51 protein-coding genes and 2 tRNA genes (2 of these 53 running past the window's edge) are annotated in these 56605 nt (G+C 67.6%); 21 read left to right on the top strand and 32 right to left on the bottom strand.

Annotated features, from left to right (window positions below; translation table 11 throughout):
- Positions 1-68: the 5' portion of an acetolactate synthase large subunit gene (locus J2T23_RS04905; protein ID WP_141160109.1), read on the bottom strand. Its footprint begins 1840 nt before the window's first position; the window shows 68 of its 1908 coding nt (coding positions 1-68); the start codon lies at positions 66-68; its stop codon lies beyond the left edge, outside the window.
- A 406-nt stretch (positions 69-474) separates the two neighbouring features.
- A complete protein-coding gene (gene ilvD, locus J2T23_RS04900) occupies positions 475-2193 on the bottom strand; it encodes a dihydroxy-acid dehydratase (protein WP_307357664.1) in 1719 nt (572 codons plus the stop codon).
- A 259-nt stretch (positions 2194-2452) separates the two neighbouring features.
- Here ilvD and J2T23_RS04895 point away from each other — a divergent pair, with 259 nt between their 5' ends.
- The 3 genes from J2T23_RS04895 to J2T23_RS04885 all read left to right on the top strand — a co-directional run bounded on the left by J2T23_RS04895 (position 2453) and on the right by J2T23_RS04885 (position 4814).
- Positions 2453-3472 carry a sunset domain-containing protein gene (locus J2T23_RS04895; RefSeq protein WP_141181797.1) on the top strand — a complete coding sequence of 340 codons (1020 nt, stop codon included), beginning with the start codon at positions 2453-2455 and terminating at the stop codon, positions 3470-3472.
- Between the two features lie 118 nt (positions 3473-3590).
- A complete protein-coding gene (locus J2T23_RS04890; RefSeq protein WP_246839663.1) occupies positions 3591-4625 on the top strand; it encodes a PQQ-dependent sugar dehydrogenase in 1035 nt (344 codons plus the stop codon).
- Positions 4626-4738: 113 nt separating this feature from the next.
- Positions 4739-4814: transfer RNA gene (locus tag J2T23_RS04885), tRNA-Lys, on the top strand.
- Between the two features lie 159 nt (positions 4815-4973).
- On the opposite strand, the gene J2T23_RS04880 is transcribed toward J2T23_RS04885, so the two are convergent.
- Positions 4974-5432, bottom strand: coding sequence for a MarR family winged helix-turn-helix transcriptional regulator (locus tag J2T23_RS04880; protein ID WP_141161545.1), 459 nt, complete (start codon positions 5430-5432; stop codon positions 4974-4976).
- Positions 5433-5528: 96 nt separating this feature from the next.
- On the opposite strand from J2T23_RS04880, the gene bcp reads away from it, so the two are divergent.
- The 8 genes from bcp (at position 5529) to J2T23_RS04840 (ending at position 15586) form a co-directional block, all read left to right on the top strand.
- On the top strand, positions 5529-6002 hold the full coding sequence (gene bcp / locus J2T23_RS04875; RefSeq protein WP_141181798.1) for a thioredoxin-dependent thiol peroxidase: 474 nt from the start codon (positions 5529-5531) through the stop codon (positions 6000-6002).
- Positions 6003-6097: 95 nt separating this feature from the next.
- Positions 6098-6179: transfer RNA gene (locus J2T23_RS04870), tRNA-Leu, on the top strand.
- Positions 6180-6413: 234 nt separating this feature from the next.
- Positions 6414-7118 (top strand): fasciclin domain-containing protein, encoded by a 705-nt coding sequence (locus J2T23_RS04865; protein WP_141160104.1) that lies wholly within the window; start codon positions 6414-6416, stop codon positions 7116-7118.
- Between the two features lie 162 nt (positions 7119-7280).
- Positions 7281-8948 (top strand): ABC transporter substrate-binding protein, encoded by a 1668-nt coding sequence (locus J2T23_RS04860; protein ID WP_307357661.1) that lies wholly within the window; start codon positions 7281-7283, stop codon positions 8946-8948.
- A 79-nt stretch (positions 8949-9027) separates the two neighbouring features.
- Positions 9028-10530, top strand: coding sequence for a malate:quinone oxidoreductase (locus tag J2T23_RS04855; RefSeq protein WP_141181799.1), 1503 nt, complete (start codon positions 9028-9030; stop codon positions 10528-10530).
- 68 nt (positions 10531-10598) lie between these two features.
- Entirely contained in the window at positions 10599-13832 is a 3234-nt protein-coding gene (locus J2T23_RS04850) for an efflux RND transporter permease subunit (protein WP_307357658.1), read from the top strand.
- 183 nt (positions 13833-14015) lie between these two features.
- Complete coding sequence (locus J2T23_RS04845) at positions 14016-15125, top strand: LLM class flavin-dependent oxidoreductase (RefSeq protein WP_141160101.1); 1110 nt, start codon at positions 14016-14018, stop codon at positions 15123-15125.
- Entirely contained in the window at positions 15125-15586 is a 462-nt protein-coding gene (locus J2T23_RS04840) for a MarR family winged helix-turn-helix transcriptional regulator (protein WP_141181801.1), read from the top strand. Before J2T23_RS04845 ends, J2T23_RS04840 begins: the two co-directional genes overlap by 1 nt.
- Here the strand turns inward: J2T23_RS04840 and J2T23_RS04835 are convergent.
- Both J2T23_RS04835 and J2T23_RS04830 read right to left on the bottom strand, forming a co-directional pair.
- On the bottom strand, positions 15583-16389 hold the full coding sequence (locus J2T23_RS04835; RefSeq protein WP_307357656.1) for a transglutaminase-like domain-containing protein: 807 nt from the start codon (positions 16387-16389) through the stop codon (positions 15583-15585). The genes J2T23_RS04840 and J2T23_RS04835 overlap by 4 nt on opposite strands.
- A 73-nt stretch (positions 16390-16462) precedes the next feature.
- Positions 16463-17266 carry a hypothetical protein gene (locus J2T23_RS04830; protein ID WP_307357653.1) on the bottom strand — a complete coding sequence of 268 codons (804 nt, stop codon included), beginning with the start codon at positions 17264-17266 and terminating at the stop codon, positions 16463-16465.
- A 171-nt stretch (positions 17267-17437) separates the two neighbouring features.
- Here J2T23_RS04830 and J2T23_RS04825 point away from each other — a divergent pair, with 171 nt between their 5' ends.
- Together J2T23_RS04825 and J2T23_RS04820 are read left to right on the top strand one after the other, a co-directional pair.
- Positions 17438-18100 carry a DUF1684 domain-containing protein gene (locus tag J2T23_RS04825; RefSeq protein WP_141160098.1) on the top strand — a complete coding sequence of 221 codons (663 nt, stop codon included), beginning with the start codon at positions 17438-17440 and terminating at the stop codon, positions 18098-18100.
- Positions 18101-18125: 25 nt separating this feature from the next.
- Entirely contained in the window at positions 18126-18614 is a 489-nt protein-coding gene (locus tag J2T23_RS04820) for a GtrA family protein (protein ID WP_307357651.1), read from the top strand.
- Positions 18615-18649: 35 nt separating this feature from the next.
- Here the strand turns inward: J2T23_RS04820 and J2T23_RS04815 are convergent, their stop codons facing one another.
- From J2T23_RS04815 to J2T23_RS04795, 5 genes are read right to left on the bottom strand one after another with little or no spacing between them, the layout of a single operon-like run.
- On the bottom strand, positions 18650-19816 hold the full coding sequence (locus J2T23_RS04815; protein ID WP_141183383.1) for a cysteine desulfurase family protein: 1167 nt from the start codon (positions 19814-19816) through the stop codon (positions 18650-18652).
- A gap of 7 nt (positions 19817-19823) precedes the next feature.
- Positions 19824-20741 carry a carboxylating nicotinate-nucleotide diphosphorylase gene (nadC, locus tag J2T23_RS04810; RefSeq protein WP_307357649.1) on the bottom strand — a complete coding sequence of 306 codons (918 nt, stop codon included), beginning with the start codon at positions 20739-20741 and terminating at the stop codon, positions 19824-19826.
- Complete coding sequence (nadB, locus tag J2T23_RS04805; protein ID WP_141181802.1) at positions 20734-22404, bottom strand: L-aspartate oxidase; 1671 nt, start codon at positions 22402-22404, stop codon at positions 20734-20736. The genes nadC and nadB overlap by 8 nt, the downstream gene beginning before the upstream one ends.
- On the bottom strand, positions 22404-23708 hold the full coding sequence (gene nadA, locus J2T23_RS04800) for a quinolinate synthase NadA (protein ID WP_141160094.1): 1305 nt from the start codon (positions 23706-23708) through the stop codon (positions 22404-22406). Before nadA ends, nadB begins: the two co-directional genes overlap by 1 nt.
- The gene (locus J2T23_RS04795) at positions 23705-24415 is read right to left on the bottom strand and encodes an NUDIX hydrolase (RefSeq protein WP_370871392.1); all 711 of its coding nucleotides are present in this window, start codon (positions 24413-24415) and stop codon (positions 23705-23707) included. Before J2T23_RS04795 ends, nadA begins: the two co-directional genes overlap by 4 nt.
- 301 nt (positions 24416-24716) lie before the next feature.
- Here J2T23_RS04795 and J2T23_RS04790 point away from each other — a divergent pair, with 301 nt between their 5' ends.
- The gene (locus J2T23_RS04790) at positions 24717-26114 is read left to right on the top strand and encodes an amino acid permease (protein WP_141181804.1); all 1398 of its coding nucleotides are present in this window, start codon (positions 24717-24719) and stop codon (positions 26112-26114) included.
- A gap of 81 nt (positions 26115-26195) precedes the next feature.
- Positions 26196-27023, top strand: a complete 828-nt coding sequence (locus J2T23_RS04785) for an alpha/beta fold hydrolase (protein WP_307357645.1) — start codon at positions 26196-26198, stop codon at positions 27021-27023.
- Between the two features lie 144 nt (positions 27024-27167).
- Here J2T23_RS04785 and J2T23_RS04780 read toward each other — a convergent pair whose 3' ends face one another.
- Positions 27168-28502, bottom strand: coding sequence for an MFS transporter (locus J2T23_RS04780; RefSeq protein WP_141160090.1), 1335 nt, complete (start codon positions 28500-28502; stop codon positions 27168-27170).
- A 220-nt stretch (positions 28503-28722) separates the two neighbouring features.
- Between J2T23_RS04780 and J2T23_RS04775 the strand changes: the two genes are divergently transcribed.
- On the top strand, positions 28723-29457 hold the full coding sequence (locus J2T23_RS04775; RefSeq protein ID WP_141181805.1) for an IclR family transcriptional regulator: 735 nt from the start codon (positions 28723-28725) through the stop codon (positions 29455-29457).
- 37 nt (positions 29458-29494) lie between these two features.
- Here the strand turns inward: J2T23_RS04775 and J2T23_RS04770 are convergent, their stop codons facing one another.
- The 4 genes from J2T23_RS04770 to J2T23_RS04755 all read right to left on the bottom strand — a co-directional run bounded on the left by J2T23_RS04770 (position 29495) and on the right by J2T23_RS04755 (position 36162).
- Positions 29495-30820, bottom strand: coding sequence for an MFS transporter (locus J2T23_RS04770; protein ID WP_370871391.1), 1326 nt, complete (start codon positions 30818-30820; stop codon positions 29495-29497).
- Positions 30821-30914: 94 nt separating this feature from the next.
- Positions 30915-34001: an AAA family ATPase gene (locus tag J2T23_RS04765; protein WP_307357642.1), complete on the bottom strand. Its 3087-nt coding sequence runs from the start codon at positions 33999-34001 to the stop codon at positions 30915-30917.
- Positions 33998-35176 carry an exonuclease SbcCD subunit D gene (locus tag J2T23_RS04760; protein WP_307357640.1) on the bottom strand — a complete coding sequence of 393 codons (1179 nt, stop codon included), beginning with the start codon at positions 35174-35176 and terminating at the stop codon, positions 33998-34000. The genes J2T23_RS04765 and J2T23_RS04760 overlap by 4 nt, the downstream gene beginning before the upstream one ends.
- 56 nt (positions 35177-35232) lie before the next feature.
- The gene (locus J2T23_RS04755) at positions 35233-36162 is read right to left on the bottom strand and encodes an MIP/aquaporin family protein (protein ID WP_307357639.1); all 930 of its coding nucleotides are present in this window, start codon (positions 36160-36162) and stop codon (positions 35233-35235) included.
- 200 nt (positions 36163-36362) lie between these two features.
- Between J2T23_RS04755 and J2T23_RS04750 the strand changes: the two genes are divergently transcribed.
- Complete coding sequence (locus J2T23_RS04750; RefSeq protein WP_307357637.1) at positions 36363-37448, top strand: ADP-ribosylglycohydrolase family protein; 1086 nt, start codon at positions 36363-36365, stop codon at positions 37446-37448.
- On the opposite strand, the gene J2T23_RS04745 is transcribed toward J2T23_RS04750, so the two are convergent.
- On the bottom strand, positions 37429-37908 hold the full coding sequence (locus tag J2T23_RS04745) for a DUF4395 domain-containing protein (RefSeq protein WP_141160084.1): 480 nt from the start codon (positions 37906-37908) through the stop codon (positions 37429-37431). The genes J2T23_RS04750 and J2T23_RS04745 overlap by 20 nt on opposite strands.
- Positions 37909-37987: 79 nt before the next feature.
- Positions 37988-39046 (bottom strand): 3'-5' exonuclease, encoded by a 1059-nt coding sequence (locus J2T23_RS04740; protein WP_307357635.1) that lies wholly within the window; start codon positions 39044-39046, stop codon positions 37988-37990.
- Between the two features lie 82 nt (positions 39047-39128).
- Here J2T23_RS04740 and J2T23_RS04735 point away from each other — a divergent pair, with 82 nt between their 5' ends.
- Positions 39129-39923: a DedA family protein gene (locus J2T23_RS04735; RefSeq protein WP_307357633.1), complete on the top strand. Its 795-nt coding sequence runs from the start codon at positions 39129-39131 to the stop codon at positions 39921-39923.
- A gap of 86 nt (positions 39924-40009) precedes the next feature.
- On the opposite strand, the gene rdgB is transcribed toward J2T23_RS04735, so the two are convergent.
- From rdgB to clpS, 6 genes are all read right to left on the bottom strand, one after another.
- The gene (rdgB, locus tag J2T23_RS04730) at positions 40010-40657 is read right to left on the bottom strand and encodes an RdgB/HAM1 family non-canonical purine NTP pyrophosphatase (RefSeq protein WP_307357631.1); all 648 of its coding nucleotides are present in this window, start codon (positions 40655-40657) and stop codon (positions 40010-40012) included.
- On the bottom strand, positions 40654-41412 hold the full coding sequence (rph, locus tag J2T23_RS04725) for a ribonuclease PH (RefSeq protein WP_141181812.1): 759 nt from the start codon (positions 41410-41412) through the stop codon (positions 40654-40656). The genes rdgB and rph overlap by 4 nt, the downstream gene beginning before the upstream one ends.
- A 69-nt stretch (positions 41413-41481) precedes the next feature.
- A complete protein-coding gene (locus tag J2T23_RS04720) occupies positions 41482-42279 on the bottom strand; it encodes an MBL fold metallo-hydrolase (RefSeq protein WP_141160080.1) in 798 nt (265 codons plus the stop codon).
- Positions 42276-43304 carry a glutamate racemase gene (gene murI, locus J2T23_RS04715; RefSeq protein WP_141160079.1) on the bottom strand — a complete coding sequence of 343 codons (1029 nt, stop codon included), beginning with the start codon at positions 43302-43304 and terminating at the stop codon, positions 42276-42278. Before murI ends, J2T23_RS04720 begins: the two co-directional genes overlap by 4 nt.
- Before the next feature lie 104 nt (positions 43305-43408).
- The gene (locus J2T23_RS04710; protein WP_141160078.1) at positions 43409-43975 is read right to left on the bottom strand and encodes a DUF2017 domain-containing protein; all 567 of its coding nucleotides are present in this window, start codon (positions 43973-43975) and stop codon (positions 43409-43411) included.
- A complete protein-coding gene (clpS, locus tag J2T23_RS04705; protein ID WP_141160077.1) occupies positions 43968-44351 on the bottom strand; it encodes an ATP-dependent Clp protease adapter ClpS in 384 nt (127 codons plus the stop codon). Before clpS ends, J2T23_RS04710 begins: the two co-directional genes overlap by 8 nt.
- 215 nt (positions 44352-44566) lie before the next feature.
- On the opposite strand from clpS, the gene J2T23_RS04700 reads away from it, so the two are divergent.
- Together J2T23_RS04700 and J2T23_RS04695 are read left to right on the top strand one after the other, a co-directional pair.
- Positions 44567-45895 (top strand): nicotinate phosphoribosyltransferase, encoded by a 1329-nt coding sequence (locus tag J2T23_RS04700; RefSeq protein WP_307357627.1) that lies wholly within the window; start codon positions 44567-44569, stop codon positions 45893-45895.
- The gene (locus J2T23_RS04695; RefSeq protein ID WP_141160075.1) at positions 45895-46527 is read left to right on the top strand and encodes an isochorismatase family protein; all 633 of its coding nucleotides are present in this window, start codon (positions 45895-45897) and stop codon (positions 46525-46527) included. Before J2T23_RS04700 ends, J2T23_RS04695 begins: the two co-directional genes overlap by 1 nt.
- A gap of 18 nt (positions 46528-46545) precedes the next feature.
- Here J2T23_RS04695 and J2T23_RS04690 read toward each other — a convergent pair whose 3' ends face one another.
- The 5 genes from J2T23_RS04690 to J2T23_RS04670 form a co-directional block, all read right to left on the bottom strand.
- Positions 46546-48321, bottom strand: coding sequence for a DEAD/DEAH box helicase (locus tag J2T23_RS04690; RefSeq protein ID WP_307357625.1), 1776 nt, complete (start codon positions 48319-48321; stop codon positions 46546-46548).
- Positions 48321-48659 carry a DUF3039 domain-containing protein gene (locus J2T23_RS04685; protein WP_110541018.1) on the bottom strand — a complete coding sequence of 113 codons (339 nt, stop codon included), beginning with the start codon at positions 48657-48659 and terminating at the stop codon, positions 48321-48323. Before J2T23_RS04685 ends, J2T23_RS04690 begins: the two co-directional genes overlap by 1 nt.
- A 108-nt stretch (positions 48660-48767) precedes the next feature.
- On the bottom strand, positions 48768-49547 hold the full coding sequence (nagB, locus tag J2T23_RS04680) for a glucosamine-6-phosphate deaminase (RefSeq protein ID WP_141160073.1): 780 nt from the start codon (positions 49545-49547) through the stop codon (positions 48768-48770).
- A gap of 21 nt (positions 49548-49568) precedes the next feature.
- On the bottom strand, positions 49569-51140 hold the full coding sequence (locus J2T23_RS04675) for a transporter (RefSeq protein ID WP_307357622.1): 1572 nt from the start codon (positions 51138-51140) through the stop codon (positions 49569-49571).
- Positions 51122-51916: an ABC transporter ATP-binding protein gene (locus J2T23_RS04670; protein WP_307357619.1), complete on the bottom strand. Its 795-nt coding sequence runs from the start codon at positions 51914-51916 to the stop codon at positions 51122-51124. The genes J2T23_RS04675 and J2T23_RS04670 overlap by 19 nt, the downstream gene beginning before the upstream one ends.
- A gap of 51 nt (positions 51917-51967) precedes the next feature.
- On the opposite strand from J2T23_RS04670, the gene J2T23_RS04665 reads away from it, so the two are divergent.
- Positions 51968-53842 (top strand): Na+/H+ antiporter, encoded by a 1875-nt coding sequence (locus tag J2T23_RS04665; RefSeq protein WP_307357617.1) that lies wholly within the window; start codon positions 51968-51970, stop codon positions 53840-53842.
- Positions 53843-53852: 10 nt separating this feature from the next.
- Here the strand turns inward: J2T23_RS04665 and J2T23_RS04660 are convergent, their stop codons facing one another.
- The 4 genes in view from J2T23_RS04660 to J2T23_RS04645 are tightly spaced (at most 51 nt apart) and all read right to left on the bottom strand, a layout consistent with a single transcriptional unit that may run on beyond the window.
- Positions 53853-54131 (bottom strand): DUF3253 domain-containing protein, encoded by a 279-nt coding sequence (locus tag J2T23_RS04660; RefSeq protein WP_307357615.1) that lies wholly within the window; start codon positions 54129-54131, stop codon positions 53853-53855.
- A 29-nt stretch (positions 54132-54160) separates the two neighbouring features.
- Positions 54161-55258 (bottom strand): NADH:flavin oxidoreductase/NADH oxidase, encoded by a 1098-nt coding sequence (locus J2T23_RS04655; protein ID WP_141181820.1) that lies wholly within the window; start codon positions 55256-55258, stop codon positions 54161-54163.
- Positions 55258-56262 (bottom strand): tetratricopeptide repeat protein, encoded by a 1005-nt coding sequence (locus J2T23_RS04650; protein ID WP_307357613.1) that lies wholly within the window; start codon positions 56260-56262, stop codon positions 55258-55260. Before J2T23_RS04650 ends, J2T23_RS04655 begins: the two co-directional genes overlap by 1 nt.
- Before the next feature lie 51 nt (positions 56263-56313).
- Positions 56314-56605, bottom strand: partial view of a DUF8094 domain-containing protein gene (locus J2T23_RS04645; RefSeq protein WP_141183386.1) — the end only. 1376 nt of this gene lie beyond the right edge of the window; 292 of the gene's 1668 nt are visible here — the last part of the coding sequence; its start codon lies beyond the right edge, outside the window; the stop codon is at positions 56314-56316.

The raw sequence follows: 56605 nt of genomic DNA, 5'->3' as shown, positions 1-56605 counted from the left end.
GGAGCCTTGGAGGCTCCAGCGGACTTGGTGGCCATCAGCGAGGGGCTGATGGGCGATCCTTTGCTCATCGGACTCTTCCTTGTGGATCTTCTCTGGTTTTGGAACTGGTTTGGAACGGTGGGAATAAAAAAACCCCTCGGCCTGGCGGCTTGGTGAGGGGTTTGCGCGTGACTGTTTCGTTACCAGGGGCTAATGTGCCACGCGCTTGGTAAGGACGACGACGATGCCGACGGTAACGAAAGTCATGCGTTCAGTTTTCCCTCTTGGCGAGACGGGTGTCAACGAGCGGCCACCCCATCTCACCATGTGGACGTCATTGTCCACTCTTTGATCCTATCGCAGCAGCATAGGATCAAAGCCCAACCGCACAGGCGGCAGGCGGAGGCTCCTTCCCCAAGCGTACGGCGCGGACGCCGAACGCTTGGGTCCCCTCGGAGTTTCCTTATTAAGCCAAGCCACTAAGCGTAGGGCTTGCTAGCCGGTGTAGGCGCCCTGGCTGGCGCTGTGGACCAGCTTGGCGTACTTGGCGAGCACACCCTTGGTGTACCTGGCCGGCAGCGGCTCCCAGCCCACCTTGCGGGCCTCGAGCTCGGCCGCATCCACCAGCAGGTCAAAGGTGCGCGCGGCGATGTCCACCCGGATCCTGTCGCCGTCCTGCACGAAGGCGATGGGGCCGCCGTCGACCGCTTCCGGTGCCACGTGGCCGATGCACAGGCCGGTGGTGCCGCCGGAGAAGCGGCCGTCGGTGAGGAGCAGGACGTCCTTGCCGAGTCCCGCGCCCTTGATGGCACCGGTGATGGCGAGCATTTCGCGCATGCCGGGCCCGCCCTTGGGACCTTCGTAGCGGATGACGACGACGTCGCCGGCCTTGATCCCGCCGTTGTCGAGGGCATCCAGGGCGCCCTGCTCCCGTTCGAAAACACGGGCGGTCCCCTCGAAGACGTCGGCGTCGAAGCCTGCACTCTTGACCACGGCGCCTTCCGGGGCCAGGGAGCCGTGCAGGATGGTGATGCCGCCGGTTTTATGGATCGGGTTGTCCAGGGCGCGCAGGATCTTGCCGTCAACGTCCGGCGGGTTGATCGCGTCGAGGTTTTCGGCGACGGTCTTGCCCGTGACGGTGAGGCAGTCGCCGTGCAGCAGGCCGGCGTCGAGCAGGGCCTTCATGATGACGGGCACGCCGCCGATCCTGTCGACGTCGGTCATGACGTAGCGGCCGAAGGGCTTGAGGTCGCCCAGGTGCGGGATCCTGTCGCCGATGCGGTTGAAGTCGTCGAGGCTCAGTTCGACCTCGGCTTCCCGCGCGATGGCCAGCAGGTGGAGGACGGCGTTCGTGGAGCCGCCGAACGCCATGGTGACGGCGATGGCATTTTCGAAGGCCTTCTTGGTCATGATGTCCCGGGCCGTGATGCCCAGGCGCAGCAGGTTGACCACGGCCTCACCGGACTTGCGGGCAAATTCATCACGACGGCGGTCTGCCGAGGGCGGGGCGGCCGAACCGGGCAGGGACATGCCCAGGGCCTCGCCGATGCAGGCCATGGTGTTGGCCGTGTACATCCCGCCGCAGGCGCCTTCGCCGGGGCAGATGGCCTTTTCAATGCGGGTGAGGTCCTCCATGCTCATCTTGCCGGCCGCGCAGGCGCCCACCGCTTCGAAAGCGTCAATGAGGGTGACTTCCTTTTCCGAGCCGTCCTCCAGCTTGACCCAGCCGGGCATGATGGACCCGGCGTAGAGGAACACGCTTGCAAGGTCAAGCCGCGCCGCTGCCATGAGCATGCCGGGCAAGGACTTGTCGCAGCCGGCCAGCAGGACGGAGCCGTCGATCCGCTCGGCCTGCATGACGGTCTCGACGGAGTCGGCGATGACTTCGCGGGATACCAGGGAGAAGTGCATGCCCTCGTGGCCCATGGAGATCCCGTCAGACACCGATATGGTGCCGAATTGCATCGGGAAGCCGCCGCCCGCGTGGACACCCTCCTTGGCGCCCTGGGCCAACCGGTTCAGCGAGAGGTTGCAGGGGGTGATCTCGTTCCAGGAACTGGCCACGCCCACCTGCGGTTTCACGAAGTCGTCATCACCCATCCCAACGGCCCGGAACATGCCGCGGGCGGGGGCCGCATGGATGCCATCGGTGACGACGCGGCTGCGGGGCTTGATGTCCGGTTTGTTCCCGGCTGTGGTCTGGGCGTCAGTCATAGGGGAAAGTCTAGGACCCGATCGGTGGCTGGAACGACCCTCCGGCGCCCCAAGGTTCGGAAACTCCTGAAATTCCCGCCAAATAACTGGACAGGCATCCCCATCAGTGGGTTTACGGCTGCCTCATGGCGCGCGGATGCCTCCCCGTCCTGTTTCCAGCGGGTCCTCCCCCATGCGCCGCGGCATCTCTGGACAGCAGTGGCCACCCCACGTAGCGTCGGGGAAAGGACACCCATCCACCTGTATCGAAGGGCCTGCCATGGATATTGTTTTCTGGATCATCCTCATCGTCGTCATCGTCGCCGTCGTGTGGTGGCTGCTCAGACGCAACAAGTCCTCCACCGCTCCAGGAGGCCCGGCAGCCGGCGCAAAGACTGACGCTCCCCGTGCCGACGGAGCCCTGGAAGGGGGGAGCGCTGCAGCCTCCGCCGCTGCTGCGGGGACCACCGGCATCCCCACAGCGGCCGGGTTCGGCAAAGCCGCAGAGCCGGCCGCACCCGTTACTGCGGAAGAACCCGCGGAATCCTCCGCCTCGGCCGCGGCCGAGGCACCGGTTTCCGCCCCAACCCAGGATGTGACATCCAGCTCTGTCGCCCCGGAGGACTCCGGCATTTCCCGGACGGGCACTTCGGCCGGCACCGGAGCGCACGTTGACCGCCGGGATGGGGACCAACCCGCAGACCAGGCTGAATGGGAAACCCAGTGGTCCGAAGCCGGCAACGCGGGCTCCCGGTCCGGATCGTCAATTTCCGGTGCACCGGCCGCTGCGCAGCACGAACCGTCGGAGCCGGGCGCCGGAACTGAAGCGGTGTCCGGACAGGCCGCGGCAGGTGCCCGGCCGGTCCACCATAACGAGTACACGGCAGCACACGCCCCCACGCTTCCCGGCGCAGAAACGGCGGCCGTGGAGGGCGTGGAAGATGCCGGGACGGCCGAAACCCTGGACCGGACCCAGTCCTCCGCGCTGGTGGAAAACGGGGCGGACCACCACCAGCAGCCTTCCGGGCCGGGACAGGACTTCGCCCAGGCACAGGGCACAGTGGCCGTCGAACCTGGCGGACACCTGGCTGCCGATGAGCCTTACGGAGAAGGATCAGCCGCACCGGGCCCCGACGGAAGTGGACCGGCGGACTACACGGTCAAGGGCGACGCTACCGCGATGGTGTACTACGAAGAAGGACATCCGGACTATGAGCAGACCCGGGCGGAAGTCTGGTTTGAATCTGCCGCGCATGCGGAGGCCGCGGGCTTCCGCGCTCCACGGCGCAAACGGCTCTGAGAGGGTGAAGGCCTGCCGCATAGCGGCGGGCCTTTCCTGTCTGTCCGCGTGCCTTGTGCTGGCCGGCTGCACGGGCGCACCGCAGCCGCCCGCTCCGGGCACGGAGTCGGCGGCCGGCATGACAACCCCGGGAGCCGCCGTCGCCAGCCCGGCTCCCCCGGCCACGCAATCAGCCGCAACAAGTCCCGTCCCTGCCGCGCCCGTGGTTCAGGAACGGTTGGAACTGCAGTTGGACACGCCCTGGGCAGCGGTGTTCCTCCCGGACGGCACCGCCGTCATTTCCGAGCGCGGGACCGCCCTCCTGAAGACTGTCCGTGATGGCCGGGCCGCAACCCTCGGGAAAGTGCCTGGCGTGGCACCCGCAGGAGAGGGAGGCCTGCTGGGGCTTGCACTGTCCCCGCAGTTCGACGCCGACCACTACCTCTACGCCTACCTGACCACGCAGGATGACAACCGGGTGGTCCGGTTCACCGTCGATGCCGGCGCGGGCGGTTCCCTGTCAATGGGGCTCCCCCAAACCGTGTTTTCCGGAATTCCAAAAGCCGGCACCCACAACGGAGGAAGGATCCGGTTCGGCCCGGACGGTTTCCTCTACGTGGGCACCGGAGACGCGCAGCGACGCGAGCAGGCCCAGGACCCCACGGCCCTTGGCGGCAAGATCCTCCGACTCCGCGCTGACGGCAGCCCTGCGCCCGGCAACCCGTTCGGAAACGCGGTATACAGCCTGGGCCACCGAAATGTGCAGGGCCTGGCGTGGGACGATACAGGCAGGCTGTGGGCCAGCGAGTTCGGCCCGGATGTGGATGATGAGCTCAACCTGATCCTTCCGGGGGCCAACTACGGCTGGCCGGAAGTCACCGGGGCACCGCACCGCGCCGGGTTCCAGGACGCGAAAGTCGTCTGGCCCTCCACGCGCGATTCCTCGCCCAGCGGGCTGGAGATAACCGGCGGAATTGCCTACCTGGGTGCGCTCCGGGGCGAACGGCTTTGGGCTGTGCCGCTCCAGGCGGAGGAAGCCGGCACTCCTGTGGCCTATTTCACAGGAGAGTACGGCAGGATCAGGGACGTCATCCGGGCACCCGGCGGGAGCCTGTGGCTGCTCACGAACGGCGAAAACCCTGATTTCGCGCTGGTTTTGCGGCCCCTGCACTGAATCAGGAACCTTCGGAACGGCCGATTTCACTTGCACCGAAAGTTCGTGTAGAGTTTCATGTCGTTGCGGAGATCAACGGGAAAGAAAAAGCCCGGGGATGGAAGCAAAAAGATGCACCTCTAGCTCAATTGGCAGAGCAATTGACTCTTAATCAATGGGTTCCGGGTTCAAGTCCCGGGGGGTGCACCACTGGGAAAACAGCCTCCGGCTTTGTGGAAACACAGGCCGGGGGCTGTTTTGTTTTCTGCCCCATTATCGGAATTATCGGGCGCGGGGCACAAAAAAGCGCGGCGCAGGCTTTCGGGAAGCCAGGCCGCGCTTTTCTTATGCGGGCTGCCGCATGAACGATTACTTGGCGGCGTTGTCCATCAGGGCGCCGGCATTGCTGGGAGTCGTGGAGAACTGGCTGGCCAGTTCCCGGACTACTGCCTTCAGCTCCTGACGCAGCAGATCAGGGTCAATAGAGGAGGATGCGAGGACGGAGCGCTCCATCTCCACGGCCTGGGCAACGGCTTCCTTGCCCTGCTCGGTCAGGGAAACCACGTGGCTCCTGCGGTCCGAGGTGCTGCGGACCCGGGCGATGTGGCCGTGGGACTCAAGCCGGCTGAGGGTCTTCCCCATGGTCTGGGCCTGCACGCGCACGTACTGGGCAAGCTGGGCCTGGGTCATGGGCCCTTGCGCGGCAAGGACCTCGATGGCGATAACACCGGCATGGGTGAGGCCGATGGCGCCAAGTTTTTCGTTCCAGGAGTGCTCAACGAGTCGCGCAGCAGTGGACAGAAGGCGCCCTGTGGGCCAGTGATCCATATCAGGCATAGCAGCAAGTATAGCCAAATGCCGATTAGCACTCGCCCCACCTGCTTACTAGGCTGTTGTGTCCCGCCCGCAACAAGGAGAAAAACAATGGCTGAAAGACTCGTTACCGGCGACAAGGCCCCCGCTTTCACCCTGCAGGATTCCACCGGCAAGGGCGTCAGCCTGGCTCCCCGCCCCGGCCGCTCCACCATCGTCTACTTCTACCCCGCGGCCTCCACCCCGGGCTGCACCAAGGAAGCCTGCGATTTCCGGGACAGCCTGTCATCCCTGCAGGCCGCCGGCTACGACGTCCTTGGCATCTCCCCCGACCCGGTCGAAAAACTGGCAAAGTTCGCCGCACATGAGTCGCTGACCTTCCCACTGCTCTCCGACGCTGACCACGCCGTGGCGGAGGCCTACGGCGCCTGGGGCGAAAAGAAAAACTACGGCAAGACCTACGAAGGCCTGATCCGCTCCACCATCGTGGTGGACCCGGACGGCAACGTGGCGCTGGCCCAATACAACGTCCGGGCCACCGGCCACGTGGCCAAACTCAGGCGGGACCTCAGCCTGGACTCCTGACCCGGCCACGGCCCGCCGGAGACCCCGCCCGACGCAACGCTACAATGGACTCTGGCATCCGCCGTCGAACGCTTCGCGTTCAGCCGGCAAGCCTTGCGCGAGTGGTGAAATTGGCAGACACGCAGGATTTAGGTTCCTGTGCCTTCGGGCGTGGGGGTTCAAGTCCCCCCTTGCGCACACTGGGAATCCCCCGGCTCCGGCCGGGGGATTCCTGCGTTAAAGGACGAACGTTTGCTGCCGCCCCATTCGTGCCCCGAATAGAAAAATCCATGGATCACCCATCCGCCGCGGCCCACCCGGCGAATAGCCATTGAGACACCAGCCAAGGGCAGGTGCTTACCCCCATAGTCAGACTGCAAGCCGCGGACACGCTCCAAGGGCAGCAGGCTCAACGATCCAAGGAGTACTGAAATGCAGACCTTCAAGCGCACCACTTTCACCGTCGCAGGCGTTGCAGCGGCCGCTCTGCTCAGCCTCACCGCCTGCGGCGGCTCCGGCAGCACTTCCGGGTCGTCGGCGTCCTCGGCGCCGATGTCATCCGCCCCCAGCTCCAGCATGGCGTCCCCGTCCAGCTCCAGCATGGCTTCGCCGTCCGCAGGTTCCTCGATGGGCGCCATGAACCCGGCAGCAAACCTGGTTGGCCCCGGCTGCGCCGCCTACGCCAAGCAGGTACCCACCGGCGCAGGCTCGGTAGAGGGCATGGCGCTGGATCCGGTGGCCGTGGCAGCCTCCAACAACCCCATCCTCACCACGCTCACCGCGGCGGTGTCCGGCAAGTTGAACCCCAAGGTGAACCTGGTTGACACGCTCAACGGTGGCGAATTCACCGTCTTCGCGCCCGTGGACGACGCCTTCAAGAAGATCGACCCCGCCACCATTGAAACCCTGAAGACAGACGACGCCCTGCTGAGCAAGATCCTCACCTACCACGTGGTTCCCGGCCAGATCACCCCTGACAAGATCGCCGGTACGCACGCCACGGTAGAGGGCGGCTCCGTCACGGTCACCGGCAGCGGCGACAACCTCAAGGTGGACAACGCCAACGTGGTCTGCGGTGGCGTCAAGACCAAGAATGCCACCGTCTACCTGGTCGACTCGGTCCTCATGCCCAAGTAGGCCCCACCAGACCCCCACACAGGGCCGGGCCCGCCACTTCAACCGGCGGGCCCGGCCCTGGCGCGTCACAGGCTGGCCTGGGGCCGGCCACGGGCGCCGTCCCCTAGACTGGATTCCGGCCCGCATGCGGCGGAGCCGGCAGCATCCAGAGGTGATAAACGAGTGCCCAGCAGTACATCGCGGCGGACGGTCATCAAGGCCGGCGCCGTCCTCATGGCGCTGGGCGTTACGTCGTGCACAGGGCTGCCGTCCCCCTCCCCCACCTCCGGCACTCCCAGTTCCCCGCCGGCTGAGCCGCAGGCCACCTTCAATTTCGGCACCGCGGCGCAGCCCCTGGGGCTGGACCCGGCCCTGTCCAACGATGTGGAGTCCCAGCGGATCACCCGGCAGATCCTCGAAGGCCTGGTGGGGGTTGACCAGACTACCGGCAAGCCCACTCCGCTGCTGGCGACGGAATGGAACGAATCCAACGAGGGCCGCACCTACACCTTCAAGCTCCGCACCGGGGTCACCTTCCAGGACGGCACCCCTTTCAACGCCGACGCCGTCTGCACCAACTTCAACCGTTGGTTCGCTTTCCCTGCCGAGCTGCGGAAACAGGCACCGGGCAACTCCTTCAAGGGCGTATTCAAGGCACACTCCGACGAGCCCGGGCTGTCGATCTTCAAGAGCTGCACCGCGTTGGCCCCGGACACGGTCCAGATCGACCTCACGCAGCGATTCACCGCCTTCCTGCCGGCACTGACCCTTCCGGCCTTTGCCATGGCCTCCCCGGCAGCCCTCGCCTCCGGCAAAGCGGACGTCCTGGACCAGAACCGGGGCGGCCAGGCCATGTCAGCCTTCGCCACGAACCCCGTCGGCACCGGCCCCTTCTCCCTTGCCGCCTGGGGCACCGACAACGTCACCCTGGCCAGCAACCCGGCCTACTGGGGTGACCGCGGCCAGATCGCCACCATCAACTTCCTGGCCTACAACCACCCCCAGACCCGCCTGCAGGCACTGCTGGACGGCAAGATTGATGGCTACGACGCCGTGACCGTGGGTAACTTCGACCAGCTGGTCAAGCGCGGCAAGCAGATCGTGCAGCGCGACCCGTTCTCGGTGATGTACGTGGGCTTGAACCAGGACGTCCCGATCCTCCAGAACCAGAAGATCCGGCAGGCGGTGGAGCTTGCGATCGACAAGGAGACGTTGATCCGGAAGTTCTTTATCGACAACACCGCCAAGGCCACACAGTTTGTTCCGCCCAAGATCAGCGGGTTCAACAACGACGCACCGGAACTCGGGCACGATCCTGCCAAGGCAAAGGACTACATGAAGGAGGGCGGCTACGCCGGGGAGGAACTGAAGTTCTATTACCCCCTCAACGTCACCCGCCCGTACCTGCCCACGCCCGAAAAGGTGTACGCCGAACTCAGCCGTCAGCTCACCGCCGTCGGCTTCAACATCAGGCCCGTGCCCGTTGATTGGTCCGACGGCTACCTCCAGAAGGTCCAGTCTGCCGGCGACCATGCCCTCCACATCCTTGGCTGGAACGGGTCCTATTCGGACGCGGACAACTTCGTCGGGCCACTCTTCGGGGAGAAGAACGGCGAGTTCGGGTACCAGGATCCCCAGGTCTTCTCGAAGATCAACCGGGCACGCGGGCTTCCTGACGGGAAGGAGCGGGATGACCTTTATCACACCATCAACACCCAGATCGCCGCGACGGTACCGGCCGTTCCCATCGCCTTCCCCATCTCCGCACTTGCACTCTCGGACCGCGTGCTCAGCTACCCGGCGTCGCCTGTCTTAAATGAAGTTTTCACTAAGGTGCAGCTAAAGCCTTGACGGCCCGGGCCAATTTCAGTAAGAGGGCCGGGCGGGGATATTCTGTGACAGCCAGAGCCGCTGCAATCGGAGACTGATCGTGACCTTCATTTCCAAGACCCCACACGCCGACGTTGTCCTGATAGGCGGCGGCATCATGAGCGCCACGCTGGGGGCATTCCTCAAGCAGTTGGAGCCGACCTGGACCATCTCCCTGTTCGAGCGGCTGGACCAGCCCGGCCTGGAAAGCTCGGACCCCTGGAACAACGCAGGAACGGGCCACGCCGCCCTCTGCGAACTGAACTACTCGCCCGCGGCCAAAGACGGCTCGGTCAGCCCCGCCAAGGCGCTGCTCATCAACGAACAGTTCCAGCTTTCCCGCCAGTTCTGGTCCCACCTGGTGGACAACAGCCTGATTGGTTCGCCCAAGGGCTTTATCAACACCGTCCCGCACATGAGCTTCGTGATCGGCGAAGACCACACCCGCTTCCTGAAGACCCGGTACGAGGCACTGAAGCCCCACCCGTTGTTCCGGAGCATGGAGTACTCAGAGGACCACGCCCAGATCGCCAAATGGGCACCGCTGATCGTCAAGGGCCGCGACCCCCAGCAGCGCATTGCGGCCACCCGCGCGGCCGAGGGCACCGACGTCGACTTCGGCGCGCTGACCCGTGAACTGACCACGTACCTTGGGAACAACGGCGTCGAAATCAACTACGGCCACGACGTTACCGGGATCTCCCGCGCGTCCGACGGCGGCTGGGACCTGGCGCTGAAGTACCCCAAGTCGGGCGAGCACGGCAAGATCCACGCCAAATTCGTCTTTGTCGGCGCCGGCGGCGGCGCCCTGCACCTGCTTCAGGCCTCCGGCATCCCCGAAAGCAAGGGCTACGGCGGGTTCCCCGTCTCCGGCCAGTTCTTCCGCTGCACGGACGAGACCATCGCCGCCCAGCACAGCGCCAAGGTCTACGGCCAGGCCTCCGTGGGTGCACCGCCCATGTCCGTTCCGCACCTGGACACCCGCTACGTCAACGGGAAGCGCTCGCTCCTGTTCGGACCGTATGCAGGCTTCTCCACCAACTTCCTGAAGAACGGCTCGTACCTGGACCTGCCCCTGTCCATCCGCCCCGGCAACATCATTCCGATGCTCGCCGTTGCCAAGGACAACATGGACCTCACCGCCTACCTGGTCAAGGAAGTGGTCAAGCGCCACGACCAGAAGGTGGAGGCACTGCGCGAGTACTACCCGGAGGCAAAGGGCAGCGACTGGGAACTCATCACCGCCGGCCAGCGTGTACAGATCATCAAGAAAGACCCGCAAAAGGGCGGCATCCTCCAGTTCGGCACTGAAGTGATTGCCGGCCGCGACGGCTCCATCGGTGCGCTCCTGGGCGCTTCGCCGGGGGCGTCCACCGCTGTCCCCATCATGATCGAGCTGCTCCAGAAGACGTTCCCCAAGAACTTCAAGGGCTGGCAGTCCAAGCTCAAGGACATGATGCCCGGCTATGGGGTGAAGCTGGATGAGAATCCGGACCTCGCCGCGGAACTGGAACGGGCCACGGCCAAGTCCCTCCAGCTGGAGAGCGTTTCCGCCAGCCGCTGACCCTGCCGGGGCCAGCGGCTGGCACCCCCAGGGCATGTACCAGTCACTTAGACCCCAGGAGACCACCCATGTTCCGGTTGGCGCACCTTTCCCTGGCGAACCGGGCCCTGATCGCGCTGATCACCGTCTTCGCCTCGGTGTTCGGCGTGATCACCATGTCGTCGCTGAAGCAGGAGCTCATCCCTTCGATCGAGTTCCCGCAGATCACCGTGCTCAGTTCCATGCCGGGGGCATCCCCCGAAGTGGTGGACAAACAGGTCAGCGGCCCCCTGGAAAAGGCGCTGAACGGCGTGGAGGGGCTGGAATCCACCTCCTCCACGTCGCGGACCGGCGTCAGCCAAATCACCATGGTGTTCACCTACGGATCGAACCTGGACCGGGCCCGGAACCAGATCGACCGGGCCATCTCCAACGCCAAACGGACCCTGCCCAGCGACGTCCAGCCGCAGGCCATCGCCGGCAGCATCAGCGACTTCCCCATTGTTTTCCTCGCCGTCTCGTCGGACAAACCGCTCAGTGAACTGAACGCGGACCTGCAGCGCCTCAGCGTTCCCAGGCTGCAGAAGATCGACGGCGTCCGGAGCGCCGACGTCACGGGCGGCGCCTCCCAGCACATCGAGATCCTCCCCCGCACCGACGCCATGGCAGCGGCGGGGGTAGGCGTCACCGCCATCCGCGACGCCCTGTCCAACAACGGCGCCCTGGTTCCGGCCGGAACACTCCAGGACCAGGGCAAGACCCTCTCGCTGCAGATCGGCAGCCCGGTGGATTCACTCGACGCCATCAAGGCCCTGCCGCTGGCAGGAGCAAAGAACGCAGCGACCATCGGCTCCGTTGCCGACGTCTCCCTCAAGGACGATGAGCGCACCTCCATCACCCGGACCAACGGCGCCGAGACGCTCGCCGTCTCCGTGACCAAGAAACCCGAGGGCGACACGGTAGGGATCTCGCACGCGGTCCGGGACTCGCTGAACAACCTGGAGGCAGAGCTGGGATCGAACGCAAAGTTCACGCCCGTCTTCGACCAGGCCCCGTTCATCGAAAAGTCCATCAAGGACCTCACCACCGAAGGCCTCCTGGGACTGGGATTCGCCGTCGCCATCATCCTGCTCTTCCTGATGTCGGCACGGTCCACGCTGGTCACGGCCATCTCGATTCCGTTGTCCCTGCTCATCACCTTCATCGGCCTGTCGGCCACCGGCTACTCCCTGAACATCCTGACGCTGGGGGCACTCACCATCGCGATCGGGCGCGTGGTGGACGACTCGATCGTGGTCATTGAGAACATCAAGCGGCACCTCAGTTACGGCGAGGAAAAGTCGACGGCGATCCTCACCGCCATCAGGGAAGTTGCCGGGGCCATCACCGCCTCGACCCTGACCACGGTGGCGGTGTTCCTGCCCATCGCCTTCGTGGGCGAACTGGCAGGCGAACTGTTCCGGCCGTTCGCCCTGACGGTCACCATGGCGCTGTTGGCATCGCTGCTCGTCTCGCTGACCATCGTCCCGGTGCTGGCCTACTGGTTCCTGCGGAATCCCAAGGGCGTTTCCGCAGGTGCAGCTCCAGGCACACCGGAGGCGCGGCGCATCGCCGACGAGGCCAAGGCAAGGGCCCACGACGCCGAGCAGCGCAGCCGGCTGCAGCGCGGCTACCTGCCCATCCTCCGGTCCACGCAGAAGCACCCCGTCATCACCCTGGTGGCGGCTGTCCTGGTGCTCGGAGCCACCGGTGCCATGACCCCGCTGCTGGCCACCAACCTCCTGGGAAATTCCGGGCAAAACAGCCTGACCGTGCGCCAGGTACTGCCGGCCGGAACCAGCCTGGCCGACACCAGCGCGGCGGCCATCCGCCTCGAAGGCGTGCTGCGGGGCCTCGACGGCATCAAGGATGTCCAGGTCACGTCCGGCAATGCCCAGGCCGGCTTCGCCGCACTGACCTCCACCGGCTCCTCCAACTCGACGTTCACGGTGGTGACCGACGAAAAGGCCAACCAGGAAAGGCTCCAGGACACCGTGCGGACCGAGCTGGCCAAGGTGCCTGATTCCGGAAAGATCTCCGTGGGAACCCAGCAGGGCGGCTTCGGCACCTCGTCCAGCGTGGACATTACGCTGAAGGCTGCCACCAGCGCGGACCTGCAGTCGGCCAGCGACACCATGGTTGCTGCCATGACTGGGGTGCCCGGCACCAGCGAGGTGGCCAGCAACCTGGCTGCCAGCAACCCGGTGGTGCAGGTCAAGGTGGACCGGGCCAAGGCCGCGGCGGCCGGCCTGAACGAGGAGCAGGTGGCCGGCGTGCTGGCCTCCACGATCAGCCCCATCCCGGCAGGCACGGTCCGGATCGACACCAATGACTTCCCCGTCCGCATTGGCCAGGGCACCAAGTTCACCAGCATCGACGCCGTCCGGAATATCCCGCTTCCGGCGGCCGGCCGGCCGGTCACGCTGGGAAGCATCGCCGCCGTCGAGCAGGTGGACGTCCCCGTCTCCATCACCGCCAGCAATGGCGAGCGTACCGCCAAGGTGTCCATCACGCCGTCGGGCTCCAACCTGGGCGCCGTGAACACCGAAGTCCAAAAGCGCCTCGCTGACGTCCAGCTTCCGCCGGGGGTCACTGCCACTATCGGTGGTGCCACCACCCAGCAGGCCGAGTCCTTCCGGCAACTTGGCCTGGCCCTGCTGGCGGCCATCGCCATCGTGTATGTGATCATGGTGGCCACCTTCAAGTCCCTCGTGCAGCCGTTGATCCTGCTGGTCTCGGTTCCGTTCGCGGCTACCGGTGCCGTGGCGCTGCTGCTGCTCACCGGGGTTCCGCTGGGACTGCCGTCACTGATCGGCATGCTGATGCTGGTGGGAATCGTGGTTACCAACGCGATCGTGCTGATCGACCTGATCAACCAGTACCGGCAGCCCCGCGACGGCCGGCCCGGCATGAACGTTGCGGATGCCATCACGAACGGCGCCCGGCAGCGCCTCCGGCCCATCCTGATGACGGCACTGGCAACGGTCTTCGCCCTGACCCCCATGGCACTGGGCCTTACGGGCGGCGGCGGGTTCATTTCCCAGCCGTTGGCGGTGGTGGTGATTGGCGGCCTGGTGTCTTCCACGGCCCTGACCCTGGTCCTGGTTCCCGTGCTCTACCGGCTGGTGGAAGGCCGGCGGGAAAAGAAGGCGCTTCTGCGGGACCTGCAGGCCCGCCCTGAGGGTGGACCCGGTTCGGACATCGACGCCGAGTTCAGGGACTGGACCACCGGCCAGGTCCCCAAGGTCACCGGGCGCCGGGCGGCCCCCGGCGGTGCCGAATAGAGCCTGCGTTCCTGCGATGCCCGCACCAACCGGTGGTGCGGGCATCGCTGCGTCCGGGCACGTGTTCCCCGCGGGGGAATAATCCCCGCGGCGGGGTGTTACAGAAGGCAATAGATGCAAATGCATCTAAATTGATCTACACTGGAACCAAGCCCAGCAAGTCCAGGAACGGAAAGGCACGTCATGCAGATCGGTGTTTTCAGCGTCAGCGACATCACCACGGACCCCACCACAGGCCGTACCCCCACCGAGCACGAGCGCATCAAGGCCTCGGTTGCCATCGCCAAAAAAGTCGAGGAAATCGGCATGGATGTCTACGCGATCGGCGAGCACCACAACCGGCCTTTCTTTTCCTCCTCCCCCACAACCACGCTGGCCTACATCGCGGCGCAGACCGAACGCATCATCCTCTCCACGGCCACCACGCTGATCACCACCAATGACCCGGTGAAGATCGCCGAGGACTTCGCCATGCTCCAGCACCTGGCTGACGGCCGCGTCGACCTGGTCCTGGGCCGCGGCAACACCGCGCCGGTCTACCCGTGGTTCGGCAAGAACATCCAGGACGGCGTGGAGCTGGCCATCGAGAACTACAGCCTCCTGCGCAAGCTGTGGGACGAGGACACCGTGAACTGGTCCGGCAAGTTCCGCACACCGCTGCAGAACTTCACCTCCACCCCCCGTCCGCTGGACGGCGTGGCTCCCTTCGTCTGGCACGGTTCCATCCGCACGCCGCAGATCGCCGAGGTGGCCGCGTACTTTGGTGACGGCTTCTTCGCCAACAACATCTTCTGGCCCAAGGAGCACTACCAGCAGCTGATCGGCCTCTACCGGGAGCGGTACGAGCACTACGGCCACGGCAAGGCCGACCAGGCAATTGTGGGACTCGGCGGACAGTTCTTCATGCGCAAGAACTCCCAGGATGCGGTGAAGGAATTCCGCCCCTACTTTGACAACGCCCCGGTCTACGGCCATGGCCCGTCGCTGGAGGACTTCACCTCGCAGACACCGCTGACCGTGGGCAGCCCGCAGGAAGTCATCGAGAAGACCCTGGCCTTCCGCGAGTACTTCGGTGACTACCAGCGCCAGCTGTTCCTTATTGACCACGCCGGCCTGCCGCTCAAGACCGTCCTGGAGCAGCTGGACCTGTTCGGCGAGGAAGTGCTGCCGGTCCTCCGGAAGGAGTACGCAGCGCTGAAGCCTGCGCACGTTCCGGAACCGCCCACCCACGCAGGCCGCGTGGCCGCCCTGCTGGCGTCGCAGGATGCCGGCACTTCAACCCCGGTGGCGTAATGGCTGCCGGAGGACAGGAATCGCCGGTGCGGCTGGCGGCGGAGACCTGGGAATCGCTGTTCCGGGCGCAGGTAGCCGTCATGCGGAAGCTGCAGTCAGGGCCCGCATTCCGGAAGCTTGCGGTGAACGAGTACGACGTCCTGTTCACGCTTTCCCGCTGCCCGTCCGGCTGGCTGCGGCTCAACGAGCTCAACGATAACGTCCTGTTGAGCCAGTCCAGCCTGAGCCGGCTGGTGGAGCGGCTCGAGAAGCGCGGCCTCGTGGCCCGGATGCCGGCGCCGGAGGACGGCCGCGGCGTGCTGCTCAAGCTGACGGACGAGGGCCGCGAACTCCAGAAGGAAATTGGCCGCGAGCATGTCCGGGACATCTCGGCACTGGTGGGACCGGCACTGACGGCCGCCGAGCAGAAAGAGCTCATGCGGCTTACCGACAAGCTGCGGAACTCGCTGGGGAAGCGCTAGCCCAGCTGCACCAGCCGGGCGGCGTCCTCAGCCGGAAGGTCCCCGTCCACCACTGCGGTCACGCGCAGCTGGTTCAAAACCAGGCTTCCGCCCACCGTGGAAAGGAAAGCCGTATCCGACGAATCACGGCCGGCAGTAATGCGCAGCATCGACTCCCGCGGGGCTAGCCCCGTGGGGTCGATGACGTGCCACGCACCCTCCACATGGGCTTCCGCCACGGCGTGGAAATCCATGGGACTCAGGCCGGGGGCGTAGACAGCCGCGAGGCGGGCCGGGATGTCCTTGGACCGCAGCAGGGCGATGGCCAGGTGCGCGAAGTCCCGGCAAACGCCCCGCCTGCTCAGGAGCGTCTCCACCGCGCCATCCGTGCCACGGGAGGAGCCGCTGATGTACCGCAGCTCGCCGTTGACCCAGTCGCGGACGGCATGCACCAGGTCCGCCCCGTGGACTCCGCCGAATTCCGCATAGGCCGTCGGCAGCAGCCTGTCAGACTCTGCATACCGGCTGGGGCGTACATAGCGGATGCGGTCGGCCAGGTCCGCTTCTTCGGGCACGGCGCGGCCGGCCACCGTGGCCGAATATTCCACCGTGACTTCGGTGGGTTCGGCGAATTCCATGTAGTGGAACCGGCCCCCGTGGTGGTCCGATATCTCCTTGAGGGGAACCTCCGCTCCCCCCGCCGTCACGGACAGGGACTCCGCAAAGGATGAGTAGCCGCTGTTCCTCGCCACGGCGACGGCCATGGCCACCTTGGTGTTGGCGATGGTCCTGAAGGCGAGGCGGGCGGAAACAGAGCGTTCCATGAATCTCCGGGGGTGTTGGGGGGTGGAAGGCAAGTCGGGCGCCCCGTCACCTGGTGGGCCGCGGGCAGCGCGACTAGTTTTTGACCTTCAGCGACATTAGCATCCGCTGCACATTGGCGAAGTCAGGGCTCCCGTTGACGTACTGGGCCGCCTGGCCCAGGGTGTCGAACGCCTTTGCCGGGGCCACCTTTTCATCCGGAGCAAAGGCTTTAAGGGCCACGAGGTCCCCAAACGAGTAGTCGCCCTTCCCGGCCGGCCCACGCACCACGTTGCGCAGCTCGCACGCCTTCCCGTCGGTGCCACCCACCAGGTTGGTGATGCCGTAGGAACCGAAATAGCGGTAACCCTGGATCACCCGGAAGACCATGCGGGGCGGGATGGTTCCCTCCCCGTCCTGCGCGGCGAGGTCGAAGGGCACGCTGCTGATCACGGTGTACGGGTGCTGTGCGGCGTCCGGGCAGTCAACGGACGACGACGGCAGTCCCGTCCGGAGCGAAGCCATGAAGGTCCCGTCGGGCTTCTTCACGTCAACCTTCAGTCCGCCGGGAAGGATGCCTTCCTCCGTGGCCACGGACTGGGCGATCCAGTCCACCGGGAGGTCGAAGCTGACGGTTCCTGCGGGGTCGGAGAAGGTCTTCCAAGACGTTGCAGTGGGCACCGGCTGCGGCTCGCCGGAGGCGGTCGGAGACGGTGACGTGGCCCCGGCCGGCGGGGCTGTTCCGGACGTGGCTGTTCCGGATGCCGGCACCGCAGAAGGGTCCGGCTGAGCCGTCCATCCTGGGCCGGCTGCCTGCGGCCCGGAACACGCTGCCAGCAGGACCGCTGCAGCCGCGAGGGAGATACCGGAAAGAACAGACTTCAGTGGCGCACCTGTCATGAGGCCAGCCTAACGGCGCCTTTCCTCTCTCTCCCGCCTGCCGTGGCGGTGTTTCCGGCACCTGACGCCGTCCCCCCGGCCAGTCCGTCCACCTCCCGCCGGCCGCGGTGCGGGCCCGGGCGTGTCGCCGTCGGGCATCTGCCACTCCGGGCTGGGACTAGGCTGGAGGTTATGTCGCAAGAGCAGCACGGCGCAGCCGAAGAGAACCCCGCGGACATTTCGGCCCTGGACATCGTCGATTGGCGGCTGCGGACCTTTGCGCTTTACGACAACGTCCGCCGGATCTCCGCGGATAACCCGTCCGAGGCCCACTCTTACTGGCGCCACCAGCGGGACCTGATGTTCGCCACTCATCCGGCTTCGGCGCTGACCGCAGCGGACAAGGCCCGCTTTTCCGGCCTGAAGACCGCGGACTATGACCCCATCTACCGGTTCCACGTCCCGCTCACCAAGGAAGGCGCGGGCCGGGAGCTGAGCGTGGACACCGGGACGGACGGGGTGGTGAACCTCGTGCGGCTTGGCACCTTCGACCTTCCCGAGATGGGCCAGCTGGGGGTGTGGAAAATCCACGGCTACGGGGGCGGAATCTTCGTTCCGTTCCGCGATGCCACGGCGGGCCAGCCGGGGGGCAGCTACGGGGCTGGGCGCTACCTGCTGGACACGATCAAGGGCGCATTCCAAGGGGTCCAGGGGTCCGGGCCGGATGCCATGTTCGTCCTGGACTTCAATTTCGCCTACAACCCCTCCTGCGCCTATAACGAGGCATGGGCCTGTCCGCTGCCCGGGCCATCCAACCGGCTTGCAGTGGACATCCCCGTGGGCGAGCTGTATTAATGCCGGCCGTTACCGGTAATACCGCGTGAGGGAAGGCCTGTCCGCTCCCGCCGTCACGGAAACAGCGTCCCGGCGATTTCCCGCCACCAAGCACTACCGTGGTGTGCTGCGCTTTCCGGTCATCCGGCAGTTGCTGCGTTTTTCCGGCGTCGGGGTCATCTGCACCGCGGCGTCCCTGGGGCTTTACGCGCTGCTGCGCCCGTGGCTCGGCGCCCAGCTGGCCAACGCCGTGGCACTGGTCCTGACGTCGCTGCTGAACACCGCACTGAACCGCCGGCTGACGTTCAAGATCACCGGCGAACAGCGCCGTTTCCGCGACCACCTCAACGGCGTCGTGGTGATTGCCGTGGCCTTGGTGATTACCGGCAGCAGCCTCGGAGTGCTGCACTGGTTCAACCCGGACGCCAGCGTGGGTGACGAACTGGTCGCCACCACGCTCTCCGGTTTCCTGGCCACCGCGGTGCGCTTCAGCATGCTGCGGCACTGGATCTTCCGCAGGGCACGGCACCGCTAGGGCACCGGACCTGGGGACTCCGGACGGAGGGAGGGCTACCGGCCCTGGCCGGCGCCCAGGTTCCTGATGCCGGCGACAGCCGCCTGGACGGCAGCTGCGGCGGCGTCGAGGTCCTCCCGCGTGACGGCAGCGTCGAAGCTGAAGCGGACCGCCGTCTGGGCCACCTCGGCCGGAACACCCATGGCTGTGAGCACGGCCGACGGCGCGTCTGAGCCGGCGGCGCACGCCGAGCCGCTGGAGCAGACCACGCCGCGGCGTTCGAGCTCCAGAAGCACCGATTCGCCGCTGGTTCCGGGGAAGCAAAACGAGGCCACTGACGGCAGCCGTTCGGACGGGTGCCCGGTGAGGACGGCGTCCGGCACTCCTGCCAGCACGGCAGCAATGAACCGGTCCCGCAGCGCGGCAACCCTCGCCTGCTCCCCTGCCTGGCGGTCCCGGGCAAGCGTGAGGGCGGTGGCCAGTCCCACCGCGCCGGCAACGTTTTCGGTCCCGGACCGGCGGCCCCGCTCCTGGCCGCCGCCATGGATGACCGGTTCCAGGCGCGTACGGCTCCGGACAAACAGCAGGCCGCAGCCCTTGGGCGCCCCCAGCTTGTGCCCCGAGATGCTCATCGCATCCACGCCCAGCGGGCGGGTGTCGAGCGGCAGCCAGCCGGCGGCCTGGACGGCGTCGGTGTGGAACGGGATGCCGTGGGCGCGGGCCGCGTCGGCCAGAGCGGCGATGGGCTGGATGGTGCCTACCTCGTTGTTGGCGTACATGATGCTCACCAGCGCCGTTTCCGGGCGAAGCGCCCCGGCGAGTGCTTCGGGCGTCACCCGCCCGGTTGAATCCACGGGCACCACGTCAACGGAGAAGCCGTGGAAGCGTTCCAGGTACCGGGCGGATTCCTCCACTGCCGGGTGTTCGACGGCGCTGATCACCACCCGGTCCAGCAGCGGGTTTGCGGCCTGCCGGGCCAAGGCTACGCCTTTGACGGCGAGGTTGTCCGCTTCGGTTCCGCCGGAGGTGAACACCACTTCTCCGGGCCGGCAGCCAAGGACGTCTGCTACCGTCCTCCGCGCCTGTGCCAGGGCCGCAGCCGCCGCTTCACCGAGGGTGTGGTGGCTGGAGGGGTTGCCGAAGCCACCGGTGAGGTAGGGCCACATGGCGTCCAGCACTTCACGGCGGACCGGGGTGGTGGCGGCGGCGTCAAGGAAGATCATGGCAGGGTCACCGGGCGGCCAGTTCGACGTCAAGGCCCAGATCCAGCGCGGCCACGGAGTGGGTGAGTGCGCCCACGGAGATGACGTCCACACCGGTGGCCGCAATGGCCGCGACCGTTCCGGAGTTCACGTTCCCGCTTGCCTCCACCCGGGCCCGGCCGGCGACGAGGGCCACCCCGGCCTTGAGTTCGTCGATGCTGAAGTTGTCCAGCATGATGGTGTCCACGCCGGCTGCCAGCACGGGTTCGATCTGGTCCATGCGGTCCACTTCGACTTCGAAGTGGGTGGTGTGTCCCAGCTGCGCCTTGGCGGCCAGAAGGAGGGCCGTGAGCTTGGCCGGGTCCCCGCCTGTCATCACGGCGAGGTGGTTGTCCTTGGCCAGCACGGCATCGGAGAGGCTGTACCGGTGGTTTGCACCGCCGCCGCATCGGACTGCGAACCGTTCCAGGATGCGCAGGCCGGGGATGGTCTTGCGCGTATCCGTGATGCGGGCCCGGGTACCTTCGGCGAGCCGCACGAATTCGGCGGTCTTCGTGGCGATGGCGGACATCCGCTGGACCAGGTTCAGCGCCACGCGTTCCGCCAGCAGCACCGAGCGGGCGGTGCCGGTGACCCGCGCGAGGTGCGTGCCGGCGTCGAACGTTTCCCCATCCGCCACCAGCAGATCCACCTGCGTAGCGGGGTCCACCAGCTGCATGGCGTCGCGGAAGACGGTGGCTCCGCTCAGGACGCCCGCCACGCGGGCGTTCAGGACGGCGGTGGCGCGGGCGCCGGCGGGGATGAGCAGCTGCGAGGTGATGTCGCCGGAAGGGGCGTCCTCGGCGAAGGCCCGCTCCAGGATGTCCCTGACGGGGGCGGGCGGCAGGGTCAGGTCCAACGCGGGGCGCAGGGGCTTTGCCTGGTCGATCACGGCGGGGTCAGTCATGGAGCAGGCTCGCTTTCGGGCGGTGGGAAGACAGGTGGGCAGTTTCGACGGGTTCATCGCTGCGGTAATGCGCCCCCAGGGATTCGGTCCGGTTCAGGGCGGCGCTGACCAGCAGCTGCGCGGCCAACAGGAGGTTCCGGTCCTCGCAGGCAACAGGGTCAGCAGCGCCTTCCAGATCAGGACGGACGACGGCGGCCCACCGGTCAAGAGTGGAAGCAGCCTCAGCCAACAATTCCCCGGACCGCAGGACCCCGGCGTGCGAGGTCATGAGGCGGCGAAGAGCGTCCCGGGAGAAGGCAGTATCCAGACCCCCATCTCCACCGAAGCTGGACAGCCGACTCCCGCGGGTTATGTCCAGTCCGTCCGTCGCGCCGTCAGGCGAGCCCCAAGCAGGAGTACCTAAGAGGAAGTCTTCAACAGCGCGGCGGCCGAAGACGAGTCCCTCAAGGAGGGAATTGCTGGCCAGCCGGTTAGCCCCTTGGACACCGGTGCACGCAACCTCGCCGGCCGCGTAGAGGCCGGGGACGCTGGTGCGGGCGTTGAGGTCCGTGGTTACCCCGCCCATCCAGTAGTGCGCAGCCGGGGCAACGGGGACCAGTTCGCGGGTCCAGTCGATGCCGGCGTCGAGGGTTTTGCGCGTGAGGGTGGGAAACCTCTGGTGAAGGAAACCCTTGCCACGGGCCCGCTCAAGGCCCCGGGCGTCGAGGTAGACGTGCCCGGTGGGATCACCCAGCTTGGCCAGGTGGAGGGCGATGCTGCGGGAGACCACGTCCCGTGGCGCCAGTTCGGCATCGGGATGGTAGGCCTGCATGAAGCGGCGTCCGCCGGAGTCCAGCAGGACGGCGCCTTCGCCGCGGACGGCTTCGGAGATCAGCAGTGGTCCGTCCAGCCGGGCCGGATGTGCTGTGGCGGAGCTGACCAGGCAGGTGGGGTGGAACTGGAAGAACTCAAGGTCTGCCACTGCCGCTCCGGCGCGGACGGCGAGCGCGAGTCCGTCGGCGGTGGCAACGGCGGGGTTGGTGGTCTGGGAAAACAGTTGGCCTGCTCCCCCGGTGGCGAGCAGGACGGCATCCGCGTCCAGCTGCGCTGGCCGGCCGTCCTGGAGGTACCTGACTCCGGCCACCTGCCCGTCCCGGGCCACCAGGGCGGTGACCAGGGTGTGCGTGAGGATGGTGAGCTTTCCCGCGTCCCTGCGGGAAAGGACGGCCTGGATCAGCGCGCCGGCGACGCGGGCACCCGTGGCGTCTCCTCCTGCGTGCAGGATCCGCGGGGCACTGTGGGCTGCTTCGAGCCCAAGGGCCGGGCCGCCGGCGTCGTACGTGGCCCCAGCCGTTCCCTCCCCGGCCTGCCCCCCATCGAAGGCAACGCCGTAGCGCTGCAGGCCGGCGATGTCCCGCCGCGCCTCCGTGCACATCAGCCGGACCGCGGCCTCGTTGCAGTGCCCGGCCCCGGCACGCAGGGTGTCGGCGATGTGCGCGTCAACGGTATCTCCCGGGGCAGGTTCGGCGAGGACGGCGGAGATGCCGCCCTGCGCGTACCAGGTGTTGCTCTGGTCCAGCGCGCCTTTGGTCAGCAGCACCACGTCCGCGCCGGCATCGGTGGCAAGCAGGGCAGCGTAAAGGCCCGCGATGCCGCTTCCGACGACGGCCAGCCGGCGCGCCATTACGGCCTCGCGGCGAGCATGCGCTCGAGCGCCGTCCTGGCGTTGGCCTGCACGTTGTGGTCCACAGTGATGCGGTTGACCACGCGGCCGGCCACCAGTTCCTCCAGGACCCAGGCGAGGTAGCCGGGGTGGATGCGGTACATGGTGGAGCAGGGGCAGATCACCGGGTCCAGGCAGAAGATGGTGTGCTGCGGGTACTCGGCGGCAAGCCGGTTGACCATATTGATTTCCGTACCGATGGCGAACGTGGTGGGCCCGGTGGCGGCGGCGATGGCCTTCTTGATGAAGTCGGTGGAGCCGGCGGAATCCGCTGCATCCACCACCTCCATGGGGCATTCGGGGTGCACGATGACCTGCACGCCGGGGAAGTCGGCCCGGGCCTTTTCGATCTGCGCCACGCTGAAGCGTTTGTGGACGGAGCAGAACCCGTGCCAGAGGATCACGCGGGAGTCCAGGAGCGCCTGCTGGTCATTGCCGCCCAGGTCCTTCCGCGGGTTCCACATGGGCATCTGGTCCAGGGACACGCCCAGGGCCTTGGCCGTGTTGCGTCCCAGGTGCTGGTCGGGGAAGAACAGGACCCGCTGGCCGCGCTGGAACGCCCACTCCAGGACCGTCCTGGCATTCGAGGAGGTGCAGACGATGCCGCCGTGTTCACCGCAGAACGCCTTCAGGGCTGCGGAGGAGTTCATGTAGGTGACGGGAATGACCGGGACCCGGCCCCCGGCGTCAGGCTCGGTGCCGAAGATCTCCTCGAGCTGTTCCCAGCACTCCTCCACGGAATCCGCGTCGGCCATGTCGGCCATGGAGCATCCGGCGGCCAGGTTCGGCAGGATGACTGCCTGCTCCGGGGTGGAAAGGATGTCAGCGGTTTCGGCCATGAAGTGGACGCCGCAGAAGATGATGGCTTCCGCTTCCGGCCTGGTGAGCGCGGCGTTCGCGAGCTGGAAGGAGTCCCCGACGAAGTCTGCGTACTGGATGACCTCGTCGCGCTGGTAGAAATGCCCGAGGATGACGGCGCGGTCGCCCAGGGTTGCCTTGGCCGCCTTGATCCGTTCGCCGAGTTCGGCGTCACTGGCCAGCTTGTACTCATCGGGCAGCTGGCCCTGGCGCGGGGTGGACGCCGGGGCGGGGTCCGCGCTGGAGGCGCCCGGGCCGTAGGCGGGAACACCGGCGAGTGCCTCGGCCAGGTCGTAGTCCCACGGGCCCTTGGCCAGCGCCGGGCTGCAGGTGCCGCCTTTAGCGGCGGCGCCCTTCTCGGCCTGTTCGCGCGTGATCAGCTGGATTGCCGTGTTGACGCTGCTCATGGTGTGCTCCTGTTGTCTGGGTCAAGGCCGGGCCGGCCGGTGTAGCGGTAGAGGCGTGGCGGGCGGTGCTTGCCGCCCTGGAGGTATTCCCCGGTTTCTTCGATTTCCGGAGTCGATTTGAGCTGCCGGCGGAAGTTGGCCGGGTCCAGTTGCCGGTCCAGGACGGCTTCGTAGACTTCGCGGACCTGGGCCAGCGTGAAGTACTCGCCCAGCAGGTGGTAGGCCACCGAGCCGTAGGCCAGCTTGTTCCGCAGGCGTCCCAGGGCGTAGTCCACGATTGCGTTGTGGTCGAAGGCGAGCTCGCCCAGGCGGTCGGCCCGGAACCACCTCACGTTTTCGGATTCGTCGGCGAGCGCAGCTTCCGTGGGCTGGACCAGCGCCCAGTAGACGATCGACACCACCCGCTGGGTGGGTGAGCGGTGCAGGCCGCCGAAGGCATACAGCTGTTCCAGGTAGCGGGGCGCGAGGCCGGTGGTCTCCTGCAGGTTCCTGGCCGCGGCGCTTTGGAGCGACTCGTCGTGGCGGAGGGGTCCGCCGGGCAGGGCCCACAGTCCCTTAAAGGGCTCCCGGATGCGGCGTACCAGGGGAAGCCACAACGTGGGCCGGCCTGAGGACTCGCTGGGCCGGAGTGCGAAGATCACCGTGGAAATGGCCAGCGACGGCGGCGCCGCCTGGCGCTCGGAGACGTTCGCCGAACTGTAGTACACCCGGTTCACCGCCTTCCGTCACCGTCGACCGCCCCCCGGGCGCCCTCTTCGCTTAGTTATGGTCATCTTGACCAAAACTAATTCTAAGACCCCGCACACCCGAAATGGAAATATTTCTGCCGCCTCCGCCTGGTGCCACGGGCGGCGCGAAAGGAAACGGTTTTGCCGGCGTTCCACCCCCTTCCTTCCTGCCGTCGTTTCCGGGCACGTTCCGGAGGCGGTAAATTCAAAAGGTCCCACGAGGACCCCGGCCCCCAGCGGGCCGCCCCACCCACCAGCCCCCAGAAGGTGCATTGCCCCCATGACGACGAAGTCTGGCCGGACCACGTCCGCCGCCATCCCCACGAACGCCGCAGCCGGCCACAGCATGAAGCCGCGCCAGCTCACCATGATGGGGTTGGGCAGCGCCATCGGCGCAGGGCTGTTCCTGGGGTCCGGCGCCGGTGTCCAGGCAGCTGGACCTGCGGTACTCGTCTCGTATCTCGTAGCCGGAACACTGATCATCCTGGTGATGTGGGCCCTGGGCGAGATGGCCGCTGCCAACCCGGCCAGCGGCGCTTTCTCGGTATACGCCGAGCGGGCCCTGGGCCGGACGGCGGGGGCCACCATCGGATGGCTGTGGTGGCTGCAGCTGGTGGTGGTCATTGCCGCTGAGGCCCTGGGCGCCGCGGGACTGCTGTTCTCCGTCTGGCCCGTGGTGCCGGTCTGGGCGCTGACACTGCTTTTCATGGTGGTCTTTACCGGCATCAATCTGGCCGGCGTCCGCAATTTCGGTGAGTTCGAGTTCTGGTTCGCCATCCTCAAAGTTGCCGTCATCGTCCTGTTCCTGGCCGTCGGCGCCGCCCTGCTCCTGGGCCTGCTGCCCGGCGTCGAATCCCCCGGCGCGGCAAACCTCACGGGCAACTTTGCCCCGCAGGGCCTTGGTGGTGTCGCGGCAGCCCTGTTCGTGGTGATTTTCGCATTCGGCGGCACGGAAATCGTCTCGGTGGCAGCAGCTGAAACCGAGGACCCCCAACGCAGTGTCGGCAAAGCCATCCGGACCGTGGTGTGGCGCATCCTGGTGTTCTACATTGGCTCCGTTTTCGTCATTGCCGCCGTCCTGCCGGCCACGTCCAAAGGCCTCGCCTCGCCCTTCGCCGGCGTACTGGACGCTGCCAGGATCCCCGGCGCCTCGACCGCCATCACCCTCGTGGCCGTCGTCGCACTCCTCTCGGCGCTGAACGCGAACCTCTACGGCGCATCGCGCATGGTGTATTCGCTCTCGCAACGGGGGGAGGCGCCCCGGGTCCTCACCCGGCTCAACAGTGCCGGCGTGCCGCTGCTCGCCGTTGCCGTCTCGGTGGCGTTCGGCTTCATCGCCACCGTCCTGGAGCTCCTGTTCCCGGAACGGATCCTGCCTGCCCTCTTCCAGCTGGTGGGATCCACGTGCCTGGTGGTGTGGGGCAGCGCGCTGGTCTCCCAGCTGATCCTGCGCCGGCAGGCGGACCGCGACGGCACACCGCTTCCCCTGCGGATGAAGGGCTTCCCCGGCCTGACCATCACGGGCCTGGTCCTTCTGGGACTCATTTTCGCCGTCGGCTTCAGCGCCGAGGACAGCCGCGTCCAGCTCTTCAGCACCTTCGCCCTGATCGCCGGCATCGCGCTGGCCTGTGCCGCCGGGGCCCGTTTGGCCGGCCGTAACCGGTTGGCCAACAGGTAGAGTGGCGGGTACCTTTCAAAGGAAGACGCACCGACGCGCCGGGCCCGCCCAGGCGCTGTACCTGATTGGGGAACTGACACGATGAGCGGCAGGCACACCGGACAGCAGCAGGGGCATACCGTTGAAGGGACCGACCCGCAGCTGTACGTCGCGGTCCATGAACCCGCCTCCGACGCCGGACTGCGGCCGGTCCTGCTGCTTCACGGCTTTTCCTCATCCTCCAAGCTCAACTGGGAGGACACCGGCTGGGTGTCGGCCCTGCTTGAGGCCGGCCGCAGGATCATCACCGTCGACCTGCCGGGCCACGGCCGCAGCGGCGCGCCGGAGGACCGCGATTCCTACTCCCCCAGCAAAATCAGGGCGGACCTGCTCCAGGCAGTTTTCGACGCCGGCGCGCGCCCCCTGCATGACGGTGATCCTTCCAGCGGGCTGGACGTGGTGGGTTATTCGCTGGGCTCCCGGCTCGCCTGGGAATTCGCCGCAACCCAGCCCGAGCTGGTGCACCGGCTGGTGCTTGGCGGACCCAACGATTCGGATCCGCTCGCCGCGTTCGACCTCCGGGCCGCCCAGGACTACCTGGCAGACGGAACGCCCATCAGTGACGAGTCCACTGCCCAGCTGCTCAGAATGGCCCTGCTCCTGCCGAGCAACAACATCTTCGCGCTGCTGTCACTGGTGGAGGCCATCAAGGCTGAACCGTACGACCCCGCCGAAGCAGTCCCCCATGTTCCGATGCTGCTGGTGGTCGGCGACAAGGACGAGCGGGCCCACACCCTGCCCAGGCTTGCCGAACTGGCCCGCAGCGCCGGGTCCATGGCGGAGCAACTGGTCCTGCCCGGCCGGAACCATACCAATGCCATCACCAGCCGGGCATTCAAGCAGGCCGCCATTTCGTTCCTGGCGGTCTAGGCTTCACGGACGTCCCGGGCAGCCCGGATCGATTTGGGCCCAGGGTCAGAACTGCCCCGCACGCACCAGCAGCCCGGACCTCGCGGTCCGGGCTGCTGGTGTTGTGGGTCCGCGCCCGGCCAGGACGCGGACGGGACCGTGGGATCAGTGGTGGCTGCTGACGCCGAGCGGGCGGCCCTTCGTCTCCTTCGCCAGCACCACACCGACGGCGGAAATCACGCAAAGGACCATGATGTAAATGCCGATCGAGCCGGTCCATTTGGTGGACTGGAGCAGGGATTCGGCGATGGTCGCTGCGAAGGCACCACCCAGGATGGCGCCGAAGGCGTATCCGATGGAGATGCCGGAGTACCGCACTTCAGCCGGGAACATCTCTGCGTACATGGCGGACATGGGTCCGTAGGACAGGCCCAGGCCGATCGTCAGGACGAACAGGGCGACGCCGTAGAGCATGATGTCCTTGGTATCGATCAGGGCAAACATCGGGATCATCCAGGCGAAGACGATGGCGTAGCCGATCAGGAACGTCTTGACTCGGCCAATGCGGTCGGACAGCCAGCCGCCCACCAGGGTGAAGATCAGCCAGCCGAAGGACGCCAGCGTGGTGGCCAGGAGGATCTGCGGCGTGGGCATCTTCAGGGTCTTGGTGGCGTAGGAGATGAAGAACGCAATCAGCAGGTAGCCTGCCGCATTGTTTCCGATGAAGATCAGCGTGGAGTACAGGACCGGAAGCTTGTGGTTCCTGACCAGCTCACCCAGCGGCGCCTTGCTCTCCTTCTTCCGCTGGGCCATCTCCTGGAACACCGGGCTTTCGGCAACGGCGCGGCGGATGAGGTAGCCCACCACGATCAGGACGATGGACAGCAGGAACGGCACACGCCAGCCCCAGGCCGCGAAGTCTTCCTTGGACATGCCGGTGTTGAGGAAGAACAGCAGGCCGGTGGCAAGGATCATGCCGACGGGCACGCCGATCTGCGGGTAGGCGCCGAAGAGTCCGCGGCGGTTTACCGGTGCGTGCTCGACGGCCATCAGGGCAGCGCCGCCCCATTCACCACCGGCCGAGAAGCCCTGGATAACCCGCAGCAGGATCAGCAGTACCGGGGCCCATGCACCGATCTGCGCGTACGTGGGCAGCATGCCGATGAGTGCAGTGGCCGCGCCCATCATCACCAGGGTGAAGACCAGCATTGCCTTCCGCCCCAGGCGGTCGCCCAGGTGCCCGGCGATGACTGCGCCGAGGGGGCGGAACAGGAAGCTGATGCCAATGAGGGCAAAGGAAAGGATCTGCGCCAGGCCCGGGTTGGACTCGTTCAGCGGTGCCAGGAACAGCGGTGACAGCAGCGTTGCGGTCAGCTGGGCAAAGATGAAGAAGTCGTACCATTCGATGGTGGTGCCGACGAGGGTTCCGGCGAGGACCTTGCGTTCCTCACGCCGGGTGCTGGGACCGGCGAGTGTATCCACCTTGGAAGGTGTGGTCATTGAAACTCCATTGTTTATCGGGCAGCGGGGCTGCCCGTACGCCTTCAGGATTACCGACAGAACGGTCAGTTAGTTAGTAGGGTACTACGGAAATTGTGATACGGGACACGGTGTGGTCGATTTTTGCGGTGAACGGCGAACCAGCGGTTCAGTTCGATATTTGAACTGAACGTTCCATAAAGGACACAGCAAACAGGTCCGCGGATCTAGGATGGACTCCATGACTCCCACCGCAGCCGCAGCCCCGGCAGGACCGGCGGTCCAGGCTTCGCCCTCCCAGACTCTCTCGCGCGGCATTCGCGCCCTTGAGATCATGGCAGCTGCGCCCGGTCCCATGACCATCGCGGAACTCGCCGACGCCATGGGCGTCCACCGTTCAGTGGCGTACCGGATCCTGCGAACTCTTGAAGACCATTCGCTGCTGGTGCGCGACGACGCCGGGCGGGTCCAGCCCGGGCCCGGCCTGGCCGTCCTGGCACGGGGAGTCTCACGCAACCTGCAGAGCGCCGCCTTGCCGGAGCTCACCCAGCTGGCAAACTCACTGGACATGACAGCGTTCATCGCGGTTTGGGACCACCACGACTGCATCACCCTCGTCACTGTCGAGCCCAGGCACTCGGGGGCAACCGTCGCGCAGCACCCCGGCACCCGCCACCCCATCAACGCCGGCGCACCCGGCATTGCCATCCAGTCCGCCCTTTCGGAGGAGGAGTGGGACAGGCTTTCGACAGGGACGCCCTACCGTCCGGAAGCAGCGGAGGCACGGCGGAAGGGCTACTCGGCCAGCCATGACGAAGTGATCGCCGGCGTCTCGTCGCTGGCAGCACCCATCCGCGTCCCCGGAGGGCGTCCGGCCGCACTGGCGGTGGTCTATATCCGGTCCGCCCATGATCCGGAAACCGTGGGCGCAGCCATCGCGGAGAGCGCGGCCAGGATCGAGCGCCAGCTGGCGTAACGGCGCGAAATTCTCCGCGGCCACCGCGCGGAACGGGTCAGGTCCGCCGGCGAAGGACGACGGCGGTTCCCGCGCCGAGCAGCGCCAGGGCCACCGCTGCGCACAGCGGGACAAGGAATGCGCCGGCTGCCCCGTGGAGTTGGGCCAGCTGTCCCCCTACGGAGGAGCCGACGGCGGTCCCGGCAACGATGCCGCTGGCCAGGGCAGTCATCACTGTGCCAAGCCTGCCGGCCGGTGCCACCTTCCCGCCAACGGCGAAAACGGTGACCATGACCGGTCCCACCGGGAGGCCAAGGACCAGCAGGACCAGCGCCATCATGGGCAGCGACGACGGTACCAGCAGCAGGACCGCCAGTCCCGCCATCAGGACGGCACAGGACACCCATCGCAGCCCCAGGCCTGCCCGGCGCGGCCAGTAAGCAACCGACAGGGCCGCCGCCGCGGAACTGAGGCCCATGACGGCATACGGCAGGCCCGCGATTTCAGGTCCGGCAAGCCCGGCGGAGAAGGCGCTCAACGCAGCCTGGGTGGATCCAAAAAAGGTGCCCATGCAGGCCATGGCGAGGACCGGCAGGGCCACGGCGGCCGGTAGCTTCGCCGCAGGCACGTGCTTGCCGCCTGCCGGGCCCCGGCGGGCCGGCACGGACCGGTGGGTGGGATGCACAGCGAAGACGGGCACTAGGGTGATGGTCATGGCCGCCGCCAAAACCAACGGAAGCCAGGGCGACACGAAGCTGGCCAGGATTCCCACCAGCGCCGGCCCAAGGACAAAAGTCACCTCATCCGCGGTGCTCTCGTAGGACAGCGCCGTGTCAAGGTCGCGGGCGGCAGCATTTGGCGGCGCCGTTGGACCTCCCGCATTGGCAGTGAGCGCCATCCACCTGACCCGGGCCAGGGGCCCCACTTGGGGGCAGGTGGCACCGGCCGCGAAGGCGGCGGCGAGGACCGGCGGCGCGAACCCGTCCAGGACCGCAGCGCTGCCGGCGGCAAAGACCAGGGCAAGCACGGCCACTGTATTGAGAACTGCCGCCAGCAAAAGGACCGGCCGCTGTCCCTTCCGGTCGGCAAGGGATCCCAGCACCGGTGCCCCCAGGGCGGAGCCGATGCCCACAGCGCCCGCAGCCGTGCCCCCGGCGGCAAAGGAGCCGCTGGCGGACGTGACCAGGGTGAGGGTGCCCACGGCCAGCATGGCCAGCGGAAGCCGGGCAAAGAGGCCCAAAGGCAGGAAACCTGCACCGGCAAGTTGCGGAAGTCGCGAAAAGCGGCCGCGCTTTGGCGCTTCCGGCGCATCGGGGGTTTCCTGGCGTGGGGAGGCCTGGACAGGGACGGTACCGGTGGGTGGCGGGGTAATGTGTGGTGTCACTTCTGGGCTCGTTCAATACGTGCGCATCGTCCCTCCTCCCGATGCGCGCAACCCGGTAACACCGACAAGTATATCGGCCCCGGTCAGGGGACGGTCAGAGAAGTGCGTCCAGGCTTTCGGAGATCCGCAGCGTGGAGCCGTTCCGGTTCTTGACTACCTGCAGCTGGGTGCTGATCCGCTGCTTCATCTCGGCGACGTGGCTGACCAGTCCCACCACCCTACCGCCGTCGCGAAGCCCTTCAAGGGCATCCATGACCTGCTCCAGGGATTGGTCGTCCAGACTGCCGAAGCCCTCGTCAACGAACAGGGTTTCGATTTCCACGCCTCCGGATTCCTGCTGGACCACGTCTGCAAGGCCCAGGGCCAGCGAGAGCGAGGCCATGAAGGACTCGCCTCCGGACAGCGTGGAGGTGTCCCGGCGGAAGCCCGTCCACTGGTCCACCACTTCCAGGCCCAGCCCCGACTTTGCTCCACGGGCGGCCTTGGCATCTGTGTGCTGGAGCAGGTACCGGCCGTCGCTCATGGCCACCAGGCGTTCGGATGCGGCCAGGGCCACCTGTTCCAGCCGCGCGGCCAGGACATAACTGTTCAGGCTCATGCGGTACGTGTTCTCGCCCCGGCCGGCTGCGGCGTCGGCCAACCCGGCAAGCATCCGGGCCCGCTCCGCCGGCTCGCGTGACGAACCGTCCAGCGCTTCATAATCCGCTGCAATGGCCTTCAACGAATCCAGGCAGCGTGCGGCCAGGCCGGCGGCCAGGTCAGCCTCCCGCGCCCGGTCCCGGGCAGCCGCAGCGTCCAGGCGCAGCGAGGCCAGCCGTTCCTCGTCCGGGATGAAGCCGGCTGCCGCTTCCTCCTGCGCGAGCATGATGTCATCTGACTCGAACAGCCCGGCCACGCGGGCAGCTTCATCCTGGGCGGCACGGATGGCGGCCTCAACGGCTGCCAGGTCAGCGGCATCAAGGAGCTGGCTGCGGACCTCGTCAGCAGTGGCAAAACCGGCACCGGGCAGTGCCTGTTCCAAGGCGTCCTGCGCTTCGGCGGCCTGCAGCCGCGCGTGATCCAGGCGCACCTGCGCTTCGACCGCTTTATCCAGGACCGCCACCGCATCCTCAAGTTCCCGCAGCCGGGTGCCCAGGCTTCGGTGGTTGCCCCGGAGGCCTGAAAGAGCAGTGTCCAGTGCGGCAACCTGTTCGGCCAGATTGGCAAGGGCCGCGGTGGCCTGGGACATCTCGGCTTCCGTTTCGGACAGTGTGGCCCGGGCCTGGCTGAGGCTGTCATCCACAACCTCCAGCCGCTGCCGCCTGTCCTGCAGCTGCTCGGCCGCCTGCTCGGCATCCACTGCCGCAGCGAGTGCATCAGCTGCACCCGAGCGTGCAGCGTCCATCGGAGTGGTGCCGCCCTGGCCGGCGAGGACAGCCACTGCTTGCCCGGCCTCGGCCAGATCAGCGGCAACCCGGGCGTTGGCAGCCTCCGCGGCCTCGTACACGCCGTGGGCCTGTTCCTCCTCCTGGGCCAGGGACGGCCCTCCGGTTCCCGCATCTGCCGGCCCGGGGTGGTCTCCACTTCCGCAGACAGGGCACGGTTCCCCGGCAACCAGCCCGGCAGCCAGTTCGGATGCGGCGTTCGCCAGCCGCTCTTCCCGCAGGTCCAGCCAGCGGCGTTTGGCCTCCAGGAGCTTCTCCCGGGAATCGTCATGGCGGCTCTTGGCGAGATCCCTGCGCTGGGCCGCTTCCCCGTACCGGCTGACCACGTCCAGCAGCTCCGCCGCAGCGGCCGCCTCCTTGCGCCGCAAAGAGACCTCCACAGCGCGCGCTTCCAGCTGGTCCAGGCCCTCCAACAGCTGTTCCCGTTCGGCCACCAGGTGCTTGGCGCGCTGGCCCAGTGTCTCCGCGGCGAGCTCCAGCCCACCCAGCCGGCCGGTTAAGCCATGGTGCCGCTTCCGCAGCTCCTTGAGCCTTTCTTCGTCAGGCAGTCGTGCCTCGACGACGGCCAGCAGCGAACGCAGGCGGCCCAGTTCCTCCACAGCCCCGGGCAAGCTGTCCGAGCCATCCCGTGGGGAACCCAAGGTCGACTGTGGACTCCCTAATGTTCCGGCGCCGAGCTGGGCCAACTCGCCGCCGTCCCCGGCGGCGAGCCGCAGCAGGGTCACGGCCGATTCGGCGGCCGCGGCGGCGCCGCGGACCTTCCCGGCAGCAGCGTCGACCGCCAGCAGCTGCCCCTGGAGAACCTCTGCCTGCCGGTGCCTCACCAGCCGGGAAGAATGCTCCTCCTGCACTGCGGCCCCGTCCTCCACGGCCTTTTTCCGGGCGGCAGCTGCGGCGAGTTTCCGGTGCCGTTCGTGGCGCGCGGCCTCCGTTTCCGCCTCTGCGCGGCGGCCCTGGTTGACCTCCTCGGCGGCCGCAGCCTGCCCCGCGAGCTCGTTCCGGCGCAGGGCGGCAGCAGCCTGCAGCCAGGCCAGGCGGCGGGGAATATCGTCTGTTGGCGGCGCTCCCTCGCCGGGAAGGTTGAGGGGGGCGGCCTCGGTTTCGGCGCGCGAGGCAAGGAGGGCGAGTTGCCCTGACAGGACCGCCACGTCCTCCCTGGCGGCAGCAGCCTGCCGGGACAGCTCCTGTTCCAGGGCTTCAAACCTCTGGGTGCCGAAAAGCTTCTGCAACAGGTCCAGCCGGTCAGCAGCCTTTGAGCGCAGGAAAGCGGCGAAATCACCCTGCGGCAGCATCACCACCCGGGTGAACTGTTCACGGTCCATGCCCAGCAGGGCCATGATCTCCGCGCCCGCTTCATCGTTGCGGGCGGACTTCTCCACCCAGTCCCCACCCACGCGCTCCCGAAGCAGTGTCTTGGCCTGCTGGACCGTGAAGCCGTTCTTCCCGCGGGCGCTCGGCTTCTCCCAGGCCGGGGAGCGCGTCACCTCGAAGCGGCGGCCCTGCGCGGAGAACTCACACGTGACGGCGGGTTCCTGCCCGGGCTCCGCATGGTCGCTGCGCAACCGCTTCCCGTCCTGCCGGGCACCGGGTACAGACCCGTAGAGCGCAAAGCAGATGGCATCCAGGACGCTGGTCTTGCCGGCCCCGGTGGGCCCGTTCAGCAGGAACAGTCCGTGCGCGCTCAGGCGGTCAAAGTCGATGTCCTCGGTCCCGGCGAAGGGCCCAAACGCGGAAATCCGCAGCTTATGGATCCTCACCGCGACACCTCCGAGAGCCTGACGTTTTCCAGCGCGGCCGCGAGCGCAGCCCTTTCGGCGGGATCGGCGTCCCGTCCCCGCACGTGGTCCAGGAACCCGCAGCAGACGGCCAGGTCATCCGGTGCGCCGGCGAGCCTGCTGCTGTAGCTTGCCTCGGCAGGGGCAGCGGCGCCCTGCGGATCGAAGGCCAGGACCAGGGTATCCGGGAACCTGGCGCGCAGCCGTTCCATGGCGCGTGCGGGACGCTGGCCATCGGTCAGGGTGACCTGGCAATAGGCGGTTTCCGCCCATGCATGGGCGGGATCCGCCAGCAGCTCCTCCAGCGGTCCGCGGAGTACGGCGAGTGGGCGCGGCGCCTCCCAGAGGACTTCCGCCACCGACGCCACGCCTTCCGGACCAACATCCACCAGCCAGGCACCCTTTTGGTGGGCGGCCTCGGAGAAGGAATACGCCAGTGGCGATCCGGAGTACCTGACGGATTCGGACAGCTTTTGCCGGCCGTGCAGGTGGCCCAGCGCGGTGTAGCTGAAACCGTCGAAGAGGTCCAGGGGAACAGCTCCCACTCCGCCGATGCTGAGGTCACGCTCGCTGTCCGAACTGATGCCGCCGCTGGCGAAAGTGTGCGCCAGGACCACCGAGTGGACGGTGGCGGAGGCGGCGCGCCGGGCAATGTCCGCCCGGACCAGGCCTGTTGCGGCGCGGGTGACCTCGAAGTGGCTTGCCGTGTCCACGCCCAGTTGGTCGGCCACCATCCTGGGTTCGAGCCAAGGGATGCCGTACAGCGCCAAGGTGGCGTCTTCGCCTGCAGCGTCCGTTCCCAGCGGGATCAGCAGCGGCTGGTCGAGGTCCTCCACCCTGGTGCGCAGGTGCACTCCCCCGCGTTCCAGCAGGCGGGACGCGAACCCCAGGCGGATGGCGGAATCGTGATTGCCGCTGGTGAGGACCACCTGCGCGCCTGCGGCGGTGAGCCGGACCAGTGCGTCATCGAGGAGATGCACAACGTCCACGCCGGGAAGTGCGCGGTCGTAGACGTCGCCCGCGATCAGGACGATGTCCACGCTTTCCCGCTCAACCGCCGCCACCAACTGGTCCACGAAGGAGCGCTGGGCTTCGAGCATCCCAACGCCGTGGAAGGAACGGCCCAGGTGCCAGTCCGAGGTGTGAAGTAACCGCATGATCCTAAGTTATCGGCAGCCACTGACAGTGCAGAAAACGCCGCGGCAAAAGGCGCTCAGGACTTTTTTCCGTCGAAGAACTCCTGGACCTCGCTGACGCCGCGGGCTTTCTCCTCGCGGGCAGCCCCGGCAGGGACAGGCTCAGTCACGGCAGCCGCGTCGGCATCATCATCGTCGTCGTCAGCGTAGGTGCCCTCCCCGGCAGTCTCCACGTCCACAACGGGCGCAGGGGAACCGGTCACGTCGCCGATCCGGAACACCAGCCCCGCGATGGCAGCACCAGCCAGCGGCGCCACCAGGAAGACCCACAACTGCTCCACAGCCCAGCCGGAACTGAAGACGGCGGAAGCAACGGCACGGGCAGGGTTGAACGGCAGGTTTCCCACCGCCTGGCCCACCTGCAGCAGTGCCGCAAAGGACAGGCCGACGGCGACGGGCGCCACCGTGCGGGCACCCCCTTCACGGCCGGCGGCTCCCAGGAAAACAGCCACGATGATGGCGGCACCCAGCAGCTCGAGGAGGACGACGGCCGCGAGGGGGGCCTGGATGATGGAGTGCTCACCGAAGCCCGCGGCAACGGTGTCGAAAGCCGTGCGGCTGTCCGGGATGCTGGGCAGTGTGCGCAGGATGCCGAACAGGGCCAGGGCGCCCACCAGGGCTCCGACGAGCTGGGCGGCAGCGTAGGCGGCGGCCGCACCGGCCCGGATCCGGCCGGCCAGAAGGTGCCCCAGGGTGATGGCCGGGTTGAAGTGACCGCCGGAGATATGCCCGAAGGCCAGCATGGCGGCGGTGACGGCGAGGCCTGCCGCCAGGGCTGAGGGGACCGGGCTGGACTGCGGAATGCTGAACAGGGGCACGCCCAGGCCGGCCACTGCCAGGAAGAGGCTTCCAAACGCCTCGGCCGCCAGGCGGGGCAGCAGGCCGGTGGGCGCGGAAACAGTGCCGCCGGGCTGCAGTGCGTCGCGGGCTGGGACAGGGGTGCTCATGGTGGGGACCTTTGCTTGTTGGGGGTCTGGGTTCGGGCTGTTTTTGTGGTTCCGGTGCTGCTGCGGGCATCCGTGCCGGCGCGGGGCAACCCGAGCAGTATCCCAGCCGCGGCTGTGCGTTTGCTGGACAGCAGATGTCCGGGTGGGGGTAGCCCCGCGTGGAGCGCAGGACCACGTGGCCAGGACGGTAAATTTACCCCATGAGCTTTGACCACGATGTCCCCGCACCAACCCTTCCGTCCCGCATCCGCGGTTCCCTGCTGGGCGGAGCCCTGGGCGACGCGCTGGGGTACGCCGTGCAATGCGATTCCATTGCCGGGATACGGGAGCGGTTCGGGGCGCGGGGCCTCACCGGGTTCGAGGACCTGGCGGGCCCCGGGCATTTCTCTGATGACACGCAGCTGACCCTGTACACGGTGGATGGGCTGGTGGAGGCGCTGGAGTGGGCCAACTCCGGCGTGGGCGCGGACGTGAACGCCTGCGTTTGGCTGGCCTACCTGCGCTGGCTTGCCGCCCAGGGTGAGGATGCAGGACCCTCCGCGCCGGCACCCCAGCCGCGCTGGATCGACGGCAATGGGGTGCTCAGGCAGCGCAGGCGTCCCGACAAGGACTGCCTCAGCGGTCTGGCCACCGGTGAGATGGGAACCGCCATGCGCCCGGTGAACCCCGACGCCAGGGGCACCGGCACGGTGATGCGTTCGGCTCCGTTCGGGCTGGTTCCACACATCACGCCCGACGCCGTCTATAAGCTAAGTGCCGACGCCGCCGCCCTGACGCACGGGCATCCTGCCGCCCGGCAGGGTTCGGGCATCTTCAGCCTCCTGATCCACCGGTTGGTGTCCGGTGAGGCCCTGCGGGACGCCGCTGCCGGTGTTACCGCGCACGCCGGCACCGTTGTGAACGTTGCCCCGGAACTGCCGGAGCGCCTTGCGGCCGCCCTGCGGCTCGCGGAGAAGGGACTCGTCGGCCCCGAGGAACTGCAACGCGAGCTCGGCGGGGGCCGGACAGCGGAGGAAGCACTCGCCGTCGCGCTGTATTCCGTCATCGCCACTGCCCCGGCCGACGGGGCGGACACGCAGCCCGTTGAGCATTTCCGGCACGCCATGCTGGTGGCCGTGAACCACAGCGGCGCCAGCGACACCACGGGGGCGCTCGCGGGAAACATCCTGGGAGCCCTTTACGGGGAGGCCTGCCTGCCCGCCACCTGGCTTGAAGCCCTGGAAGCGGCGGAGGTCATCCGCCGAATGGCCGATCAGTTGGTGAAGGTTACGACCGGCGAAGGCTGATGTTGTTGCAGGCCTCGCAGACGTCCTCCGGGATCACGCCACGGCGCTGCAAAAACCCGAAGATGGTGCACCCCAGGCAGAATCCCGCGAAGGCTTCAAGCGACGCAGCTATCACCAGGATGCCCAGGAGCGTCCAGGCTGCCGGCGCCGCACCGGCGGCGAAGAGGAGCAGGGCACCGGTGGACACTGCCGCACCGATTCCCTGGGCGAAACGTTTGGGCGGCCCGGCAACCAGCTTTACCTTTCCGAGCCGGGGCGTGATCACCTTGACCGAAAGCAGTGCCAGGGGTGAAATCCGCGGGCCGAAGAGCAGCCGCAGCCAGAATCCGATGGCGATCGCTGCCAGCCCCCAGCCTGAATTTGCCACAGCGGTGGCGACGGCGAGCAGCACCACGAGCGCTGCCGTGGTGCGGGCGGCGTACTCATTGACGGGGTTGGGGAATTCGAACAGGGAGGCCATCCCGCAAGGGTAGGAGGCAGCCGCAGGAGCAGCCAAGCTTTGTTGCGCCGCATGACCGCGGGCCCCGCCGCAGGATGGGTCAGGCGCCGGCGTCTGTGGCACCGGCCCAGGCTGCCCCGGCGCCGACAGGAAGTCCCCGGGCGTCTTCTGCACCGCCCACCATCTGCAGGAACTCGCCTTCGGACAGCACTTCAATGGCCTGGCCGCGCTCGTGGAGCTCCAGGACACGCCGGGCCTTGCCCGTGAGCCTGCCCGAACGCAGGTCCGAGGCCACGAACCCGTCCCCCACCACCAGGACGGTAGTCCGCGCGGTGACCCGGCTCTCGGTCCGCGCGCCGCACCTGGCCGAGCGAAGTTTGGCGTCCGGACGATTGATGGAGAGCTGCCCGGTGAACACCACGGTCTGGGCGTACAGCGGATGCCCGGGCTCGGCGTCCAGGTTGGGCTCCGGGTTCAGTCCTTCCTCCGGCCAGCCGGACTGGAACGGCCGGACCAGGGCCGCCCCGTTGCCGGAGTTCCCTGCCAGCGCCGTGAGGCTGGCCTTTGACAGGTCGCCGGTAGCGGGGTCGAAGGCCTCCTGCCGCGGCATGGCCAGGCCCAGGGACAGGTAGAGTTCGGCGATGCTGTTGGCACCGTTGCGGGCGGCGATGTCGATGAGGATCCCGGCGCAGGCACGGGCATCTTCCGCGGCGTCGTGGTGGTTAACCAGCGGAACACCTGCTTCCTCGGCGGCAAACGGGAGGGAGTTGGACACGAGCGAGTAGCAGCGCCGGGACAGCATGACGGTGCAGACGTAGTCGTAGGCCGGGCCTGGCAGGCCGGAGACTTCCAGCGCCGAGCGGATCACGCCAAGGTCGAAGGCAGCATTGTGCGCGACGATCACGTCATCGCCGATGAACGCCCCTATTTCGGGAAACAGCTCCCCAAAGCGCGGCGAGCCGGCAACATCAGCCGGTGTGATGCCGTGGATCCTGACGTTGTGGTGGTCGAAGATGTCGTATCCCGCCGGCGGACGCATCAGCCAGGAGGCTTCCGCGACGATCCTGCCGCCTCTCACCTTCGTCAGTCCCACGGAGCACGGGGAGCCCCGGAAGCCGTTGGCCGTTTCGAAGTCGATCGCCGTAAAGTCCAAACCCACGGCCCCTACCTTACCGCCGCGGACCGCCAGCCCCGGGGAGCCCATGCCCGTCAAGTACCCTTGAAAGGTGAACTTCCCTGTGATGAATGAGCTCGCTGTGTCCATGCTGGGCGGTGCGGGACCGGTCCAGCCAAGAATGGCGTCCTTCCTGCCCGATTGGCTGAACCCCCAGGTCTTCCTGGCCGATCCTGCGCTCGCCCCTTGGGTGGTGCTGCTGGTATGCGGAATCATCTTCGCCGAAACCGGCTTGTTGGTCGGTTTCTTCCTGCCGGGCGATTCCATGCTGTTCACCGCCGGCCTGCTGGTCGCCACCGGCACCATCAAGTTCAACATCTGGCTCCTGGCCCTGCTGATCGTGGTTTCCGCCATCATCGGCAACCAGACAGGCTACCTGATCGGTTCCAAAGCGGGCCCTGCGCTCTTCAACAAGCCCGACTCCAAACTGTTCAAACGCGAGAATGTCGAGAGCGCGCACGCGTTCTTTGAGAAGCACGGCGGCAAGGCGCTTATCCTGGCCCGTTTCGTTCCCATCATCCGGACCTTTGTCCCCGTGATCGTCGGCGTGGCGCAGATGAGCAAGCGCAAGTTCTTCATCTACAACGTCGTCGGCGCGGTGCTCTGGGGCGGCGGCGTGACCCTGCTCGGGTTCCTGCTGGGCGACACGGTGCCCTGGGTCCGGGATAACCTGGACATCATCTTCATCGCCATCGTGCTGGTCTCGGTGGTGCCGATCGGCATAGAAATCCTGCGCGGCATGTCAGCGAAGCGCCAGGCGCAGGCCTACGGCACAGACACCGTTGACGAATTCATCGAGGAGCACGAACCGGAGGCGGAGCAGAAGACTCCCCGCAACATCCAGGGCCAGCGGCCGGAGTAGCGGCCCGCCAACGTCCACCACCGCCAAAAAGGTGCGCACCCACGGGGGTGCGCACCTTTTTTGCACAGCCGTCCGGCCGCAGGCTTTTAGCCTGCCGCTTCAAGTGCCGCCACGATGGACGGCAGCAGTGCCCGAAAGGCTTTGCCGCGGTGGCTGATGGCGTTCTTTTCCTCGGCGGACAGCTCGGCGCAGCTACGGTTCTCGCCGGCAGGCCGCAGCACCGGATCGTAGCCAAAGCCGCCGGCGCCCCGCGGTTCACGGAGCAGGACGCCTTCCAGCTGCCCGTACTCCACCACCTCGCGCCCGGGCCCCTCCGCGTCCGCGGGCATGGCAAGGGCGGCGGCGCACACGAACGCGGCACCGCGGTGTTCGTCGGGAACGTCGGACAGCTGGTTCAGCAGCAGTTCGAGGTTGGCGGCGTCATCACCGTGGCGTCCCGCCCAGCGGGCGGAGAAAATGCCGGGGGCCCCACCCATGACGTCCACGGCCAGGCCGGAGTCGTCGGCGATGGCAACCAGTCCGGTGGCGCCGGCCACCGCGCGCGCCTTCAGCAGGGAGTTCTCGGCGAACGTCACGCCGCTCTCGACGACGTCCGGGGCACCCGCCGCGGCGGCGTCCACCACCTGGGTATCGACGTCGAGCCCCGGGACCTGTCCGCGCAGCAGTTCACGGAGTTCGCGCAGCTTGCCCTTGTTGTGCGTTGCCAGCACCAGCCGGGGAGCCGCACCGCTCACAGGGTGTCCGCCAGGGTCTCGCGCTGGATGGCAGCCAGCTGGGCCGTGCCCAGGAGAGCCAGGTCAAGGAGCTGGTTCAGCTCGTCCCGGTCGAACGGGGCACCCTCAGCCGTCCCCTGCACTTCAACGAACTTGCCGGAGCCGGTGACCACCACGTTCATGTCGGTCTCGGCCCGCACGTCCTCCACGTAGGGCAGGTCCAGCATGGGAACCCCGTCGATGATGCCCACGGATACCGCCGCAATCGTGTCGATGAGCGGCTGGGCGTTCTTGGCGATGAGCTTGGTGTCGCGGGCGAACCGGATGGCGTCGGCAAGAGCCACGTAGGCGCCGGTGATGGCTGCGGTCCGGGTCCCGCCGTCGGCCTGGAGGACGTCGCAGTCCAACACGATGGTGTTCTCGCCCAGGGCCTTGGTGTCGATGATGGAGCGCAGCGAACGTCCGATCAGGCGTGAAATCTCGTGCGTGCGGCCCCCGATCTTTCCCTTCACGGATTCCCGGTCCGAACGGGTGTTGGTGGCGCGCGGCAGCATGGCGTACTCGGCCGTGACCCAGCCGCGGCCCTCGCCCTTGAGCCAGCGCGGCACACCGGCGGTCAGCGATGCCGTGCAGAGCACCCTGGTGTTGCCGAATTCGATCAGCGCCGATCCCTCAGCCTGGTTGGACCATCCGCGGGTGATGCTGATGGGCCGGAGCTGGTCGGGGGCACGGCCGTCGGCGCGCACTACGGGCACTGCTGTTGCTTCAGATGTCATGCCTTTAGCTTATCGAGTGCCCGCGCGGCAGGCAGGCGCCATGGACCCAGGCGCCGGGATCCGGCGTCGCTAGATGGTGTAGTGGACGCCCGCCACTGCGACCGCCACGTCGCCGGGAAACACCGGGCGGGCTTCGGCCATCACGGTGGTCTGGGACGTCCACACCGGGATGTGGGTCAGCAGCAGGCGCCGTGCACCGGCGGCCGCTGCCGCCTCGCCGGCACGCTTGCCCGTGAGGTGGACGTCGTTGATGCCGTCGTCGCGGCCCTCTTCGAAGGCCGCCTCGCACAGGAACAGGTCCGCGTCCTTGGCAGCTTCCTCCAGTCCGGCGCAGGAGTCAGTATCACCGGAATAGGTCAGGACGCGGGACACCGGAACGCCGTCCCTGCCGGGCTCCACCACTTCCACACGGAGGGCGTAGGCCTCTTCGATGGGGTGATTCACGGCGAACGGGGTGATGGTGAACGGCCCCACGGTCACGGGTTCGCGTTCTGTCCAGTTGGTGAAATCGAACTCTTCGTGCATACCGGGATCCAGGGGCAGGCCGTAGGCGGTGGCCATCCGGTCTGCCGTGGCGGCGGGGCCCCACACGGGGATCCTGCCCCGGCCCCAGCCACCGGGCTTCCAGCGGATGGCAACATGCAGCCCGCACAGGTCCATGCAGTGGTCCGGATGCAGGTGGGTGAGGAAGATCGCGTCGATGTCCTCCAGGTCGGTGTAGCGCTGGATGGCACCCAAGGCTCCGCTGCCGAGGTCCATCACCACCTTCCAGGTCCGCTCGCCGTCGGTGGCGGTCAAGAGGTAGCACGACGCCGGGGAGCCGGGTCCGGGGAATGAGCCCGTGCATCCCACGATGGTCAGCTTCACTGGGCGGACCCTCCACCGCGGCGCGCCCCGGCGAGCCCGCCGCCCACGAAGTTTGAGATCCTGGGGCGGTTGCGTGCGCTTTGCGCGGCGGCGATCATCTCCGGAGTAATGCGCGCCAGGCTCCCCGTGGGATACTGCGCAGCCACGTGGTCCACGTGGCGGACTGAAAGGACTTCCGGGCCCAGGAACCGGCGGGCGAGCGCCTCGAACTGCCCGGCATCACCGGTGGCTACGAAGTGGTGCTCGGGCGGGGCCTCCGAGGTGCGCTGCAGGTTGTGGGTGGCAAGGGCACGGTAGACGTCTTTGGCGGTCTCCTCGGCGCTGGAGACCAGGGTGACGTCGGCGCCCATGACGTAGGAGATGACGCCGGTCAGCAGCGGGTAGTGGGTGCAGCCCAGCACCACGGTGTCCACCCCGGCGGCCTTCAGCGGCGCGAGGTATTCTTCGGCAACGGCGAGCAGGGCCGGGCCGGTGGTGATGCCGGCTTCCACATAGCTGACGAACTCCGGGCACGCCACGGAGGTGATGTCCAGGTCGGGCGCTGCGGCGAAGGTGTCCTCGTAGGCGCGGGACCCGATGGTCGCGGACGTGCCGATCACGCCCACCTTTCCGGTGCGGGTGGCAGCGACGGCGCGGCGGACCGCGGGCTGGATCACCTCGATGACGGGGATGCCGTACTTGGCCGTGTACCGTTCACGGGCGTCCCGCAGGACAGCGGCCGACGCCGAGTTGCAGGCGATGGTGAGCAGCTTGACTCCGGAGTCCACGAGTTCGTCCATCACGCCCAGGGCGTTCGCACGCACCTCGGCGATGGGCAGGGGCCCATACGGGCCGTGGGCTGTGTCTCCCACGTAGAGGATCGATTCGTTGGGAAGCTGGTCGATGATGGAGCGGGCCACGGTGAGTCCCCCCACACCGGAGTCGAAGACACCGATGGGCCGGGCTTCCGGGGCGGCCGCCGGCACGTCGCTTGCGGCCGCGGGCTGTGTTTCCGCCGACGGTTCCGCGCTCGAGGCTGTTGTCATGGTTATTCGAGGATAGGTGGTCCCGGAAGCGTCAGTCATCATCTTGTGTCCAGCGACTCGTGTCTCCTGTGTCACAGGAACGGCCTCCCCCTGGCCGCCATGGCTCACCGGTGGGATTCCATGGACTGCAGCATGGCCTGGACCAGGGATTCCTGCAGCCAGGTGGTGAAGTTGTATACCAGCGCCAGGTAGCTCTCCACATCCTCGGCCTGGGACCAGTCCTGCATGCGGTGGACGTGCTCGGCGTCGGCCTCGTCCCTGATGTCCAGCCGCTCCGCCAGCACAAGGCGGACGTCGTTCAGCGCCATGGACCAGTGCTTTGCCCCTTCGGGCGTCAGCACGATCTCGTCTTTGTCCAGGTCCAGGGCCGCAGCGCGCAACGCACCGATCTTTGTTTCCCGCAGTGACCGCTCGGTGAGCTGGCGGAACTCAAGGGACGCGGCGCCGTCGTCCTTCGCCACGTTGGGCAGCAGCCGCCGGACGGCACGGTCGGTGGGCTCGGCCACGTCCATGTCCAGGCCAATGAGGGCTGCCAGCGGGTCCTGCCCGGTGCGGTCCTCCGGCTGGAGCATGGAGATGACGTCATCGATGAGGCTGCGCAGCAGGTCCCGTTCGGCAGGTTCCAGGAAACCGGTGATGCCTTTGAGCCCGTATTTGAATGCCTTAGCCACGTTTCCCCTTACCCTGGCCCGGACCGCCGGACTTGCCGGACTTGCCACCGGTTCCGCCGCTGGCTTTTTCCACGGTTGCCCAGAGCCCAAACCCGTGCATGGCCACGGCGTGGCGCTCCACCTGTTCCTTGCTGCCGGAGGCAACGATGGACCGGCCCTTCTTGTGGACCTCCATCATGAGCTTGTTGGCTTTGCTTTCCGAATAGCCAAAGTAGCTTTGGAAGATGTAGCTGACGTAGCTCATCAAATTGACGGGATCGTTCCAGATCACCAGGTTCCAGGGGATGTCCGGCGCGGTCAGGGAGTCGGTGGACTCTGCTGTGCCGGTCCGGATGCCCTCCTGTGTATCAGGGCCGGGCGCAACGCTTATGGTCATCTGTCCATTCTATGTGGGGGTTGGGGCCCACGACGGCGAGGGACCCACGGCGAAGCGAAGCGAGACGCGGGAGCCCTCGGGTGGGCCCACGACGGCGAGGGACCCACGGCGAAGCGAAGCGAGACGCGGGAGCCGTCGGGTGGGCCCACGACGGCGAGGGTCCCACGGCGAAGCGAAGCGAGACGCGGGAGCCGTCGGGGACTAGAGTGACTTTCGTGAGCACCTCAGCCGGCTGGGACCATCCCCGCACGTCCTTTTACACCGACCACTACGAGCTGACCATGCTGCAGGCGTCCCTCCATTCCGGGGCGGCCCACCGCAGGTCCGTGTTCGAGGCGTTTGCGCGGCGCCTGCCCGACGGCCGGCGCTACGGCATCGTGGCCGGCACCGGTCGCCTGCTGGAAGGCATCGCGAATTTCCGTTTCGGCGAGGCGGAACTGGAGTTCCTGGAACGCACCAACGTGGTCAACCGGGAGACCCTGGAGTACCTGGCCAACTACAGGTTTTCCGGCGATATCTGGGGCTACGCCGAGGGCGACGCGTACTTCCCCAACTCCCCCATCCTGGTGGTGGAGGCCTCGTTCGCCGAAGCCTGCATGCTGGAGACCTACCTGCTGTCTGTGCTCAACCACGACACCGCCATCGCCTCCGCCGCCTCCCGGATGGTCACCGCTGCGGGCGGCCGCCCCTGTATCGAGATGGGCTCCCGGCGCACGCATGAAGAAGCGGCCACCGCCTCAGCGCGCGCGGCGATCATTGCCGGTTTTGACAGCACCTCCAACCTGGAAGCGGGCATCCGCTATGGCGTGAAGACGGTGGGCACCGCCGCCCATTCCTTCACGCTGCTGCACGATACCGAACGGGAGGCCTTCGAGGCGCAGATTGCCTCCCTGGGCGCGGGCACGTCCCTCCTGGTGGATACCTACGACGTCGAGAAGGCCGTCCGCACGGCCGTCGAGCTGGCAGGGCCCAGCCTGGGCGGAGTCCGGCTGGACTCAGGCGACCTGGTGGCGCAGGCACAGTGGGTGCGCCGGCTCCTGGACGACCTCGGCAACGAGCACACCAAGATCGTGGTGACCTCGGACCTGGACGAATACGCCATCGCGGCCCTGCAGTCGGCCCCCGTGGACTCCTACGGCGTGGGCACGTCGCTGGTCACAGGTTCCGGCGCCCCCACCGCCAGCATGGTCTACAAGCTGGTCAGCCGCGCCGACGACGACGGAAACTTCGTCTCCGTGGCGAAGGCGGCCAAGAACAAAGCCAGCGTGGGCGGCCGCAAATATGCCCTCCGGAAGCTGGACGAACGCGGCCGGGCCACCGCCGAGGTGGTGGGCGTGGGCCACCGGCCGGAGGATGACGGCAATGACCGTCCGCTGCTGCAGCAGTTCATGAAGAACGGCGAACTGCTCCCGGGCTGGACCGGCCACGAAGGTGTACTGCGCGCACGGCAGCGGCACGCAGACACCATGGCGGAGCTGCCCCCGGTGGTCAACCGCCTGCAGCGCGGCGAGGCCGCGATTCCCACCATTTACGAGGAGCACTGATGTCCCGCGCCCTGATCATCGTGGACGTGCAGAACGATTTCTGCGAGGGCGGTTCCCTCGCCGTTCCCGGCGGTGCCGCGGTTGCCGGTGCCATCAGCGAATACCTGGACGCCCACCACACCGAATTCGACCACGTGGTGGCGACCCAGGACTGGCACATCGATCCGGGCAGCCACTTTTCCGACACGCCCGACTACCGGGACAGCTGGCCCCGGCACTGCGTGGCGGGCACCCGCGGCGCCGACCTCCACCCGGACCTGGACACCGAATACGTGGACGCCTACTTCCGGAAAGGCCAGTTCGCGGCCGCCTACTCGGGCTTCGAGGGCCTGCTGGCACCGGAGGACGCAGTTCCCACCGGCGAACGCCAGGCAGGCGGCCTGCCCGGCGCTGCGGCAGCACTGGAAACTGATGAGGACGCCATTGGCCTCGACGACTGGCTGCAAAGCCACGACGTGGAGGACGTGGTGGTGGTGGGCATCGCCACCGACTACTGCGTGAAGGCCACCGCCCTCGATGCCGTCCAGGCGGGCTACGGCGTCACCGTGGTGCGGTCGCTCACCGCCGGCATCGCCGAGGACCTGGAGGACGCCGTCGCCGAAATGGAGCTCGGCGGGGCGGACATCGCCTGATTCCTGCGAGTGCGGCCGCTACTTGCGGCCCACGAACCAGTCCTGGAGCTTGCGCAGCCGCGACTTCAGCTGCTCCTCGTTGGCCTGGGCCACCGGGGGTCCGCCGCAGACAGTGCGGAGCTTGGTGTGCACCACTCCGTGCGGGGTCCCGGTCCGGGCAGACCAGGCGGCCACATTCTTGGCCAGTTCGTTGCGCAGGTCCATCAGCATCCGGTGGTCAGGGACGGCCGGAACCTGCTGGGCTGCCGGGGCCTTCCGGTTCTTCCGGTTCAGCTGCTCGTGCTGGCGCTGGCGCAGCAGCGTCCCCACCTGCTCCGCGTCGAGGAGGCCCGGGATCCCCAGGAAGTCCAGCTCGTCGTCGGACCCAACTTCACCGCCGGTGCCGAACTCGCCGCCGTCGAACAACACGCGGTCAAAGGACGCCTGGGAGTCCAGCGCCTCGAACTTGCCCTTGGTCAGGCTGTCCGAGGCCTTGTCCTCACGGTTGGCCTCGGCCATCAGCGAGTCCTCGGGGTTGAAGAGGCCGTCGCCGTCTTCCTTCTCGGGCCGGTCCAGCGCGTGGTCCCGTTCCATCTCCATGGAGTTGGCCAGCGCCATCAGCTGCGGTACGGACGGCAGGAAGACCGACGCCGTTTCGCCCCTTTTGCGGGCACGCACGAAGCGCCCCACGGCCTGGGCAAAGAACAGCGGCGTGGATGTTGAGGTGGCGTAGACACCCACGGAAAGCCGGGGCACGTCAACGCCTTCGGACACCATGCGGACCGCAACCATCCAGCGCTTGTCGCCGGCCGAAAAGTCCTCGATCTTGCTGGACGCCTTGGCGTCGTCGGAGAGGATGACGGTGGGCGATTCGCCGGTGATCCTCTTCAGCTGCCCGGCGTAGGCACGCGCGTCCTCATGGTCCGTGGCGATGACAAGGCCACCGGCATCCGGTACGGTGCGCCGCACTTCGCTGAGCCGCTTGTCTGCACCGGCCAGGACGGCGGGAATCCACTCCCCCGCCGGGTTCAACGCAGTCCGCCACGCGTGGCTGGTGATGTCCTTGGTCACGGCGGCCTCACCCAGGGAGGCCGCCATTTCCTCACCCGCGCTGGTACGCCAGCGCATCTGGCCGGAGTAGGCCATGAACATCACGGGCCGCACCACGTGGTCCCGGAGGGCGTTGCCGTAGCCATAGGTGTAGTCGGCCTTGGAGCGCCGGATGCCGTCACGGTCCTCGGCGTACTCCACGAACGGGATGGGCGAGGTGTCCGATCGGAACGGCGTACCGGTCAGGGACAGCCGGCGCACCGCGGGGTCGAACGCCTCGCGCAGGCCATCGCCCCAGGACAGTGCCTCGCCGCCGTGGTGGATTTCATCCAGGATCACCAGGGTGCGGGCGGCCTCGGTCTTGGCGCGGTGCAGCAGGGGTTTGCTGGCCACCTGGGCATAGGTGACGGCGACCCCGATGAAGCCGCGGCCGTGCTGGCCGTCGGAGTTCTTGAAGTTGGGGTCGATGGCGATCCCCACCTTGGCGGCCGCATCGGCCCACTGGCGCTTCAGGTGGTCCGTGGGTGCCACGATGGTCACCCGGTTAACGGCACCGGAATCGATCAGGGTGGAGGCGATCCGCAGCGCGAACGTCGTCTTGCCTGCACCCGGGGTGGCCACGGCGAGGAAGTTGCGGGGGCTGTTCTGCAGGTAGAGGTCAAGGGCTTCCTGCTGCCAGGCACGGAGTTTCGGGGCGGTTCCCCAGGCTGCACGTTCCGGGTATGCCGGAGGCAGGGTGGGGCCGCCAAAGAGCGTCTCCGTCACTACTTGTTGTTGCCCGAGTCTCCCGGACCCTTCCCGCCGTCGTTGCCCGGCCGGAGGCCCTCATAGACTTCCTTGCACTCCGGGCAGACCGGGAACTTCTGCGGGTCCCTGCCCGGCGTCCAGACCTTGCCGCACAGGGCGATGACGGGTTCGCCGGTCATCGCGGACTCCATGATCTTTTCCTTGCGCACATAGTGGGCAAAGCGCTCCCGGTCGCCCGGCTCCACCTCCTGGCGCAGTTCCTCGCGCTCAATGGTGGCCGTGGACGTTCCAGCCCCGGAAAGCTCGCGCATCGGGTCGTTTTCGAGAGGGTCCGTCATGCTAGTCATGGCATCCATCTTAGCCTTTCCGCCGGCCGGGCGTTCGACGGCGGCACGCCCGCGCCGGGGTCCGGAACCGGCCGTCGTCGTACTTTTTTACAGCCGGCCGGTGCCCCGCAGGACAAGCTACAGACCCTGCCAGGCCGGCTTGTTCTCATACGTATGGCGGTAGAAATCAGCGAGTTTCAGCGCCGAGGCGGCCGCTTCGTCCAGCAGGATGGTGGCGTGCGGGTGGAATTGCAGCACCGAGGCGGGACAGATGGCGGCCACCGGCCCCTCCACCAAATCGCGGACGGCCTGGGCCTTTTGCGCGCCCGTGGCGAGGAGGATCACGTGGCGCGCCGCCATAATAGTGCCCAGTCCCTGGGTGATGACGTGGTGCGGCACCCCACCCAGGTTGTCGAAGAACCTGGCGTTGTCCCGGCGTGTCTGTTCGATCAGGCTCTTGATCCGGGTCCGTGACGCGAAGGACGAGCACGGTTCGTTGAACCCGATATGGCCGTCGGTGCCAACGCCCAGCAGCTGCAGGTCGATGCCGCCGGCAGCGGCCATGGCCTCTTCGTAGGCGGCGCAGGCAGCAGGGATGTCTGCGGCAGTCCCGTCAGGCACGTGGACGTTCTCCGGAGCGATGTTCACGCGGTTGGTGAACTCCCGGCGGACCACCTCGCGGTAGGACGCCGGGTGGCCGGCGGGGAGGCCTACATATTCATCCAGCGCGAATGCCGATGCCTGGCTGAAATCCAGGCCCTGCCCGTGCCGGGCCGCCAGTTCGTCATACACCGGCAGGGGCGAGGAACCGGTGGCCAGGCCAAGGACAGCGTCCGGCTTGCGGCGGACCAGCTGTTCGACGGCGTCGGCCGCAAGCCTTCCAATCTGCCGGCTGCCGCCGAGGATCACGACTTCCATGCTGTTCCCTTCCTGGAACTGTCAGCGGTTGACGGTTACCTGTGCCAGGAGCTCGGGTCCGCGGGCATCAAGCCACCTGCCGCCAAGCCGGACACCGGACAGGAAAAGGACCAGGCCCAGCAGGGTTCCCACCGCCAGGTTGAGCCAGCCGAACAGGGCGTTTCCCGTGACTGCCTGTGCCACCAGCAGCGCAGCCTCCGGCAGGACCAGGACCATCAGCACCAGCATTCCCACGAACTGCACGGCCAAAGTCTGCCCCACATTGCCCGGGGGCTTCTTGAACGGGCTGTCGCCCGGCAAGGGGACGGTGACCGTGTACCGGGCCGACACCACCGAGGACAGCCCCAGGCCGGTAAAGAGGATCCCCAGGCTAAACCCCAACTGGCCGGGCAGCCCCGTCCAGTTGCGGGCAAAGGCGGCATACCCCACCGAGAACACCAGCACGACGGGCAGCGCGAAGGTCATGCACGCCAGTGCCCGGCCCAACCGGTCCGCCACCCCCCGGACGCCCGTGGCCAGGTGCAGTGCGAAGGCGGTGTTGTCATAGGAGACATCTGCGGAGATGGACCAGGCCAGGATGAAGGCGGACACCGGGGCCAGGAACGCCAGGCTGCCGTAGCTGCCGGTCTGGGCCCCCTGGAACGCCAGCACCACCGGAAGCAGCGGGATGACCACCAGGGAGCCCGAGTACCGGGGGTCCCGGAACCAGTAAGTCAGGGACCTTGCCATGACGGCGCCGGCGGGGGTGGCCGGCAGCACGCCGAACAGACCAAGCCTGCCGCCCCTCCGCTTCCCGGCGCCGGCGTAGGGCGGGGTGACAAGTGCCCGCTCGAGCAGCAGCTTCCAGCACCAGGCCAGGGCCCCGAGGACAGCCACCGACACCACCAGCTTCACTGCGGCCTCGGCGGGCCGGCCCGACGCGATGTCGCCGGCCAGCGACCAGGGCGCCCCAAGCGGCGTCCAGGACAGGGCACGGGCGAAGTCCGGCAGGAACCCCGTGGACCCGGAGATGCCGCGGCCAACCCCCGCCACGATGGGACCCAGCAGGACCAGCGGAACCATGAACGCGAGGGCGCTGATGTCCTTGAAGCGCCTGGACGCGGCCAGGCTCGCTGTTGCCGTGGTGACCACCTTGGCCAGCACAATGCACGTCATGACGCCCAGGCACGCGCCGGCGAGGGCTGCGAGCGCCGGAAGCGCGCCGCGGGACCAGGTCACCACGGTGGCCAGTGACACCACCGTGGTGGCCAGGCCGGGGATGCCAATCAGTCCGCCGAGGGCCAGTCCGGCGAGCATCTGCTTCATGGGGATGGCGAAGGTGGTAAAGCGGGCCGGGTCGAGGGTCATGTCCGTGGCCGATGCCACCACCGGAACCACTGCCCAGCCCAGGACGGCGGCTGAGCCGCCCAGGACTACCGCGGTGTGTGCGGTGACCGGCCCGGCGGTGCGCAGCAGGACCAGGGCCATGACCAGCGTCGCCACCACCCCCAGCGCATAGAGTCCGGCGATGGCCATGCCCACCAGCTGCCAGGGGCTGCGACGGAGTCCGTTCCGGAGCAGCGTGAGCTTGAGCCTTAAAAGGTGCGCAACCATTCCAGCCCTTCCGTGTGGCTGTGGCCGCCGACCAGCTGTACGAAGCGGTCCTCGAGCGAGGCGCCGGCGCGCACCTCATCCACGGTGCCTGCTGCCAGCAGCCGGCCTTTGGCCACCACCGCGACGTGGTCGCACATCCGCTGGACCAGGTCCATCACGTGGCTGGATACGATGACCGTGCCGCCGGAGTCCACGTACCGGTCCAGGATGGAACGGATGTTCGCCGCAGACACGGGGTCGACCGCTTCGAAGGGCTCGTCCAGGACCAGGAGCCGCGGGGCGTGGATCAGGGCGGAGGCCAGGGCAATTTTCTTGGTCATGCCCGCCGAGTAGTCCACCACCAGCGTGCCCGCATCCTGTCTGAGGTCCATGGCGGCCAACAGCTCCCCCACCCTCGCTGCCACGACGGCCTTATCCATGCCGCGCAGCAGGCCGGCATACGTAATCAGCTGCTCGCCCGTCAGCCGGTCGAAGAGCCGCACGCCGTCGGGCAGGATTCCCATGAGCCGCTTGGCTTCAAGGGGGTGCTGCCAGACGTCGACGCCGTGCACCACGGCAGTGCCGAAATCCGGCCGCAACAGGCCGGTGGCCATGGACAGCGTGGTGGTCTTGCCCGCACCGTTGGGGCCCACGATGCCAAAGAACGAACCGGCCGGGACGTCCAGGCTGATGCCGTCCACCGCGATCTTGCCGCCAAACCGCTTGGCCAGCCCGCGGATGGAAAGTGCCGGTACGGGGCCGGAAGCCGGCGGCTGTTCAGGGATCGGGGCAGTCATGGTGCCAGCCTAGTCCGCGGACCGGCGCTGCGGGGGTGGGAGACTATCGTCATGGACATCGCGTTGGGCCTGCTGGTAATCGTTGCGGTGGTGTGTGCCGGCAGTGCGGTGGGACGGAAGCTCAATCTCCCGGTTCCCCTGCTTTTGGTCCTGGCCGGGGTGGCGGGTTCGTTCCTGCCGTTCATTCCGCCGGTTGAACTCAATCCCGAACTGGTCCTGGTTGGCCTGCTGCCTCCGCTGCTCTACGCCGCCGCGTTCCGGACCTCGCTCTTTGACTTCACGTCGAACCGGCGCTCCATCGGGCTCCTGTCCGTGGGCTACGTCATTTTCGGCACCTTGGGGGTCGGGCTGGTGGTGTGGTGGCTGTTTCCGGAAATCCCGCTGCCCGCCGCCATTGCGCTGGGCGCGGTCGTGGCTCCCCCGGACGCCGTGGCGGCCACCGCGATCGCGCGGCGGGTGGGCATGCCCCGCAGGATCGTGAACATCCTTGAGGGCGAATCGTTGGTCAATGACGCAACGGCGCTGGTGTGCCTGCGGGCTGCCGTGGCCGCGATCGCCGGCTCCGTGTCCGCGCTGGACGTGGCCGGCGGCTTCGTGCTGGCGGCCGGCGGCGGGCTGGTGGTGGGCCTTGGCGCGGCCTACATCCTGACCGAAATCCGGAAACGGATCAGCAACGTGGCCATCAACACCTCAACATCGCTGATGGCCCCCTTCGTGGCCTTCCTCCCGGCCGAGGCCATCCACGCATCCGGCGTGCTCGCCGTCGTCGTCACCGGCCTGGTGATGGGCACCAAGGCGCCGTCGATGCCCAACGGCGCCGCGCGGCAAAGCGCCCGCAGCAACTGGGACACCGTCCAGTTCCTGCTCGAGAACGCCGTGTTCCTCCTGATCGGCCTGCAGGTGCGGACCATCGTCGACAGCGTCCAGGATGACTCGCTGGGGGCCGGCCGGGTGTGGCTCGGCTGCGCGGTGATCCTGCTGGCCGTGCTGGTGCTGCGCCCGCTCTGGGTGTTTCCCTCGACCTACCTCCCCCGCCTGATTCCCGCTGTGCAGCGGAAGGACCCCGCGCCGCCCTGGCAGTTTCCTGCCATCGTGTCCTGGGCAGGCATGCGCGGGGTGGTTACCCTTGCCGCCGTCCTGACGCTGCCCGGTGACCTGGAGCACCGGAATGTGCTGGTGCTGGCCGCCATGGTGGTGGTGGGCGGCACCCTGGTGCTGCAGGGCTTTACGTTGCCGGCCCTGGTGCGCGCCCTGGGTCTGCCCGGGCCGGACAGGCGCGAGGATGCGCTCAACCAGGCTTCCCTCATGCAGCTGGCCACCGCTGCGGGAATGGAGCGGCTGGAGCAGCTCCGGCGTGACAGCGATCCGCCCGAAGTGATGGACATGCTGCGGCGGCGGACCCAGGAGCGGGGACTGGCTGCCTGGGAGCGGCTGGGCCGGCCCGCGGCCGAGGCAGCGACCCCCAGCCAGCGCTACGCCCAGTTGCGGATGGCCATGCTGGAAGCCGAACGGGACAAGGTACTGGAGCTGCGGCGCGGCGGGGACTATGCCCACGAGGTCCTCAGCGAAGTCCTTGAACGGCTGGACGTTGAGGAATCCATGCTCGACGCTTCCCTCAATGAACTGGACTCAGCCGCCGCCGGGGGCGGCGAGGGGCTGTCCCAGCCGGGCGGAGCCTGCGACCACTTGACCGCAGCCATGCCCTCACCGCGTCCCGACAACCCGGCGTGTGCAGGCTGCGAGCGGGAGGGCACAACACCGGTGCATCTGCGCATGTGCCTGGCGTGCGGACACGTCGGCTGTTGTGACTCCTCCGCGGGACGGCACGCCAGCCGCCACTTCAAGGAAACCGGCCACCCCGTCATGCGCAGCATCGAACCCGGCGAAGAATGGCGCTGGTGCTACGTCGATGACCTGCTCGGCTGACAACACGGCTTCACAGCGCCTTCCGAATGCGGATCGGCCCCTTTGCCGTGGCAGGATCCACCACGGACCCTCCCTGCGTGATGTGGACCTGGCCCGCGTCAACCAGGCGCCGCGCGGCTTCCCGGGCCGGGTCCATGAGCCGCCGCCAGTCCTCGCCGCCCACGGCCCTGGCAGCATCGGACGGGCAGATGGTGGACGTTGCCGCCCGGGCGGCCAGCAGTTCGAGGATTTTCGCCTCCAACTGCCGGTCAACCGGGGTGTGCGGGTCGTTCCCACCAGTGTGCGCCACGCCTAGGCTCCGTTCCCAGAAGATCCGGCTCAGAACGTTCGCCGCGGGATGGCCCGCTCGTACTGGGGCGGCCAGGCCAAGTCGTGCCCCAGTTCGAACGCGGCCCGGAGCCACCAGTGCGGATCGCGGAGCGCGGCCCGGGCAATGAAGACGCCGTCGGCCTGCCCGGTGGCAATGGCATGCTCCGCCTGTCCGGGGGTGGTCACCAGGCCAACCGTGCCGGTGGCGATTCCTGCCTCCCGGCGGATGGCGGCGGAGAACCCGGTCTGGTAGCCCAGGCCCGGCTTGATCTGCTGGTGGGCCACCGCCCCGCCGCTGGAGACATCCACCAGGTCCACCCCGTGCGCTGCCGCCTCGCGGGCCAGCCGGACCGACGCAGCCGGGTCCACTCCGCCCGCCGCCCAGTCGGTGGCCGAGATCCGAAGCAGCAGCGGCATGGAATCTGGAATCACGGCGCGGACGGCATCGACAACGGCCAGCATCAGCCGGTTGCGGCCGGCCTCGTCCCCGCCCCATTCATCGTCGCGCTGGTTGATCAGGGGGCTCTGGAACTGGTGCAGGAGGTACCCGTGTGCCCCGTGGATCTCCATGGTGTCAAAGCCAGCGTTAACGGCCCGCTCCGCGGCGGCAGCAAAATCGGCGATGACGCCGTGGATCTGTTCCACAGTCATGGCGGCAGGAGCCGCGTAGCCCTCGAAGGATGTGGTGGAAGGCCCCACCGTGTCCCACCCGCCATCGGAGGCGGGTACGCTGCCGTGCTTGCCGGAAAACGGCCAGTAGGTGGAGGCCTTCCGGCCGGCGTGCGCCAACTGGACACCGATTTTGGTGCCGGCGGTACCGTTGCGGTGGACGAAGGAGATGATCCGCTGCCAGGCAGCTGCCTGCTCATCGCTGTACAGGCCCGCGTCGCGGGGGCTGATCCGGCCCTCGGCGTTCACCGCCGCGGCCTCCGTGAGGATCATCGCGGCGCCGCCCACGGCGAAGCCGCCCAGATGCACCAGGTGCCAGTCGTTGGGGACCCCTGGGGCGTCGTCGGGATCACAGCTGTACTGGCACATGGGCGAAACCCAACCCCGGTGCTGCAGCTCCAGGGACCTCAGCGCCAGCGGCTGGAACAGGGCCGGCACTAGAACAGCACCCGGGCCAGCGCCTGGCGTGCCTTGGCCACGCGTTCGTCGCCGGCGCCTACTACCTCGAAGAGTTCCAGCAGCCGGACGCGTGCAGTTTCACGCTCCGGGCCGAAGTTCCGGCCGATGAAGGACACCAGCCGGTTCAGCGCATCCTCCACATGGCCGCCGGCCACGTCCAGGTCCGCCACGCCAAGCTGCGTGTCCAGGTTGTCCGGCTCCTCCGCCGCCAGGGTACGCAGCGCTTCGCTGTCCTGGGCCGAGACGGACTGCAGCCGGTCCATCAGCTCCACCTGGGCCAGCCCTGCCTTGGCCTCATGGTCGGACGGCATTTCCTTGAGCGCCTGGCGGTAGGCTTCGGCGGCGCCCGCGTAGTTGCCGGCTTCGATGGCGTCGTAGGCTGCCTGGTGCAGCGGCGGCAGCGGTGCGGGCTCCTGGTCGGCGGGTCCGCCGGCGTCGAGGCTGCCGGTGACCCCGTTGGCGGCAGCCACCTTAAGGAGTTCGTCGAAGAGGCTGCGTACCTGCTGCTCCTCCGCTGCCCCCTGGAACAGCGGCACGGGCTGCCCTTTGAGGACGGCGACCGCAGTGGGGACGGCCTGCACCTGGAAGGCCTGGGCAAGCTGCGGGAAGGCTTCGATGTCGGCTGCACCCAGGACCAGGCGGCCGCCGTAGCTGGCCACGACGCGGTCCAGGGTGTCCACCATTTTGCTGGACTCCGGCGAGTAGGGCGCCCACAGGGCGAAGACCACCGGAACCTGCGCGGACAGTTCCACCAGCTGCTGGAAATTGGCTTCGGTGACGTCGACCTTGAGTTCGGGTCCGCCTGCCGGTCCGCCCTGCTGGCCGTCCTGGGCTGGGGCCGCAGGCCCGGACGGCGCGTTTCCCTGGGCAGGCGGGCCGGCAGGGGCAGCGGGGCGCTTCAGAGCGGAAAGGTCGACGGCGCCGCGCAGGTTAAGCAGGTTGGCAGCGGCAGGAGGGACTGGGCGGGAAGCTGGCGAACTCATGTTTCCCACTCTAGCCACTCCGGCCGCTGCCGGGGGTACTGCAGCCGGGCGCTACTTGAAGCTGGCGCCGACCAGGCCGCGGGTGGCGGCAACGAGCTTCATCGGGTCCGTCGATCCCGCCGGGGGAACGTACACGGCCATCGATTCGGCAAAGTTCAACACCATGCCGGTAGTGGTTTCCTTGCCGCCGGCCAGGGCTGCGGCGTCGTCACCGATGCTGAGCTTGTCCCCGGCAGCCTTCGGGGTGCCTTCGAAGCCGAAGTTGATCCGGCCCAGGACCAGCGCACCGCCGTCGGACGTCCGGAAGACCACGGTGCTCTCGGGGACCACCTTGTGGGTGAAG

It is taken from the genome of Pseudarthrobacter niigatensis, assembly GCF_030812615.1.
Lineage (GTDB): Bacteria > Actinomycetota > Actinomycetes > Actinomycetales > Micrococcaceae > Arthrobacter > Arthrobacter niigatensis.
Note: the sequence above shows the minus strand (reverse complement) of the source record. Positions and strands in the feature narration are given on the sequence as shown.

Excerpts from the sequence above, each read along its gene's own strand:
- J2T23_RS04755 (WP_307357639.1), bottom strand. The coding sequence starts at position 36,162 with ATGAGCACCCCTGTCCCAGCCCGCGACGCACTGCAGCCCGGCGGCACT.
- J2T23_RS04815 (WP_141183383.1), bottom strand. The coding sequence starts at position 19,816 with ATGATCTTCCTTGACGCCGCCGCCACCACCCCGGTCCGCCGTGAAGTG.
- J2T23_RS04835 (WP_307357656.1), bottom strand. The coding sequence starts at position 16,389 with ATGGAACGCTCTGTTTCCGCCCGCCTCGCCTTCAGGACCATCGCCAAC.
- J2T23_RS04840 (WP_141181801.1), top strand. The coding sequence starts at position 15,125 with ATGGCTGCCGGAGGACAGGAATCGCCGGTGCGGCTGGCGGCGGAGACC.
- J2T23_RS04695 (WP_141160075.1), top strand. The coding sequence starts at position 45,895 with ATGTCCCGCGCCCTGATCATCGTGGACGTGCAGAACGATTTCTGCGAG.
- J2T23_RS04790 (WP_141181804.1), top strand. The coding sequence starts at position 24,717 with ATGACGACGAAGTCTGGCCGGACCACGTCCGCCGCCATCCCCACGAAC.
- murI (WP_141160079.1), bottom strand. The coding sequence starts at position 43,304 with ATGACAACAGCCTCGAGCGCGGAACCGTCGGCGGAAACACAGCCCGCG.
- J2T23_RS04675 (WP_307357622.1), bottom strand. The coding sequence starts at position 51,140 with ATGGTTGCGCACCTTTTAAGGCTCAAGCTCACGCTGCTCCGGAACGGA.
- nagB (WP_141160073.1), bottom strand. The coding sequence starts at position 49,547 with ATGGAAGTCGTGATCCTCGGCGGCAGCCGGCAGATTGGAAGGCTTGCG.
- J2T23_RS04830 (WP_307357653.1), bottom strand. The coding sequence starts at position 17,266 with ATGACAGGTGCGCCACTGAAGTCTGTTCTTTCCGGTATCTCCCTCGCG.
- J2T23_RS04880 (WP_141161545.1), bottom strand. The coding sequence starts at position 5,432 with ATGGATCACTGGCCCACAGGGCGCCTTCTGTCCACTGCTGCGCGACTC.
- J2T23_RS04665 (WP_307357617.1), top strand. The coding sequence starts at position 51,968 with ATGGACATCGCGTTGGGCCTGCTGGTAATCGTTGCGGTGGTGTGTGCC.
- nadA (WP_141160094.1), bottom strand. The coding sequence starts at position 23,708 with ATGAGCAGCGTCAACACGGCAATCCAGCTGATCACGCGCGAACAGGCC.
- rph (WP_141181812.1), bottom strand. The coding sequence starts at position 41,412 with ATGACATCTGAAGCAACAGCAGTGCCCGTAGTGCGCGCCGACGGCCGT.
- J2T23_RS04895 (WP_141181797.1), top strand. The coding sequence starts at position 2,453 with ATGGATATTGTTTTCTGGATCATCCTCATCGTCGTCATCGTCGCCGTC.
- J2T23_RS04890 (WP_246839663.1), top strand. The coding sequence starts at position 3,591 with ATGACAACCCCGGGAGCCGCCGTCGCCAGCCCGGCTCCCCCGGCCACG.
- ilvD (WP_307357664.1), bottom strand. The coding sequence starts at position 2,193 with ATGACTGACGCCCAGACCACAGCCGGGAACAAACCGGACATCAAGCCC.
- J2T23_RS04735 (WP_307357633.1), top strand. The coding sequence starts at position 39,129 with ATGAATGAGCTCGCTGTGTCCATGCTGGGCGGTGCGGGACCGGTCCAG.
- nadB (WP_141181802.1), bottom strand. The coding sequence starts at position 22,404 with ATGGCGCGCCGGCTGGCCGTCGTCGGAAGCGGCATCGCGGGCCTTTAC.
- J2T23_RS04760 (WP_307357640.1), bottom strand. The coding sequence starts at position 35,176 with ATGCGGTTACTTCACACCTCGGACTGGCACCTGGGCCGTTCCTTCCAC.
- J2T23_RS04785 (WP_307357645.1), top strand. The coding sequence starts at position 26,196 with ATGAGCGGCAGGCACACCGGACAGCAGCAGGGGCATACCGTTGAAGGG.
- J2T23_RS04850 (WP_307357658.1), top strand. The coding sequence starts at position 10,599 with ATGTTCCGGTTGGCGCACCTTTCCCTGGCGAACCGGGCCCTGATCGCG.
- J2T23_RS04775 (WP_141181805.1), top strand. The coding sequence starts at position 28,723 with ATGACTCCCACCGCAGCCGCAGCCCCGGCAGGACCGGCGGTCCAGGCT.
- J2T23_RS04845 (WP_141160101.1), top strand. The coding sequence starts at position 14,016 with ATGCAGATCGGTGTTTTCAGCGTCAGCGACATCACCACGGACCCCACC.
- J2T23_RS04685 (WP_110541018.1), bottom strand. The coding sequence starts at position 48,659 with ATGGATGCCATGACTAGCATGACGGACCCTCTCGAAAACGACCCGATG.
- clpS (WP_141160077.1), bottom strand. The coding sequence starts at position 44,351 with ATGACCATAAGCGTTGCGCCCGGCCCTGATACACAGGAGGGCATCCGG.
- J2T23_RS04780 (WP_141160090.1), bottom strand. The coding sequence starts at position 28,502 with ATGACCACACCTTCCAAGGTGGATACACTCGCCGGTCCCAGCACCCGG.
- J2T23_RS04750 (WP_307357637.1), top strand. The coding sequence starts at position 36,363 with ATGAGCTTTGACCACGATGTCCCCGCACCAACCCTTCCGTCCCGCATC.
- J2T23_RS04865 (WP_141160104.1), top strand. The coding sequence starts at position 6,414 with ATGCAGACCTTCAAGCGCACCACTTTCACCGTCGCAGGCGTTGCAGCG.
- J2T23_RS04825 (WP_141160098.1), top strand. The coding sequence starts at position 17,438 with ATGTCGCAAGAGCAGCACGGCGCAGCCGAAGAGAACCCCGCGGACATT.
- J2T23_RS04670 (WP_307357619.1), bottom strand. The coding sequence starts at position 51,916 with ATGACTGCCCCGATCCCTGAACAGCCGCCGGCTTCCGGCCCCGTACCG.
- nadC (WP_307357649.1), bottom strand. The coding sequence starts at position 20,741 with ATGACTGACCCCGCCGTGATCGACCAGGCAAAGCCCCTGCGCCCCGCG.
- bcp (WP_141181798.1), top strand. The coding sequence starts at position 5,529 with ATGGCTGAAAGACTCGTTACCGGCGACAAGGCCCCCGCTTTCACCCTG.
- J2T23_RS04745 (WP_141160084.1), bottom strand. The coding sequence starts at position 37,908 with ATGGCCTCCCTGTTCGAATTCCCCAACCCCGTCAATGAGTACGCCGCC.
- J2T23_RS04650 (WP_307357613.1), bottom strand. The coding sequence starts at position 56,262 with ATGAGTTCGCCAGCTTCCCGCCCAGTCCCTCCTGCCGCTGCCAACCTG.